56 protein-coding genes (1 of these 56 only partly in view) are annotated in these 56,170 nt (G+C 64.4%); 43 read left to right on the forward strand and 13 right to left on the reverse strand.

Annotated features, from left to right (window positions below; all coding sequences use genetic code 11):
- The 3 genes from tpiA to IVB01_RS13335 all read left to right on the forward strand — a co-directional run.
- A protein-coding gene (gene tpiA, locus IVB01_RS13325) for a triose-phosphate isomerase (RefSeq protein ID WP_247276044.1) crosses the window boundary here: on the forward strand, positions 1-653 show its 3' portion. It extends 103 nt beyond the left edge of the window; only the last 653 of its 756 coding nucleotides appear in the window; its start codon lies off the left edge, out of view; its stop codon occupies positions 651-653.
- A 139-nt stretch (positions 654-792) separates the two neighbouring features.
- On the forward strand, positions 793-1,173 hold the full coding sequence (gene secG, locus IVB01_RS13330; protein WP_247275969.1) for a preprotein translocase subunit SecG: 381 nt from the start codon (positions 793-795) through the stop codon (positions 1,171-1,173).
- Positions 1,174-1,339: 166 nt separating this feature from the next.
- Complete coding sequence (locus IVB01_RS13335; protein WP_247275970.1) at positions 1,340-2,971, forward strand: CTP synthase; 1,632 nt, start codon at positions 1,340-1,342, stop codon at positions 2,969-2,971.
- Here IVB01_RS13335 and IVB01_RS13340 read toward each other — a convergent pair.
- The 3 genes from IVB01_RS13340 to IVB01_RS13350 form a co-directional block, all read right to left on the reverse strand.
- Entirely contained in the window at positions 2,934-3,668 is a 735-nt protein-coding gene (locus IVB01_RS13340; protein ID WP_247275971.1) for an rRNA adenine N-6-methyltransferase family protein, read from the reverse strand. The genes IVB01_RS13335 and IVB01_RS13340 overlap by 38 nt on opposite strands.
- A gap of 101 nt (positions 3,669-3,769) precedes the next feature.
- Entirely contained in the window at positions 3,770-5,146 is a 1,377-nt protein-coding gene (locus tag IVB01_RS13345; protein WP_247275972.1) for a HAMP domain-containing sensor histidine kinase, read from the reverse strand.
- Complete coding sequence (locus IVB01_RS13350) at positions 5,143-5,817, reverse strand: response regulator transcription factor (RefSeq protein ID WP_247275973.1); 675 nt, start codon at positions 5,815-5,817, stop codon at positions 5,143-5,145. Before IVB01_RS13350 ends, IVB01_RS13345 begins: the two co-directional genes overlap by 4 nt.
- A 196-nt stretch (positions 5,818-6,013) precedes the next feature.
- On the opposite strand from IVB01_RS13350, the gene IVB01_RS13355 reads away from it, so the two are divergent.
- The 3 genes from IVB01_RS13355 (at position 6,014) to IVB01_RS13365 (ending at position 8,513) form a co-directional block, all read left to right on the forward strand.
- Positions 6,014-6,340, forward strand: coding sequence for an NIPSNAP family protein (locus IVB01_RS13355; protein WP_247275974.1), 327 nt, complete (start codon positions 6,014-6,016; stop codon positions 6,338-6,340).
- Between the two features lie 116 nt (positions 6,341-6,456).
- Positions 6,457-7,305, forward strand: a complete 849-nt coding sequence (gene kdsA, locus IVB01_RS13360) for a 3-deoxy-8-phosphooctulonate synthase (protein WP_247275975.1) — start codon at positions 6,457-6,459, stop codon at positions 7,303-7,305.
- Positions 7,305-8,513, forward strand: coding sequence for an MFS transporter (locus tag IVB01_RS13365; RefSeq protein WP_247494592.1), 1,209 nt, complete (start codon positions 7,305-7,307; stop codon positions 8,511-8,513). Before kdsA ends, IVB01_RS13365 begins: the two co-directional genes overlap by 1 nt.
- A gap of 40 nt (positions 8,514-8,553) precedes the next feature.
- Here IVB01_RS13365 and queF read toward each other — a convergent pair whose 3' ends face one another.
- Entirely contained in the window at positions 8,554-9,006 is a 453-nt protein-coding gene (queF, locus tag IVB01_RS13370) for a preQ(1) synthase (RefSeq protein WP_247275977.1), read from the reverse strand.
- A gap of 51 nt (positions 9,007-9,057) precedes the next feature.
- On the reverse strand, positions 9,058-10,035 hold the full coding sequence (locus IVB01_RS13375; protein ID WP_247275978.1) for a lyase: 978 nt from the start codon (positions 10,033-10,035) through the stop codon (positions 9,058-9,060).
- A 174-nt stretch (positions 10,036-10,209) separates the two neighbouring features.
- Between IVB01_RS13375 and eno the strand changes: the two genes are divergently transcribed.
- The 5 genes from eno (at position 10,210) to IVB01_RS13400 (ending at position 15,081) form a co-directional block, all read left to right on the forward strand.
- Positions 10,210-11,493 (forward strand): phosphopyruvate hydratase, encoded by a 1,284-nt coding sequence (eno, locus tag IVB01_RS13380; RefSeq protein ID WP_247275979.1) that lies wholly within the window; start codon positions 10,210-10,212, stop codon positions 11,491-11,493.
- Positions 11,494-11,537: 44 nt separating this feature from the next.
- A complete protein-coding gene (locus IVB01_RS13385; protein ID WP_247275980.1) occupies positions 11,538-12,677 on the forward strand; it encodes a zinc-binding dehydrogenase in 1,140 nt (379 codons plus the stop codon).
- 111 nt (positions 12,678-12,788) lie between these two features.
- Positions 12,789-13,787: an MBL fold metallo-hydrolase gene (locus IVB01_RS13390; RefSeq protein WP_247275981.1), complete on the forward strand. Its 999-nt coding sequence runs from the start codon at positions 12,789-12,791 to the stop codon at positions 13,785-13,787.
- Between the two features lie 226 nt (positions 13,788-14,013).
- Positions 14,014-14,565: an NAD(P)H-dependent oxidoreductase gene (locus IVB01_RS13395; protein WP_247275982.1), complete on the forward strand. Its 552-nt coding sequence runs from the start codon at positions 14,014-14,016 to the stop codon at positions 14,563-14,565.
- A 198-nt stretch (positions 14,566-14,763) separates the two neighbouring features.
- The gene (locus tag IVB01_RS13400; RefSeq protein WP_008567889.1) at positions 14,764-15,081 is read left to right on the forward strand and encodes a septum formation initiator family protein; all 318 of its coding nucleotides are present in this window, start codon (positions 14,764-14,766) and stop codon (positions 15,079-15,081) included.
- Between the two features lie 168 nt (positions 15,082-15,249).
- Here IVB01_RS13400 and IVB01_RS13405 read toward each other — a convergent pair whose 3' ends face one another.
- Complete coding sequence (locus IVB01_RS13405) at positions 15,250-15,420, reverse strand: hypothetical protein (RefSeq protein ID WP_247275983.1); 171 nt, start codon at positions 15,418-15,420, stop codon at positions 15,250-15,252.
- Between the two features lie 54 nt (positions 15,421-15,474).
- On the opposite strand from IVB01_RS13405, the gene pdhA reads away from it, so the two are divergent.
- The 9 genes from pdhA (at position 15,475) to IVB01_RS13450 (ending at position 24,136) form a co-directional block, all read left to right on the forward strand.
- On the forward strand, positions 15,475-16,497 hold the full coding sequence (gene pdhA / locus IVB01_RS13410; protein ID WP_247275984.1) for a pyruvate dehydrogenase (acetyl-transferring) E1 component subunit alpha: 1,023 nt from the start codon (positions 15,475-15,477) through the stop codon (positions 16,495-16,497).
- A 29-nt stretch (positions 16,498-16,526) separates the two neighbouring features.
- On the forward strand, positions 16,527-17,918 hold the full coding sequence (locus tag IVB01_RS13415; protein ID WP_247275985.1) for a pyruvate dehydrogenase complex E1 component subunit beta: 1,392 nt from the start codon (positions 16,527-16,529) through the stop codon (positions 17,916-17,918).
- A 3-nt stretch (positions 17,919-17,921) separates the two neighbouring features.
- Complete coding sequence (locus IVB01_RS13420; protein WP_247275986.1) at positions 17,922-18,224, forward strand: DUF5076 domain-containing protein; 303 nt, start codon at positions 17,922-17,924, stop codon at positions 18,222-18,224.
- Position 18,225: 1 nt separating this feature from the next.
- Positions 18,226-18,678: a nucleoside deaminase gene (locus tag IVB01_RS13425; RefSeq protein WP_247275987.1), complete on the forward strand. Its 453-nt coding sequence runs from the start codon at positions 18,226-18,228 to the stop codon at positions 18,676-18,678.
- A 62-nt stretch (positions 18,679-18,740) separates the two neighbouring features.
- Complete coding sequence (locus IVB01_RS13430; protein WP_247275988.1) at positions 18,741-20,093, forward strand: pyruvate dehydrogenase complex dihydrolipoamide acetyltransferase; 1,353 nt, start codon at positions 18,741-18,743, stop codon at positions 20,091-20,093.
- A 22-nt stretch (positions 20,094-20,115) separates the two neighbouring features.
- Positions 20,116-20,349 (forward strand): hypothetical protein, encoded by a 234-nt coding sequence (locus IVB01_RS13435; protein ID WP_247275989.1) that lies wholly within the window; start codon positions 20,116-20,118, stop codon positions 20,347-20,349.
- A gap of 16 nt (positions 20,350-20,365) precedes the next feature.
- Positions 20,366-21,787: a dihydrolipoyl dehydrogenase gene (lpdA, locus tag IVB01_RS13440; protein ID WP_247275990.1), complete on the forward strand. Its 1,422-nt coding sequence runs from the start codon at positions 20,366-20,368 to the stop codon at positions 21,785-21,787.
- Between the two features lie 55 nt (positions 21,788-21,842).
- Entirely contained in the window at positions 21,843-23,084 is a 1,242-nt protein-coding gene (locus tag IVB01_RS13445) for a threonine synthase (RefSeq protein ID WP_247418374.1), read from the forward strand.
- Positions 23,085-23,167: 83 nt separating this feature from the next.
- Entirely contained in the window at positions 23,168-24,136 is a 969-nt protein-coding gene (locus tag IVB01_RS13450) for a tripartite tricarboxylate transporter substrate binding protein BugD (RefSeq protein ID WP_247275992.1), read from the forward strand.
- 52 nt (positions 24,137-24,188) lie between these two features.
- Here IVB01_RS13450 and IVB01_RS13455 read toward each other — a convergent pair whose 3' ends face one another.
- The 3 genes from IVB01_RS13455 to IVB01_RS13465 form a co-directional block, all read right to left on the reverse strand.
- Complete coding sequence (locus tag IVB01_RS13455; RefSeq protein ID WP_247275993.1) at positions 24,189-24,569, reverse strand: response regulator; 381 nt, start codon at positions 24,567-24,569, stop codon at positions 24,189-24,191.
- 95 nt (positions 24,570-24,664) lie between these two features.
- The gene (locus IVB01_RS13460) at positions 24,665-25,333 is read right to left on the reverse strand and encodes a response regulator transcription factor (protein WP_247275994.1); all 669 of its coding nucleotides are present in this window, start codon (positions 25,331-25,333) and stop codon (positions 24,665-24,667) included.
- The gene (locus tag IVB01_RS13465; RefSeq protein ID WP_247275995.1) at positions 25,330-27,315 is read right to left on the reverse strand and encodes a PAS domain S-box protein; all 1,986 of its coding nucleotides are present in this window, start codon (positions 27,313-27,315) and stop codon (positions 25,330-25,332) included. The genes IVB01_RS13460 and IVB01_RS13465 overlap by 4 nt, the downstream gene beginning before the upstream one ends.
- A gap of 1,334 nt (positions 27,316-28,649) precedes the next feature.
- On the opposite strand from IVB01_RS13465, the gene IVB01_RS13470 reads away from it, so the two are divergent.
- On the forward strand, positions 28,650-29,006 hold the full coding sequence (locus tag IVB01_RS13470; RefSeq protein WP_247275996.1) for a hypothetical protein: 357 nt from the start codon (positions 28,650-28,652) through the stop codon (positions 29,004-29,006).
- Between the two features lie 76 nt (positions 29,007-29,082).
- Here IVB01_RS13470 and IVB01_RS13475 read toward each other — a convergent pair whose 3' ends face one another.
- Complete coding sequence (locus IVB01_RS13475) at positions 29,083-31,272, reverse strand: lytic transglycosylase domain-containing protein (protein WP_247275997.1); 2,190 nt, start codon at positions 31,270-31,272, stop codon at positions 29,083-29,085.
- A gap of 319 nt (positions 31,273-31,591) precedes the next feature.
- Between IVB01_RS13475 and IVB01_RS13480 the strand changes: the two genes are divergently transcribed.
- From IVB01_RS13480 to IVB01_RS13515, 8 genes are all read left to right on the forward strand, one after another.
- The gene (locus IVB01_RS13480) at positions 31,592-33,328 is read left to right on the forward strand and encodes an adenylate/guanylate cyclase domain-containing protein (protein WP_247275998.1); all 1,737 of its coding nucleotides are present in this window, start codon (positions 31,592-31,594) and stop codon (positions 33,326-33,328) included.
- Positions 33,329-33,450: 122 nt separating this feature from the next.
- On the forward strand, positions 33,451-33,627 hold the full coding sequence (locus IVB01_RS13485; RefSeq protein ID WP_247275999.1) for a hypothetical protein: 177 nt from the start codon (positions 33,451-33,453) through the stop codon (positions 33,625-33,627).
- A 151-nt stretch (positions 33,628-33,778) separates the two neighbouring features.
- A complete protein-coding gene (locus IVB01_RS13490) occupies positions 33,779-33,991 on the forward strand; it encodes a hypothetical protein (protein ID WP_247276000.1) in 213 nt (70 codons plus the stop codon).
- A gap of 101 nt (positions 33,992-34,092) precedes the next feature.
- Positions 34,093-34,350, forward strand: a complete 258-nt coding sequence (locus tag IVB01_RS13495) for a hypothetical protein (protein ID WP_247276001.1) — start codon at positions 34,093-34,095, stop codon at positions 34,348-34,350.
- A 34-nt stretch (positions 34,351-34,384) separates the two neighbouring features.
- Positions 34,385-34,678, forward strand: coding sequence for a hypothetical protein (locus tag IVB01_RS13500; RefSeq protein ID WP_247276002.1), 294 nt, complete (start codon positions 34,385-34,387; stop codon positions 34,676-34,678).
- 66 nt (positions 34,679-34,744) lie between these two features.
- Positions 34,745-35,320, forward strand: coding sequence for a hypothetical protein (locus IVB01_RS13505; RefSeq protein ID WP_247276003.1), 576 nt, complete (start codon positions 34,745-34,747; stop codon positions 35,318-35,320).
- 1,215 nt (positions 35,321-36,535) lie between these two features.
- Positions 36,536-38,257 (forward strand): dihydroxy-acid dehydratase, encoded by a 1,722-nt coding sequence (ilvD, locus tag IVB01_RS13510; RefSeq protein WP_247276004.1) that lies wholly within the window; start codon positions 36,536-36,538, stop codon positions 38,255-38,257.
- Positions 38,244-39,068: a tetratricopeptide repeat protein gene (locus tag IVB01_RS13515; protein ID WP_247276005.1), complete on the forward strand. Its 825-nt coding sequence runs from the start codon at positions 38,244-38,246 to the stop codon at positions 39,066-39,068. Before ilvD ends, IVB01_RS13515 begins: the two co-directional genes overlap by 14 nt.
- Before the next feature lie 16 nt (positions 39,069-39,084).
- Here IVB01_RS13515 and xth read toward each other — a convergent pair whose 3' ends face one another.
- Positions 39,085-39,882, reverse strand: a complete 798-nt coding sequence (gene xth / locus IVB01_RS13520; protein WP_247276006.1) for an exodeoxyribonuclease III — start codon at positions 39,880-39,882, stop codon at positions 39,085-39,087.
- A gap of 133 nt (positions 39,883-40,015) precedes the next feature.
- On the opposite strand from xth, the gene IVB01_RS13525 reads away from it, so the two are divergent.
- Positions 40,016-42,346 carry an ATP-binding protein gene (locus tag IVB01_RS13525; protein WP_247276007.1) on the forward strand — a complete coding sequence of 777 codons (2,331 nt, stop codon included), beginning with the start codon at positions 40,016-40,018 and terminating at the stop codon, positions 42,344-42,346.
- A gap of 4 nt (positions 42,347-42,350) precedes the next feature.
- On the opposite strand, the gene erpA is transcribed toward IVB01_RS13525, so the two are convergent.
- Entirely contained in the window at positions 42,351-42,680 is a 330-nt protein-coding gene (gene erpA, locus IVB01_RS13530; RefSeq protein ID WP_025036472.1) for an iron-sulfur cluster insertion protein ErpA, read from the reverse strand.
- Positions 42,681-42,812: 132 nt separating this feature from the next.
- On the opposite strand from erpA, the gene IVB01_RS13535 reads away from it, so the two are divergent.
- From IVB01_RS13535 to surE, 12 genes are all read left to right on the forward strand, one after another.
- Entirely contained in the window at positions 42,813-44,009 is a 1,197-nt protein-coding gene (locus IVB01_RS13535; RefSeq protein WP_247276008.1) for a deoxyguanosinetriphosphate triphosphohydrolase, read from the forward strand.
- Positions 44,010-44,018: 9 nt separating this feature from the next.
- On the forward strand, positions 44,019-45,809 hold the full coding sequence (gene argS, locus IVB01_RS13540; RefSeq protein WP_247276009.1) for an arginine--tRNA ligase: 1,791 nt from the start codon (positions 44,019-44,021) through the stop codon (positions 45,807-45,809).
- 140 nt (positions 45,810-45,949) lie between these two features.
- Positions 45,950-47,524, forward strand: a complete 1,575-nt coding sequence (locus tag IVB01_RS13545) for an SPOR domain-containing protein (RefSeq protein ID WP_247276010.1) — start codon at positions 45,950-45,952, stop codon at positions 47,522-47,524.
- Between the two features lie 45 nt (positions 47,525-47,569).
- Entirely contained in the window at positions 47,570-48,598 is a 1,029-nt protein-coding gene (nagZ, locus tag IVB01_RS13550) for a beta-N-acetylhexosaminidase (RefSeq protein ID WP_247276011.1), read from the forward strand.
- Positions 48,595-49,434 carry a ScpA family protein gene (locus IVB01_RS13555; RefSeq protein ID WP_247276012.1) on the forward strand — a complete coding sequence of 280 codons (840 nt, stop codon included), beginning with the start codon at positions 48,595-48,597 and terminating at the stop codon, positions 49,432-49,434. The genes nagZ and IVB01_RS13555 overlap by 4 nt, the downstream gene beginning before the upstream one ends.
- A gap of 21 nt (positions 49,435-49,455) precedes the next feature.
- Positions 49,456-50,208 (forward strand): SMC-Scp complex subunit ScpB, encoded by a 753-nt coding sequence (gene scpB, locus IVB01_RS13560; protein WP_247276013.1) that lies wholly within the window; start codon positions 49,456-49,458, stop codon positions 50,206-50,208.
- Between the two features lie 164 nt (positions 50,209-50,372).
- Complete coding sequence (locus IVB01_RS13565; RefSeq protein WP_247276014.1) at positions 50,373-50,609, forward strand: twin-arginine translocase TatA/TatE family subunit; 237 nt, start codon at positions 50,373-50,375, stop codon at positions 50,607-50,609.
- An 89-nt stretch (positions 50,610-50,698) separates the two neighbouring features.
- Entirely contained in the window at positions 50,699-51,235 is a 537-nt protein-coding gene (gene tatB, locus IVB01_RS13570; protein WP_247276015.1) for a Sec-independent protein translocase protein TatB, read from the forward strand.
- Entirely contained in the window at positions 51,232-52,044 is an 813-nt protein-coding gene (tatC, locus tag IVB01_RS13575; RefSeq protein ID WP_247276016.1) for a twin-arginine translocase subunit TatC, read from the forward strand. The genes tatB and tatC overlap by 4 nt, the downstream gene beginning before the upstream one ends.
- Before the next feature lie 193 nt (positions 52,045-52,237).
- Positions 52,238-53,569, forward strand: coding sequence for a serine--tRNA ligase (gene serS, locus IVB01_RS13580; protein ID WP_247276017.1), 1,332 nt, complete (start codon positions 52,238-52,240; stop codon positions 53,567-53,569).
- A 59-nt stretch (positions 53,570-53,628) separates the two neighbouring features.
- The gene (locus tag IVB01_RS13585) at positions 53,629-53,991 is read left to right on the forward strand and encodes a hypothetical protein (RefSeq protein ID WP_247276018.1); all 363 of its coding nucleotides are present in this window, start codon (positions 53,629-53,631) and stop codon (positions 53,989-53,991) included.
- Positions 53,992-54,098: 107 nt separating this feature from the next.
- The gene (surE, locus tag IVB01_RS13590; protein ID WP_247276019.1) at positions 54,099-54,866 is read left to right on the forward strand and encodes a 5'/3'-nucleotidase SurE; all 768 of its coding nucleotides are present in this window, start codon (positions 54,099-54,101) and stop codon (positions 54,864-54,866) included.
- A gap of 3 nt (positions 54,867-54,869) precedes the next feature.
- Here the strand turns inward: surE and IVB01_RS13595 are convergent, their stop codons facing one another.
- Positions 54,870-55,241 carry a response regulator gene (locus tag IVB01_RS13595; RefSeq protein ID WP_008547195.1) on the reverse strand — a complete coding sequence of 124 codons (372 nt, stop codon included), beginning with the start codon at positions 55,239-55,241 and terminating at the stop codon, positions 54,870-54,872.
- A gap of 223 nt (positions 55,242-55,464) precedes the next feature.
- Here IVB01_RS13595 and IVB01_RS13600 point away from each other — a divergent pair, with 223 nt between their 5' ends.
- Positions 55,465-56,115 carry a protein-L-isoaspartate(D-aspartate) O-methyltransferase gene (locus IVB01_RS13600; protein WP_247276020.1) on the forward strand — a complete coding sequence of 217 codons (651 nt, stop codon included), beginning with the start codon at positions 55,465-55,467 and terminating at the stop codon, positions 56,113-56,115.
- Positions 56,116-56,170 lie beyond the last annotated feature (55 nt).

The raw sequence follows: 56,170 nt of genomic DNA on the forward strand, positions 1-56,170 counted from the left end.
TGACTGGAAGGGCCGACCTGCTGGTCTGCCCACCGGCAACCCTGATCGCCGCCTTCGCCGACAGGGCGCGGGGCAAGAAGGTGACAGTAGGAGCCCAGGACTGCCATCCCAAGGCCTCGGGGGCCCATACCGGCGATGTCGCCGCCGAAATGCTGGTGGATGCGGGTGCTGCCGCCATCATCGTAGGTCATTCCGAGCGCCGCGCCGACCACGGCGAGGGCGATGCCCTGGTCCGGCAGAAGGCCGAGGCAGCCTGGCGCGCCGGGGCGACCGCGATCGTCTGCATCGGCGAGACGCAGGGCCAGCGCGATGACGGCCAGACCCTGGACGTCCTGCGCGGCCAGCTCGACGGCTCGCTGCCGGACGGCTCCAGCGCGGCCAATCTGATCGTCGCCTATGAGCCGGTCTGGGCGATCGGCACCGGCCTCACCCCCACATCCCAGGATGTCGAGCAGATTCATGGCTTTATTCGGGAACTCCTGACGTCCCGGTTCAGAGCCGATGGTGCCAGGATGCGGATCCTCTACGGCGGCTCGGTCAAGCCCTCGAACGCGGCCGAACTGATGGCCGTGAAGAACGTCAACGGCGCGCTGGTCGGCGGGGCCAGCCTGAAAGCAGCTGATTTCCTTGCGATCGCGAAGGGCTGTCCCTAGCTCATCCAAACCATGGGTCCGGATCCGATCGGGGGTGGCAATACCCCCTCCGATCGTGTAACACCGCGCAACTTCAGGAAAACCCGCGAAGCGCGATCGGCCGCCGTCAGGCGCCGCCCGCTTATGACGGAAGGATACTATGCAGACCGTTGTCATCGTCATCCACCTCATGATCGTCGCCGTCATGATCGGCGCCGTCCTGCTCCAGAAGTCGGAAGGCGGCGGCCTCGGCATGGGCGGAGGCGCGGGCTTCATGTCGAGCCGCGGCACCGCAAACCTCTTGTCGCGCACGACAGCGATCCTGGCCGCGGGCTTCTTCCTGACCAGCCTGTTCCTGTCCTGGTACGCCGGTTATGACCGCAAGCCGTCGTCGATCATCGGCCAACCTGGGCAGACTCAGCCGGCCGGCGGATCCCCGATCGCGCCGCCGACCTCGGGCGGTATCCTGGATTCGCTGAAGAAGGCCGACGAGCAGCAGAATCAGGCGCCTGCCGGCCCGCAGGTGCCGCGCTCGCAATAAAGCAGGGGGGCCATGCAGGTCGGCTGCTACCGTCCTGCATCAAAAATCCCCATCAAGGCACTGTCACCACTCTCAGTTCTGGATCACCCACAGGCCCGCAGAATCTTTGGGGCGGAATGCGAATCGCTTTGGCGAATCGAATTCGAGGGATTAGAGGTTAAGTCCCATGGCGCGGTATATATTCATCACCGGCGGCGTGGTTTCTTCGCTCGGCAAGGGTCTGGCTTCAGCGGCACTCGGTGCGCTGTTGCAAGCCCGGGGCTACAAGGTCCGCCTCCGCAAGCTCGACCCCTATCTCAACCTCGATCCCGGAACGATGTCGCCGTATCAGCACGGCGAAGTGTTCGTCACCGATGATGGCGCAGAGACCGATCTCGATCTCGGTCACTATGAGCGCTTCACCGGCAGGCCTGCGACCAAGGCCGACAACATCACAACGGGGCGCATCTACCAGGACATCATTTCCAAGGAGCGCCGCGGCGATTATCTCGGCGCGACCATCCAAGTGGTTCCGCACGTCACCAACGCCATCAAGGAATTCGTCCTCGACGGCAATGACCATTACGATTTCGTGCTGGTCGAGATCGGTGGCACTGTCGGCGACATCGAGGGCCTGCCGTTCTTCGAGGCGATCCGCCAGCTCAAGAACGAGCTGCCGCGCGATCATGCCGTCTACATCCATCTCACGTTGCTGCCCTACATCCCCAGCGCCGGCGAGCTCAAGACCAAGCCGACGCAGCACTCCGTGAAGGAGCTGCGCTCGATCGGCATCCAGCCGGACATCCTGCTCTGCCGCACCGACCGCGAGATCCCGAAGGAGGAGCGGCGCAAGCTCGGGCTGTTCTGCAACGTGCGCGAAAGCGCCGTGATCGAGGCGCGCGACGTCGACAACATCTACGCCGTGCCCGAGGCCTATCACAATGCGGGCCTCGATGATGAAGTGCTCGCCGCCTTCGGCATCGCCTCGCGGACTCCGCCCGAGCTGCGCAGCTGGCAAGAAATCAACGAACGCGTGCGCAATCCCGAGGGCAACGTGACCATCGCCATCGTCGGCAAGTACACCGGCATGAAGGATGCGTACAAGTCGCTGATCGAGGCGCTGTCGCATGGCGGCATCGCCAACAAGGTGAAGGTCAATCTCGACTGGATCGAGAGTGAGATATTCGAGAAGGAAGATCCCGCGCCGTTTCTCGAGCACGTCAACGGCATCCTGGTGCCCGGCGGCTTCGGCCAGCGCGGCGCGGAAGGAAAGATCAAGGCGGCGCAATTCGCACGCGAGCGCGACGTGCCGTATTTCGGCATCTGCTTCGGCATGCAGATGGCGGTGATCGAGGCCGCGCGAAATCTCGTCGGCATTGAGGATGCCAACTCCACCGAGTTCGGCCCGACCAAGGAGCCGCTGGTCGGCCTGATGACGGAATGGCTGCGCGGCAACGAGCTCGAGAAGCGCTCGCAGGCCGGCGACCTCGGCGGCACGATGCGGCTAGGGGCCTATCCTGCAACGCTCAATCGCGGCAGCCGCGTCTCAGAGGTCTATGGCGGCGCCACCGAAATCTCCGAGCGTCACCGCCACCGTTACGAGGTCAACACTGCCTACAAGGATCGCCTCGAGCAGCACGGCCTAAAATTCTCCGGCCTGTCGCCCGACGGCGTGCTGCCGGAGATCGTCGAGTACGAGGATCACCCCTGGTTCATCGGCGTCCAGTTCCACCCCGAGCTGAAGTCGCGCCCCTTCGAGCCGCACCCGCTGTTCGCCTCGTTCATTCAGGCGGCGATGGTGCAATCGCGGCTGGTCTAGACGCCTCAGCTCGCTTTCTTGACGATCTTACGGAGAGCGGCATCGATCGTCGATTGCCAGCCAGATCAATCCGTCCCGGCAACATCGGCGCCGCAAGCTCGGGCGAAAGCAGTGCCGTGACAAGTTTCATCTGCGGCCGCCGCGTCAGCCTGTAGACGGCCGCGGGTGGCACGTTCAGCATTGCCCGATCCACCAGCTTGGCGCGCAGGCCCAGCCGGTCGAGCACCGGGCGCGGCACCGGGCAGCTCATGCCGTAAGTGAACTGATAGAAGGCGCCGCCGGGGCGGATGTAGCTGAATGCGCCGCTGACAATCGAGACGACTTTGCGCATTGACATGTTGAGCATCGGCAATCCGCTCACCACGGCGCCGACCGGCGCGCCCTCATAAAGGCGATGCGTGGTGAGCCGCGCCGCATCGATCCACAATATGCGAGCCCCGGGAAAGCGCACCTGCAGCAGCTTCATGAAATCGGAGCCGTATTCGACCAGCGTGAGGTCTTCCTGGCGCACGCCGCGCTTCAACAGCTTGTAGGTGAATGCGCCGGTGCCGGGACCGAGCTCGAGGATGGGGCCGGTCGATGCGTCGATCTCGCGCGTGATGAGATCCGCCAGTGCCGCGCTCGACGGCGCGATCGCACCGACCTGACGCGGTGCCGACATCCAGGCGAGGAAGAACGAGAGAAAATCGTTGGGCATGCGCACTCCGGCATTTTGCTTCGCGCCTCGCAAATCAGAGGCGGCTCACAATCTCACGGGAGTGCATTGCGACAGCATTGCGTAGGTGATGCCGACCAAGATCACTTGGCGCGGATCGGCGGCAATGTGATCCGGAAGCATGCGCCGCCGTTCGCTCCGTCCAGCACCGAGACGTCGCCGCCATGCAGCAGCACGATCTCGCGAACCATGTTGAGGCCGAGGCCGGCGCCGCGATCGAGCGGCGTGAGCCGATAGAACGGCTCGAAGATCATCTCGCGTTGCTCGGGCGGAATGCCCGCGCCCTCGTCGGTGACTTCGATGCAAGCGGGCTTGCTGACGCGGATGCCGATCGTGCCGCGGCGCGGGCCGTGCTGGATGGCATTCTGCACCAGGTTGGTCAGGGCGCGTTCGAGCGCGACCGTGTCGCCGAGTGTCTCGATCGCTGTTTCCGGTGCGTCGAGCGCCAGCTCATAGCCCGCGGCGATGGCAAGCGGAGCAAGCTCGGCGGCGACGCCCTGGGCGATTGCGACGAGGTTGACCCGTGCGAAAGGGTGCCCGCAGCGGTCGAGCCGCTGGATATCGAGCAATTGCTCGGCGAGCGTGGCGAGCCGCGCGGCATCCTCGATCAGGCGGGTCTTGTCAGGTCCCGGCGGAAGCGACTCCAGGCGCGTGTTCAGGATCGCGATCGGCGTGCGCAGTTCGTGCGCGGCATCGGCGACGAAGCGCTTGTGCCGGGCATAGCCTTCATCGAGCCGCGCCAGCGCGTCATTGACTGCGGTCACGAGCGGCACGACCTCGAGCGGAATCTGGTCCACCGACAGTCGCGCGCCGCGCTGATGAATGTCGATGCGGCGCGCCTGATCGGCGGTCGTGTCCAGCCCCCTGAAGGCGCGCCGCACGATCATCGGAGTAGCGATCAACGTCGCCGTTCCCATCAGGAGCAGGCCGGGCAGGGCGATGCCGAGAAACATCAGCGAGGTCATGAGCACCGCCTTGGCGCCGGTTAGCGTGCCCTGCGTCGCCGTGATGACCTGCACGTTGCCGGCGTCGGCATCGACGCGCTTCAACCGCGCGGGGGCTTTGCGTGGATCGTCCTCGAAAAGCTGCCAGCCGAGCCGCGCCTGGCTGATGTGGTCGAGCGCCCCGCCGATCGTGGCGAATTCGGCCGGCACAGCGCCTTCGCTGAGCGAATGGCCCTCTCTGTCACGGACCAGGAACCACAGGTCGGGCGTCTCCGCGCGCAGCTGTTTCAGCTCCGGCGTCGCGCGCAGCATCAGGCCGCCCTGTGCGTCGCGGGTCAGCGCATGCTGCACGGCGTCGATGACACGGTCCTCGTCGCGCGCGGCGAGCACGAAGCCGGAGGCGCATAGCCCCGTGATGATGACGGCCACCAGTGCGACGAGCAGCGCGGCCTGGAGGGACAGCAGGCGCCAGCTCAGCCGCGAGCGCAGGCAATAGGGATCGGCGTGCCTGCTCACGGCAGCTTCTTCAGGAGATAGCCGACGCCGCGAATGCCGTGAATCTCGACATCCGCATCCGCTTCGGCAAGCTTGCGGCGCAGCCGCGATATGTGGGTATCCAGCGCGTTCGACTGGATTTCGTCGTCGAAATTGTAGACGGCCTCTTCCAGTGCCGAGCGCAGGACGGTCCGGCCCATGCGGCGGATCAGCGCTTCGAGCACCAGCAGCTCGCGGCGCGGTAGCTCGAACGGGTGGCCGTCGATGCTCGCCTCGCGATGGCCGACATCGAAGGCGAGGCGGCCGGCGCGGATGACATCCGGCGTGAGACCGGCGGGCCGCCGCAGCACCGCGCGCAGACGCGCGAGCAATTCCTCGACCGCGAAGGGCTTTGCCAGATAGTCGTCCGCGCCGCTGTCGAGCCCGGCGACACGGTCGGCGAGCTCGCCGCGGGCCGTCAGGACGATGATGGGCACGCTGTCGGCGCGCGCCCTCAGCTTCGGGATCAGGGCAAGACCGTCACCGTCCGGTAGCTGGCGGTCGAGCAGGACTGCGGCGTGGACCTCGGCGGAAAGCGCTTCCTCCGCTTCGCAGAGCGTCGGCACGTGGTCCACCACCATGTCGTAGCGCTTCAAGGCCGATGCCAGCGCGCCCGCCATCTCCGCCTCATCCTCGACGAGCAAAATTCGCATGATCTCGCACCTCAGCCTTCAGAGCCGTTCTAGCCGCCGTATCATTGCGGCAGCATTGCGGGAACCGGCTGCGACGCGGTGACAGTGAAGGGGGCACCAGCCATGCGCGGAACGCCGCAGGGGCGGCCGGGTGAGGCTCAAGACAGCATCACGGCCAATCGTTATAACCGCTGCACTTGATCAGGGAGGAACATGAATGATCTACGAAATGCGCCAGTATCGCTGCGTGCCTGGCCGTTTGCCGGCGCTCTTGAAGCGGTTCGAGACGGTCACGCTGAAGCTCTGGGAGAAGCACGGCATCAAGCAGGCCGGCTTCTTCACGACGCTGATCGGTGAGTCCAACCAGGAGCTGACCTATTTTCTGGCCTGGGAGACCCTTGCCGAGCGCGAGAAGAAGTGGGGCGCGTTCATGATCGATCCGGATTGGCTCGAGGCGCGGGTCAAGTCGGAAGCCGATGGCCAGATCGTCGCCAACATCGTCAGCCAGATACTGACGCCGACCGCTTTCTCGGCGGTGAAGTAGTGAGCCTGGCGCGGCGGGGAACCTTGGTGCAACCCTGATATTCGAACGGTCCCGGCCGAAGAGGGTTGATCCGACCCTCATCGCCGCTATGGTCGCGCCGAAACGAGGGATTTGCCTTGAGCTCTTCGAATTCAGCGGCGCCGGTCGTCACCATTGGCACGGTCAAATTCGGCAATGACCTGCCGATCTCGGTCATTGCCGGGCCGTGCCAGCTCGAGAGCCGCCAGCATGCGCTGGAGGTCGCCTCCGCGCTGAAGGAGATCGCCGCGCGGCTGAACATCGGCCTCGTCTACAAGACCTCGTTCGACAAGGCCAACCGCACCAGCGCGTCCGCTGCGCGCGGGCTGGGCCTCGCGCAATCGCTGCCGATCTTCGCGGAGATCCGCTCCTCGCTCGGCTTGCCGGTGCTGACCGATGTGCACGAAGCCACGCAATGCGCCGAGGTGGCGCAGGCCGTGGACATCCTCCAGATACCCGCCTTCCTGTGCCGGCAGACCGATCTGCTTCTTGCAGCGGCTGCGACCGGGAAGGTCGTGAACGTCAAGAAGGGCCAGTTCCTGGCGCCTTGGGACATGGCGAATGTCGTGACCAAGATCACGGGTGCGAACAATCCCAATGTGCTCGTTACCGAACGCGGCGCCTCGTTCGGCTACAACACGCTGGTTTCCGACATGCGCGCATTGCCGATCCTGGCACGCACCACCGGCGCGCCTGTGATCTTCGACGCCACCCATTCGGTGCAGCAGCCGGGCGGGAAGGGGACTTCCTCGGGCGGCGAGCGCGAGTTCGTGCCGGTGCTGGCACGCGCGGCTGTTGCCGTTGGCGTTGCCGGCGTCTTCATCGAGACCCATCCCGACCCCGACAGCGCGCCCTCCGATGGTCCCAACATGGTGCCGCTGCGCGAGTTCGAGGGGCTGATCGCCAAGCTGATCGCGTTCGACGCACTCGCAAAGAACCCGGGCTAATGCAGCGAGGCGAGGCGCGGCCGCAGGATCACGGCTTGCCGACAGCACTCTACGTCATATCGGGCGCAAGCTTCGCCGCAGCGCTTTCGGCACGCGCGCTCGATCCGGTGCTGCCGCACGTCGCCGAAGATTTTGGCGTCAGCATCGCGACCGCCGCCGGCTTTGCTGCGGTGTTCGCCTTCACCTTCTCGATCATCCAGCCCATCATCGGCGCCGCCGCCGATCTATTCGGCAAGACGCGGCTGATGATCGGCTGCCTCGCGCTGCTCGGCCTTGCCAACATCCTGGGCGCGCTCTCGACCTCGTTCTCGGTTCTGTTTGCGACCCGCATCCTCGCCGGTATCGGCTCGGGCGGCGTGTTTCCGGTGGCGCTGAGCCTGACCAGCGATCTCGTTGGGCCGGAGAGACGCCAAGTCGCGATCAGCCGCACGCTTGCAGGCGCGATGACCGGCAATCTGCTTGGCGCCTCGGCCTCCGGGCTGATCGGCGATTTCCTCGGTTGGCGCGGCGTGCTCGCGGTGCTCGGCGTGCTGGTGATCGCCGCCTCGATCGCGGTCGCGGCCGGCTTTCACGGCGCCAAGGTCAAGCATCCGCCGAAGACCAGCCTGTCGGCACTGAAGGCCGGCTATCGCACCATCTTCACCAATCCGAACGCCTATGTCTGCTACTCGGCCGTGTTCATCGAAGGCTGCTGCGTGCTCGGCCTGTTTCCCTACATCGCCTCGTTCCTGTTTGAGCTCGGGCAGACCTCGCTCTCGATCGCCGGCATCGTCATCGCGGGCTTTGCGGTCGGCGGCTTGTTCTACACGCTGACGGTGTCGCGCCTGCTGCCGCGGCTAGGGATGAAGGGCATGATGATCGCGGGCATGACGCTGGTGGCCTCACAGCTCATGGCCGTCGCATTCGGCCCACGTAGGGAAGTGCAAGCACTGAATCTCGTCGTGATGGGATGGGGCTTCTACATCGCCCATGGCTGTCTGCAGGTCTTCGCCAGCGAGCTCCCGGTCGAGGCGCGCGCCACCGCACTGTCGCTGCATTCGTTCTTTTTCTTCATGGGACAGACCGTTGGGCCGCTCGCCTATGGCTTCGGGCTCCAGCATGCTGGCAAAATGCCGACGCTGGTCGCGAGCGCCGGGATCATGGTGGTGCTGGGCTTCGTCTGCGCCCGGTTGCTCAAGCCGCGTGCACCGGCGGATGCGCGGGCCTGAACAATACCGTTCAGGCCACGCCAAGCTGGACAACAGGACGCTATCCCCGCCCGCGATAAGGCGCGACACCTTGCTCCGGCACCCACAATCCTTTCGGCACGCGGCCGGTTTGCCAGAACACGTCGATCGGAATGCCGCCGCGCGGATACCAATAGCCGCCGATGCGCAGCCATTTCGGCTTGATCTCGCTCGCGATGCGCTTGCCGATCATCACGGTGCAGTCCTCGTGGAAAGCGCCGTGATTGCGGAAGCTCGCAATGTAGAGCTTGAGCGACTTCGACTCCAGCAGCCATGGGCCCGGCGCGTAGTCGATCATCAGATGCGCGAAATCCGGCTGGCCCGTGACCGGGCACAGCGAGGTGAATTCCGGCACGGTGAAGCGCACCAGATAATCCGTGCCCCTCTGCGGATTGGGCACGCGATCGAGCTGCGCTTCTTCCGGTGTGTGCGGCCACTCGACCGCGCGGCCAAGCTGCAGGGATTTCTTCGCCATCGTCGTCACATCCTGTTTCGGATGCCGGGATGGACGCAAATGTCGCTGTCGTCAACCGGCGGCGATGGTGTGGATCATGACGATCCGGTCGTTGCCGGATTCGCAGCCCCAGAGCTCGCCCGGCCTGCCGTCGAGCTGTCGCACATTGGCATTGGCCTTATTGCTGGCGAAGACGTTGAACCGCTCGGTTGTGGGATCGAAACGGACGATGGCGTTGGCGGAGAAATCGCTCAGCCAGACCTTATCCTTATCGTCGACATAGACTGCGTAGGGCCGGGGGCGCTCGCCCGGCAGCTTCCAGGTCTTCCAAGAGCCGTCCGCGGGATCGTGCACCGAGACATGGCCGCTGTTCCACTCGCTGACCCAGATCCGGCTCTTCGAATCGGACCACACCCGCCGCGAGCCTTGGCTCGGCGTCGGCGGCTCGACCACGCTCGCATTGCCGCTCGCGCGGTCAATCTTCGCGATGTAGCTCCCAGCGAGCGAGGCGTACCAGATGTCGCCGTCCGGGGTGACCGTGATGCCGTAGGGGCCGATTCCCTTGGGCGCCTTGAACACATTCATGTCGCCAGACTTCGGCACGAGCCGGCCGTAATAGCCGGACTGACCGGTGAACCAATACGTGCCGTCCTTGTCGAACACGCCGGTGTTGAGATTGGCGGCGGCGAACTTTTCCGGCAGGCGGAACAGCGTGACCTTGAGATCGCCGGGGTCGGCCCGCGCAATTGCGTTCTGGCCGCCCTCGGTGATCCATGGCGCGCCGTCGGGGCCGATGGTCACCCCGTGCGGGGCAGCACCCTGGCCGAGGCTGACCGTCTTGAAGGTGCCATCCTTGGGGTCGAGCCTGCCGAGCATGCCCTTGCCCTGCGCGGTGAACCACACTGTGCCGTCAGGGGCGGGCGTCAGATCGTGCAGGCCGATGCCGGCACTGATCGGGAAATACTTTGTCCGGAACGGGCCTTCCTGCGCGAAACCTGGGCGGATGGCGAGCAGGGCGGCGCTTGAGACAAGAAACTCGCGGCGATTCATGGCGTTACCCCGACTGTTTCAGATTGAGGTTGGACGCGCAGATCAGATGCCGTGGAGCATAATCTGAGGGGCTTCACGCGTCAGTCGAAGCCAGCCGTCCAAGCGTTCACATTTGCTTGCGCTCCGTGTAAGACCCGCGACACCGATCAGCCCTAACGAACGGAAGTGCACATCATGACCGCCATCATCGACATCATCGGCCGCGAAATTCTCGATAGCCGGGGCAATCCCACGGTCGAAGTCGATGTCGTGCTCGAAGACGGCGCACTGGGCCGCGCCGCGGTGCCGTCGGGGGCCTCCACCGGCGCCCATGAAGCGGTGGAACTGCGCGACGGCGACAAGGCCCGCTATCTTGGCAAGGGCGTCTCCAAGGCGGTCGGCGCCGTCAACGGCGAGCTCTTCGAGGCCCTCAGCGGCCTCGATGTCGAGCAGCAGGCCCAGATCGACCAGATCATGATCGACCTCGACGGTACGCCGAACAAGAGTCGCCTCGGCGCAAACGCCATTCTCGGGGTATCGCTGGCCTGCGCCAAGGCGGCCGCGAACTCGCTGGACATGCCGCTCTATCGTTATGTCGGCGGCACCTCGGCGCGCCTCTTGCCGGTGCCGATGATGAACATCATCAATGGCGGCGTGCACGCCGACAACCCGATCGACTTCCAGGAATTCATGATCCTGCCGGTCGGCGCATCGAGCTTTGCCGAGGGCCTGCGCTACGGCGCCGAAGTCTTCCATACGCTGAAGTCGGAGCTGAAGAAGGCCGGCCACAACACCAATGTCGGCGACGAGGGCGGCTTCGCGCCGAACCTGCCGTCGGCCGATGCCGCGCTCGACTTCGTCATGAACGCGATCGGCAAGGCCGGCTTTAAGGCCGGCTCCGATATCGTGCTCGGCCTCGATTGCGCCTCGACCGAGTTCTTCAAGGACGGCAAATACGTCTATGAAGGCGAGGGCAAGACGCGCTCGATCTCCGAGCAGGCGAAGTACCTTGCCGACCTCGTCGCGCGCTATCCGATCGTGACCATCGAGGACGGCATGTCGGAGGACGACATGGACGGCTGGAAGGAGCTCACCGACCTCATCGGCAAGAAGTGCCAGCTGGTCGGCGACGATCTCTTCGTCACCAACGTCAAGCGCCTCGCCGAAGGCATCAAGGCGGGCAGGGCCAATTCGATCCTGATCAAGGTCAACCAGATCGGCACGCTCACCGAGACGCTTGCCGCGGTCGAGATGGCGCACAAGGCGGGCTACACCTCAGTGATGTCGCACCGCTCGGGCGAGACCGAGGATTCCACCATCGCCGATCTCGCGGTCGCCACCAATTGCGGTCAGATCAAGACCGGCTCCCTTGCGCGGTCCGACCGCACCGCCAAATACAACCAGCTCCTGCGCATCGAGCAGCAGCTCGGCAAGCAGGCGCTCTACGGCGGCAGGGCGGCACTGAAGGCGCTGGCTTAAGCCGGCGCTTCGACCTGCGAAACGACGAACAGGGGAGGATCGACATGAGCGACGGCAACACCGGACTGCAATTGCGTTCGCTGATCAAGGCGAGCGGCGAGCTGGAAATCTCGCTGGTCGACGTGCCGACCCCCGAGCCTGCCGCGGACGAGGTCGTCGTCCGCGTCGACGCGGCGCCGATCAATCCGTCCGACCTCGGGCTTCTGATCGGCGCGGCCGACATCAGCACGGCGAAAGCTTCGGGCAGCAAGGACGCTCCCGTCATCACCGCGAAGGTGCCGGAGGGCGCGATGCGGGCGATGGCAGGCCGGCTCGACCAGTCGATGCCGGTCGGCAACGAGGGCGCCGGCGTCGTCGTCAGGACCGGCTCGTCGGATGCCGCCAAGGCGCTGATGGGCAAGACTATCGCCATGATCGGCGGTGCGATGTATTCGCAATATCGCACGCTGAAGGTGAGGGAGTGCCTGCCGCTGCCTGAGGGCACGACGCCGGCCGAGGGCGCCTCTTGCTTCGTCAATCCGCTCACCGCGCTCGGCATGACCGAGACGATGCGGCGCGAAGGTCACAAGGCCCTGGTGCACACCGCGGCCGCCTCCAATCTCGGCCAGATGCTGAACAAGATCTGCATCAAGGACGGCATCCCGCTGGTCAACATCGTGCGCAGCAGGGAGCAGGCCGACATCCTGCACAAGATCGGCGCCAAATACGTGGTCGATTCCACCGCGCCGAGCTTCCTCGGCGATCTCACCGATGCGCTAGTCGAGACCGGCGCCACCATCGCCTTCGACGCTATCGGCGGGGGCAGGCTGGCCGGCGACATCCTCAACTGCATGGAAGCGGCAATCAACAAGACCGCGAAGGAGTACAGCCGTTACGGCTCCAACGTGCACAAGCAGGTGTACGTCTACGGCGCGCTCGACACGCGGCCGATCGAGCTGCCGCGCGGCTTCGGCATGGCCTGGGGCGTCGGCGGCTGGCTGCTGTTTCCGTTCCTGATGAAGATCGGGCAGGCGGACGGCGCCAAGCTGCGCCAGCGCGTCCTCGACGAATTGAAGACCACCTTCGCCAGCCATTACACCAAGGTGGTCTCGCTTGCCGAGGCGCTCGATCCCGCCAACATCGCCGTGTACGCCAAACGCGCCACAGGCGAAAAATTCCTCATCAACCCGAATAAATTATCGTGATGTGCGACGGCACGTCACCGAAAGAAGGACTTGCCTTCTGAGCGAACCGGGGGATTATTCCCGCCGCCGTTGAAAGCGGAAAAACCGCAAGGCACTCAGAAGGGGATCTGCATGACCGACCTCAATCGCCGTCACCTGCTTGCAGGCGCCGCCACCCTCAGTGCGGCTGCCGTTACCGGGCTTGGACCGATCGCCGCCGATGCCTCAGTGCCGCCGGCCGGAACGCAGGCGCCGGGCTTCTATCGCTATAAGGTCGGCAGCTTCGAGTGCACCTCGATCAATGACGGTGCGCGCACCTTCCCGATGCCGGACAAGTTCGTCGTCAACGTGCCGAAGGACGAGGCGCTGGCCGCAGGCGAGGCGGCCTACATGCCGAAGGGCATGGTCACGGTGCCCTTCAACCCGCAGCTCATCAATACCGGCTCCAAGCTGGTGCTGATCGATACCGGCAACGGCATCGCGAATTTCGAGCCGAGCAAGGGCGCCGTCGGTCGCACGTTGCAAAATCTCCAGGCCGCTGGCGTCGATCCCAAGAACATCGACGTCGTGCTGCTCTCGCATCTGCATCCCGACCACACCAACGGCATCCGCCTCGCCGACGGCGCGCTCGCCTTCCCGAACGCGGAGATCATGGTGCCGGGCAAGGACTGGGAGTTCTGGACCAGCGAGGACAACGCCGCCAAGGCCGAGTCCAACGCGATGATGAAGAATTATTTCGCGAACGTGAAGAAGACCTTTGCCGGCCTCGAGTCCAAGGTCACCAAGTACGAGTGGGGCAAGGAGGTCGCGCCCGGCATCACCTCCATCGCGACGCCGGGTCATACGCCCGGCCACACCTCGTTCGCGGTCGCATCGGGCGATGCGAAGGTGCTGATCCAGTCCGATGTCACCAACATTCCGGAATTCTTCCTGCGCAATCCGGACTGGCACGTGATGTTCGACACCGATGCCGCGCTGGCGCAGGCGACCCGCCACAAATTCTACGACATGGCGGCGGCCGAGAAGGCGACCGTGGTCGGCTTCCACTTCTCCTTCCCCTCGATCGGCCATGTCGAGAAGGACGGCGCAAAATATCGCCTGATCCCATCGGCGTGGAATCCAACGATCTGATCTGGGTTAGTCTCGTCTAGACGTTCGCGCGAATGATCGGGCCGCCACTTGGCGGCCTGACTGTTTTGGCCAACAGGTCAAAGGACGCGATTTCCCCAGAAGAGCCGAGGGCACTTTCACGAAACACAGCGTTTCCAAATCGAGCCAGTTCATGCACTTGCATCCATCGGTCCGGATGGCTTAAGTGCCTTCCCGGCACTCCCGCTCAAGATCCCAAGGACACACCATGGCCTACAACATTGTCACGATCGCCGGCAGCCTGCGCAAGGACAGCTTTTCGCTCAAGATCGCCAATGCCCTCGCCAAGCTCGCACCTAGCTCGCTCAAGCTCGAGGTCGTCACGCCGGCGGGCATTTCCTTCTTCAACCAGGACCTCGAGGGCGCGCCGCCCGCCGACTGGCTGGCCTTCCGCGAGAAGCTTCAGAAATCTGACGGCGTCATCTTCGTCACGCCCGAATACAACCGCTCGATCCCGGGCGCGCTGAAGAATGCCATCGACGTCGCCTCGCGGCCCTATGGCAAGAGTTCGTTCAACGGCAAGCCGGTCGGCATCATCTCGAATTCGCCGGGGCCGCTCGGCGGGGTCAGCGCTGCCAAGCATTTGCAGACCATCCTGCCTGGTATCAGCGGCCCGATCATGCAGCAGCCGGAGGCCTATCTGAACGCCGTGGGCGACGCCTTCGATGCCGAGGGCAATCTGACCAAGGAGTCGCTGAAGCCGGTGCTGCAGGCCTATCTCGACGCCTTCGCGGCGCACGTGGCGAAGCATCACGGCTAATCCAAGTCGCCGGCGGCTAGACGCCAGGTCCTGATCTTGAGGAGGCGCGTCAGCGCCGTCTCGAAGGATGGCCGCGGGGACAGCGGGGCCTTCATGATTCGAGACGGCCGCTATGCAGCCTCCTCACCATGAAGGTCAGATCCTCGTCAGCTAGGGCCGATTAGCACTCCCTTAACCAACCTGTCCCATCTTCCCAAGATGGTCTCCCGCGCGCGCCTGAAATCGATCCTGACCGGCCTTGCCCTGTATGCGATGGCGGCGGCCATCGTCGGCTATTTCGGCGTCAACGCCTACACCGGCAAATACGGCCTCAATGCCCGCCAGGAGCTCGATCAGGAGATCATCGCCCTGACCAGCGAACTGGCGCAGCTCAAGCGCGAGCGCGCCCGGAGCGAGCAGCGCGTCTCTTTGCTGCGCACGTCGAGGATTGATCCTGACATGCTGGACGAGCGGGCGCGCTACCAACTCGACTATGTCAATCCGCATGATCTCGTTCGGATGATCCCGGCGAAATAGCGTTCTCGCTGCCGAGCGGTCGTGACATGATCGGCCATGGTGTCTTGGTCGAAACGGTCGGGGCGTCGGGCGTGAGTCCCAAAAGATGATGCTCGATCACGACCCGCAGACCAAGAAGCTCCCGAAGAGGGTCGGCTTCTTCTGATTGGGCGGACGGAGAGGGCGGCGTCATTTCGGCATCGCCCGTCCTCCCCATTTCTTGACGCGGTCACGAATCTGCGCGTGCGGCAGCCTTGCATCGAATTGTTGCCCGATCGGCGCCAAAGATTTTCCAATATTACGATCACGTTGCAGTGCGGCATAATGAAAGTCGTGCCATGCCGCCGCGGTGCTTTCCAACGGTGTTTGACTTGGGTTAGAGAGGGCGAAAGTTTTCTCTGACCCGGAATTCCCATGGCCGCACCCAAGAAAGCCGCCGCAAGCACTCCACAGGACAAGGCCGACGGCGGTCCGCCCCCGGAATTCACCAGGGAGCAGGAGCTCAAGGCGCTCCGCGACATGCTCCTGATCCGGCGCTTCGAGGAAAAGGCTGGCCAGCTCTACGGCATGGGCGCGATCGGCGGTTTCTGCCACCTCTATATCGGCCAGGAGGCCGTGGTGGTCGGCATGCAGATGGCCCTGAAAGAGGGCGATCAGGTCATCACCGGCTATCGCGATCACGGCCACATGCTCGCCACCGGCATGGACGCCAACGGCGTGATGGCCGAGCTCACGGGCCGCCGCGGCGGCTATTCCAAGGGCAAGGGCGGCTCCATGCACATGTTCAGCAAGGAGAAGCACTTTTACGGCGGCCACGGCATCGTCGGCGCGCAGGTCTCGCTCGGCACGGGTCTCGCCTTCGCCAATCACTATCGCGGCAACGACAATGTCAGCGTCACCTATTTCGGTGACGGCGCGGCCAACCAGGGTCAGGTCTATGAGAGCTTCAACATGGCGGAGCTCTGGAAGCTGCCGGTGATCTACGTCATCGAGAACAACCGCTACGCTATGGGGACCTCGGTCTCGCGCGCCTCGGCGCAGCAGGACTTCTCCAAGCGCGGCGCCTCCTTCAACATTCCCGGCAAGCAGGTCGACGGCATGGACGTCCGCGCCGTGAAGGCTGCGGGCGAGGAGGCGGCGGCCTGGTGCCGTGCCGGCAAAGGCCCCTACATTCTCGAGATGCAGACCTACCGCTATCGCGGCCACTCGATGTCCGACCCTGCAAAATATCGCACGCGCGAGGAGGTCGAGAAGATCCGCCACGACCAGGACCCGATCGAGCAGGTACGTAACCGCCTCTTGGCGGCCAAGGTCAGCGAGCAGGATCTGAAGGCGATCGACGCCGAGGTGCGCGACGTCGTCAACGCGTCCGCCGATTTCGCCCAACATGATCCCGAGCCGGATGCCGCCGAGCTCTGGACCGACGTTTACCGCTGAACGCGCGCAAGCTTTCTTTTGGAGTCGATATGCCAATTCAAGTGCTGATGCCCGCGTTGTCGCCCACGATGGAGAAGGGCAACCTCGCCAAATGGCTGAAGAAAGAGGGCGAGACGATCAAGTCCGGCGACGTCATCGCCGAGATCGAGACCGACAAGGCGACGATGGAAGTCGAGGCAACCGATGAGGGCACGCTCGGCAGGATCCTCATTCCCGAGGGCACCGCCGACGTTGCCGTCAATACGCCGATCGCGACCATCCTCGCCGATGGCGAGAGCGCCGCCGATCTCGCGAAGGCCCCAGCGCCGGCCAAGCAGGAGAAGGCTGCGGAGTCCGCGCCGCCCGCCGCCGCCAAGTCCGAGGCCCCCCAGCCCAAGGCGGCGCCGTCCGCGCCGCAGCCCGTGGCCGAGCCCGATCCGGAGGTACCCGCCGGCACCGAGATGGTGACGCAGACCATCCGCGAAGCCTTGCGCGATGCCATGGCCGAAGAGATGCGCCGCGACGGCGATGTCTTCGTGATGGGCGAAGAGGTGGCCGAATATCAGGGTGCCTACAAAGTCACGCAAGGGTTGCTTCAGGAGTTCGGCGCCAAGCGCGTGATCGACACGCCGATCACCGAGCACGGCTTTGCCGGTGTCGGCGTCGGTGCCGCGATGACGGGCCTCAAGCCGATCGTGGAGTTCATGACCTTCAACTTCGCCATGCAGGCGATCGATCAGATCATCAACTCCGCGGCCAAGACGCTGTACATGTCCGGCGGCCAGATGGGCTGCTCGATCGTATTCCGCGGGCCCAATGGTGCCGCTGCGCGGGTCGCAGCCCAGCACAGTCAGGATTACTCGGCCTGGTATTCGCACATTCCCGGCCTCAAGGTGGTCGCGCCGTATTCGGCGGCCGATGCCAAGGGGCTGCTTAAGGCCGCCATCCGCGATCCCAACCCGGTGATCTTCCTCGAGAACGAGGTGCTCTACGGTCACACCGGCCAAGTACCCAAGCTCGACGATTTCGTGATTCCGATCGGCAAGGCGCGCATCGTGCGCTCCGGCGGCCACGTCACCATCATCTCGTGGTCGAACGGCATGACCTATGCGCTCAAGGCCGCCGACGAGCTCGCCAAGGATGGCATCGAGGCCGAGGTGATCGACCTACGCACGCTGCGCCCGATGGACACCGAGACCATCATCAACTCGGTCAAGAAGACCGGTCGTGCGGTGACGGTGGAGGAGGGCTGGGCTCAGAGCGGGGTCGGCGCCGAGATCGCCGCGCGCATCATGGAGAACGCCTTCGACTATCTGGACGCGCCGGTTACGCGGGTCTCCGGCAAGGACGTGCCGATGCCCTATGCCGCGAACCTGGAGAAGCTCGCGCTGCCCTCGGCAGCGGAAGTCGTCGAGGCCGCCAAAGCCGTCTGCTACAGGTAGACCATGGCGGGCCCCAAGGAGCAGCCACTGCCGCCCGACGTCATGACCCGCGAGGACGCGGTCGAGATCCTGCGTGTGTTCGTGCTGGACGGTGGGCTGTCGATGGCGTTCCAGCGCGCCTTCGAGGAGCCCGACATGTGGGGCCTGCTGCTCGTCGATCTCGCGCGCCATGCCGCGCGCGCCTATGCGCGCGAGAGCGAATACACCGAGGAGGATGCCTTGAACCGGATTCTGGAGATGTTCCAGGCCGAGATCGAGCGTCCGACCGACACCGGCAGCACGACGCCACGCGGCAAGGGGCACTGACGTGGCCATCGAATCCTATCACTACGATTTTATGCTGGAGGCGATCCGCGAGGCGGAAACCTCGATCGCGCAGGGCGGCCTGCCGATCGGTGCGGTGCTGACGCGCGACAACAAGATCATCGCCCGCGGTCACAACAAGCGCGTGCAGGAGAACAACGTGATCCTGCACGGCGAGATGAGCTGCCTGCGCGAAGCCGGCGCGATCACGTTTCATGACACCGTCATGTACACCACCCTGTCGCCATGCTCGATGTGCGCCGGCGCGCTGGCGCTGTTCAAGGTCAAGCTGGTGGTGATCGGGGAATCTGTCACCTTCGAGGGATCCAAGGACATCCTCGACAAGTTCGGCATCCCCTGGATCGACCTTGCCGACGACCGCTCCATCACCATGATGAAGAATTGGCGTTCCAATCCCGCCAATGAGCGTCTGTGGCAGGGCGACATCGGCAACTAAACCTGGTCTGTTCGTCTTCGCTTCAGGAGACGACGTTTTGAGAAGTTCTTCGTGAGGTCAGCATGCCCATCAACATCCTGATGCCCGCTCTTTCGCCGACGATGGAGAAGGGCAACCTCGCCAAGTGGCTGAAGAAGGAGGGCGACAAGGTCAAATCCGGCGACGTCATCGCCGAGATCGAGACCGACAAGGCGACCATGGAGGTCGAGGCGATCGACGAAGGCACGATCGCCAAGATCCTGGTGCCCGAGGGCACCCAGGACGTTCCGGTCAACGACGTGATCGCGGTGCTGGCCGGCGAGGGCGAGGACGTGAAAGCCGCGGGCGCCGCGAAGCCGACCGCCTCGGCTGCACCGCCCAAGACCGCTGAGGCACCTGCTGCCGCGCCGGCACCGGCACCTGCGCCGGCCGCACCCAAGGCGACGCCGGCTGCCGCCGCACCGGCTCCGCCGGCTGCAGCTCCCGCCGCGCAGGGCAACGGCCATGGCGGCCGCGTGTTCTCATCGCCGCTCGCGCGCCGTATCGCGAAGGAAGCCGGCATCGATGTTGCGATGATCACGGGCACTGGCCCGCACGGCCGCGTGGTCGCGCGTGACGTCGAGCAGGCCAAGTCCGGCAAGGGCCTCAAGGCTCCCGCCGCAGCACCGTCTGGGGCGCCCTCGATCGCGCCGACCATGTCTGACAAGCAGATCCTGTCGCTGTTCGAGCCGGGCTCCTACGACATCGTCCCGCATGATGGCATGCGCCGGACCATCGCGCAGCGCCTGACCGCATCGATCCAGAACGTCCCGCACTTCTATCTCACCATCGATTGCGACATCGGCAAGCTGCTGGCCGCGCGCGAGGAGATCAATGCGGCTGCTCCCAAGGACAAGGAGAAGAAGCCGCTCTACAAGATCTCGGTCAACGACTTCGTCATCAAGGCGATGGCGGTCGCACTCCAGAAGATCCCGAACTGCAACGTCAGCTGGACCGAAAGCGGCATGGTCAAGCACCACCATTCCGACGTCGGCGTTGCCGTCGCGATGCCAGGCGGCCTGATCACGCCTATCATCCGCAAGGCCGAGACCAAGACGCTCTCGACCATCTCCAACGAGATGAAGGACTTTGCCGCGCGCGCCCGCTCGCGCAAGCTGAAACCCGAGGAATACCAGGGCGGCACCACGGCCGTCTCCAACCTCGGCATGTACGGCATCAGTCACTTCACCGCGGTGATCAATCCGCCGCACGCGACCATCCTCGCGGTCGGCACCAGCGAAGAGCGTCCCGTCGTGCGCGGTGGCAAGATCGAGATCGCAAACATGATGAGCGTGACCTTGTCCTGCGATCACCGCGCCATTGACGGCGCGCTCGGCGCCGAGCTGATCGGCGCGTTCAAGCAGCTGATCGAAAATCCCGTCATGATGATGGTCTGACGCGGCGGCAGAGGGGGCAACGTTGCATGTCCGTACCCGCTGGCCATGGATATCGCTGCTGCTTGGGGGGATCGTCGCGCTCAATCCGATCGGGCTCGATTTTCTTCAGTCCGCCTTCCTGTCGGCAGAGCAATTATCGCGGAACATCGCTCAACCCATTGTGTTGAGCGCGCTGGCTATTCTGGTCCTGGTCGGGATCATCGAATGGCTAGTCAGGTTTGTTGTCTTCAAGCGCCGCGCTCGCGGCGCCTCTTGAATTGAACGGGAGCGCCATGGCCGATACATCCTTCGACGTCATCATCATCGGCTCCGGTCCCGGCGGCTATGTCACCGCGATCCGCGCCGCACAGCTCGGCTTCAAGACGGCGATCGTCGAAAAAGCGTATCTGGGCGGCATCTGCCTGAACTGGGGCTGTATTCCGACCAAGGCGCTGCTGCGTTCGGCCGAGATCTACCACTACATGCAGCACGCCAAGGATTACGGCCTGTCGGCAGAGAAAGTGTCTTTCGACCCGAAGGCTGTGGTGCAGCGCTCGCGCGGCGTCTCGAAACGACTCAACGACGGCGTCGGCTTCCTGATGAAGAAGAACAAGGTCAGCGTGATCTGGGGCGCGGCGTCGATCGACGCGACCGGCAAGGTCACTGTGAGTAAATCGGACGTCGAGGGCCCGAAGGGCACGTTGGGCGAGGGGAGCTACCAGGCCAAGCACATCATCGTTGCGACCGGCGCGCGGCCGCGCGTGCTGCCCGGGCTGGAGCCGGACAAGAAGCTGGTCTGGACCTATTTCGAGGCGATGGTGCCGGAACGGATGCCGAAGTCGCTGCTGGTGGTCGGCTCCGGCGCGATCGGCATCGAGTTCGCCTCGTTCTTCCACACCATGGGCTCCGACGTCACGGTGGTCGAGGTGCTACCCCAGATCCTCCCCGTCGAGGACGCCGAGATCGCGAGCCTGGCGCGCAAGCGCCTGGAGAAGCAGGGCATCAAGATCATGTCCTCGACCAAGGTCACCAAGCTCGAGAAGAAGGCCGATAGCGTCGTCGCCACCATCGACGACGGCAAGGGCAAGCCTGTGGCGACCGAGTTCGAACGGGTGATCTCCGCTGTCGGCGTGGTCGGCAACGTCGAGAATCTCGGCCTCGAAAAGCTTGGGGTGAAGACCGATCGCGGCATCATCGTGGTGGACGGCCACGGCAGGACCAACGTTCCTGGCATTTACGCCATCGGCGACGTCGCAGGTCCCCCGATGCTCGCGCACAAGGCCGAGCATGAGGGCGTGATCTGCGTTGAGGCAATCAAGGGTCTCAATCCGCATCCCATGGACAAGAACATGATCCCGGGCTGCACCTATTGCCATCCGCAGGTGGCATCGGTCGGGTTGACTGAGGCCAAGGCCAAGGAGAGCGGCCGCGAGATCCGCGTCGGCCGCTTCCCCTTTGTCGGCAACGGCAAGGCGATCGCGCTCGGCGAGGACCAGGGCCTCGTCAAGGTGATCTTCGACAAGAAGACCGGACAGCTTCTCGGCGCTCATATGGTCGGCGCTGAAGTCACCGAGCTGATCCAGGGCTACGTCGTCGCCATGAACCTGGAGACCACGGAAGAAGAGCTGATGCACACAGTGTTCCCGCATCCGACGCTGTCGGAGATGATGAAGGAAGCCGTGCTGGATGCTTATGGACGGGTGCTGAATATTTGAACGCTCGCCATGACGACCAAAGAGCTGTTCTCCAGAATAAGAAGGAAACCACCCCATGCACGACAACGACAACCTCACCATCGAACGTCCGACCTTCGTCACGCATCTCGAATGCGCGATGGAAGGCGATCATTACGCCCCCGACCAGGTCCACAATCTCTCCAAGGCCGGCAAGCCGCTGCTGGTCCGCTACGACCTCACTGGGGTGAAGAAGGCGCTGACCAAGGACGCCCTGGCCCAGCGTCCCGCCGACATGTGGCGCTACCGCGAGCTGCTGCCGGTGCGCAAATGCAAGGACATCGTCTCACTCGGCGAGGTCACGACGCCGCTGATCCGGCTGCCGAAGCTCGGCGCCAAACTCGGCGGTGGCGAGATCATCGTGAAGGACGAAGGGCGCCTGCCGACCGGCTCGTTCAAGGCGCGCGGCCTCGTGATGGCGGTGTCGATGGGCAAGGCGCTGGGCATCAAGCACATGGCGATGCCGACCAATGGTAACGCCGGCGCCGCGCTGGCGGCCTATGCGACCTCCTGCGGCATCAAGACAACGATCTTCTGCCCGGCCGATACGCCCGAGGTGAATGTCAGCGAGATCGAGCTCCAGGGCGCGACCGTCTATCGCGTCAACGGCTATATCGACGATTGCGGCAAGATCGTCGGCGAGGGGAAAGCAAAAGTCGGCTGGTTCGACACGTCGACGCTGAAGGAGCCGTACCGCATCGAGGGCAAGAAGACGATGGGCCTCGAGCTTGCCGAGCAGCTCGGCTGGGACGTGCCCGACGTGATCTTCTATCCGACCGGCGGTGGCACCGGCCTGATCGGCATGTGGAAGGCGTTCGACGAGCTCGAGAAGATCGGCTTCATCGGGTCCAAGCGTCCGCGCATGGTCGCGGTGCAGGCCTCGGGCTGCGCGCCGATGGTGCGGGCCTATGACGCCGGCGCCGAGCATGCGACGCGCTGGGAGGATGCCCACACCATCGCCTCGGGCATTCGCGTGCCGCAGGCGATCGGCGATTTCCTGATCCTGCGCGCGGTGCGGCAGAGCAAGGGTTTTGCCATCGCGGTCGACGACGACAAGATCTCGTCGGCGCTGAGCGAGGTTGCGCGCGAGGAGGGACTGCTGTTGTGTCCCGAGGGCGCCGCCACCTACGCTGCCTACAAGCAGAGCCTTGCCGATGGCCGTGTCAGCAAGACCGACCGCGTCATGCTGTTCAACTGCGCGACCGGACTGAAATATCCATTGCCGCCGGTCACCCGGACGCTCGATCGCCACAAGCCGATCGATTACACGCAGTTCTAGCGCGGCAATACGCCACGAACGATCCCTCTTCCCGTACGCGGGCAGAGGGTCACAATAACAAAGACATCGCTGGGGAGAGGACTATGAAGGCCGCTTGGGCTGCGCTGATTGCCATTCTCGCTGTTGCAGGCGCCGCGCGCGCTGACGACTATCCCACGCGTCCCATCACCATCATCGTGCCATTCGCGGCCGGCGGGCCGTCGGATGCAATGGCGCGGGTGCTTGCGGAGCGCATGCGCGTATCGCTTGGCCAGCCCGTGGTGATCGAGAACGTCACCGGTGCGGGCGGCTCGATCGGCGTCGGTCGCGCCGTGCAATCACCGCCGGACGGCTACACCATCTCGTTCGGCCATCTCGGTACCCACGTCGCAAACGGTGCCGTCTACAAGCTCAAATACGACCTTGTCGCCGACCTCGAGCCGGTGGTGCTGTTGCCGAGCAATCCGATGATCGTGGTCAGCAAGAACGCGGTGCCGGTGACCTCGCTGAAGGAGCTCATTGAATGGCTGAAGTCGCGGCCATCGCCGCCCACGGCAGGCACGGCCGGCGCAGGCTCCGGCAGCCACATCGCCGGCGTCTATTTCGAGAGCGTCTCCGGCATCAAGCTGCAATACGTGCCGTATCGCGGCACAGCGCCCGCCCTCAACGATCTCATCGCCGGCCAGATCGATCTCATCGTCGACCAGACCTCCAATTCCATCAACCAGGTCCGCGCCGGCACCATCCGCGCCTACGCCATCACCGACGACAAGCGCCTGCCGTCGGCGCCGGAGATTCCGACCGCGGAGGAGGCGGGCCTGAAGGGTTTCAAGATGACGCTGTGGTCAGGCATGTGGGTGCCGAAGGGCACGCCGAAGGAGGTCGTGACCAAGCTCAACGCGGCGGCCGTGGAAGCGCTGAACGATCCTGGAGTGAAGAAGCAGCTCGAAAGCCAGGGCCTGGAGATGACGCCCAAGGATCAGCTCACGCCAGAAGCGCTCGGCAACCGCCAGAAGGCGGAGATCGCTAAATGGTGGCCGATCATCAAGGCGGCGAATATCAAGGTGGATTGAGGTGGGCTGCGCTGGTGTCAGCGTCGCATTCGCTGATCGCCGGACAATCACTTCATGGTTTCGTCACCTGCTGCAGCGCCACCTCCAGGCATTTCATCAGATCCGAGGCGGCAAACGGTTTACCGAGGAAACAACTTGCCCCGGCTTTAAGCGCACGCACACGCACGCTCTCCTCCGGGAAAGCGGTGATGAAGATGAACGGCGTTGACGACCCCTGCGCGCGCATCTGCGTCAGCAGATCGATTCCAGTGACCGACGGCATCTGCACGTCCGCGATCACGCAGGAGGTGTCGGTCGAATCGGTCGACCTCAAAAACTCCTCGGCGGAGGCGAATGTGTGGACGATGTATCCGCGGGATTCCAAGAGATTGTTGATCGCGGCCCGCACGTAGGGATCATCGTCAAGCACAGAAATGACCGAAGCCACTGACAAGACGTCCGCTCCTCGCCCGGAATTACGCTTGCCGTCGCTACGGCCTCACATAAACCCGCAAGGTGGACCCGCCGGTCATCGTTGGAAACTCATACTTAGGTTTGTACGTCGGGCTTGCTGGGTCGAATCCCGAGCGCCTCGCTCATCCTCACCAGGTCGGCCAGCGACTTCGCCCCCATTTTCCGCATGATTTGGCCGCGATAGATCTTGACGGTGATTTCCGCCAAACCGAGCTGGGCGGCCACTTGCTTGTTCATCAGGCCCGACGTCACCAGTGACAAGACGTCCCGCTCCCGCGAGGTGAGTGACTCGAAGCGCGATCTGACGTCCGAGACGGTCTTGTAAAGATCGCGGCGCTTGCGGTCTCGCTCGATCGCGGCCTGGACCGCGTCGAGAATTTCCTGGTCGCGAACCGGCTTGGTCAGGAAGTCGATCGCGCCGCTCTTCATGGCCCGAACAGTCATGGGAATATCGCCATGACCGGTGATGAAGATGATCGGCGTATGGATATTTGCCTTGGCAAGATCGGTTTGCAGCTCAAGGCCGCTCGTTCCGGGCAGGCGGATGTCGAGCACCAGGCAACTGGGGACTTCCGGCGGCTTGGTCTGGAGGAGTTGCGGCGCCGAGCCGAATGCTTCGACCTTGAGGCCGACCGACTCGAACAGATTGGTAAGCGCACGACGCATGGACGCGTCGTCGTCGACGATGAAGACGATTGGCTGATCGCCGTCCTCCTTGGGCGAAGGCCCCGCGCGCTCGTTCACGGTGCTTCCTCTCGATGGAGTGGCAGGGTGATCTGAAAAGTCGCTCCGCGCTCCTGGTTCGGTATGGCGGAAAGTCGTCCGCCGTGTGCCTCGATAATCGAGCGGCAGATCGACAGGCCCATGCCCATGCCGCTGGACTTCGTGGTAAAGAACGGCATGAACAGGCGGTCCATTGCCTGTTCGCAGATGCCGACGCCGCAGTCGGAGACGCTCACCAGCACCGCGCCATCGTCGTCGGCCGCTGAACGGATCGCCAGCTCGCGCGGGCGGTCATCGATGCCTTCCATGGCCTCGATGCCGTTCTTGATCAGGTTGATGAGGACCTGCTGCAATTGAATTCGATCGCCAAAGATCCTGGGCAGTGCCGACGACAGTTCCATTCGAACCGACACGGCATGGCTCGCCATCTCGCGCTGAACGAGCGCGACAGCCTCGCGCACGACCACGCTGACTTCGAGCGGAGCCATCTCGATATCGGAACGCTTGGCGAGCGCCCGAACGTGACGGATGACGTCGCTGGCACGCTTGCCGTCCTCGATGATCCACTCCACGGAGCGGCGCGCCGCCTTGAGATCGGGCGGACTGCGCTGCAGCCAGGCTAGGCAGGCGTCGGCGTTTGCGATCACGGCGGCGAGGGGCTGGTTGATTTCGTGAGCAATTGAAGCGGTCAGCTCGCCCAGCATCGTGACGCGAGTCACATGAGCGAGCTCGGCTTGCGCCTTGCGCAGCGCCTCTTCGGCGTGATCGGCCCGGATGGCCGCGGTCACGTCGGTGCAGACGCCCCGATAACCCAGAAAGGTGCCGTTGGCGTCGAAGAACGGCTTGCCGCTCGTCCGCACATAGATCGGCTGTCCGTTGCGGTCCTTGCTGCGGTAAACCAGATCGCGGAACGGGACGTGGGCATCGAGCGCCGCCCGATGTTGTCGCCATTTTTCGGGCTCGAGATCGGCGTCGGGAGCAATGTCCCAACGCGTGAGCCCGATCAGGCCCGCGGGGGCGGTGACGGTATCAGAATGTTCCGAGATGTGAGTGACGCGATGGTCTGGTCCCGTCTCCCAGAACCAGTCGGAGGCGGTTTCGGCATAGTCGCGAAAGCGCTGCTCGCTGTCACGAAGTCTGCGCTCTGCCTCCTTGGTCGCCGTGATGTCAGTCACCGACCCCACGAACTCCACGTGACCGCTCGCATCTCGCGTCGCGCGGGCGACCGCTCGGACGTACTTGATGGAACCGCCGGGCATCACCAGCCGGTATTCGTGATCGTAATCTTTTCCCTCGCGCGCCGCCCGGCCCGTGATCCGCTGCACTGCGAGCCGGTCCTCCGGATGGATGCGCTGGAGCATGAAGGGAATCTCTGGCTTGGTCCCCTCGTCGCATTGGAAGATGCGATAGGTCTCCTTGGACCATGTGATCTCGCCGGTTGCAGCCCTCCAGCCGAAACTGCCGGTGTGGCTCAATTCCTGTGCCTGGGCGAGGTAAGCTTCGCTCTGTCGCAGCGCATTCTCCGCTTCCTTGCGCTCGGTGATGTTCTCGCAGGCGACCAGCACGATCGGCCCGCCATTGCCCCGCAGCATGGTCTTGGCATTCTCGCGCACCCATAGCACCGAGCCGTCCTTGCGAACCTTCCGGATTTCCCAGGTGTGTGACTGATCAACGGTCTCAAGGCACAGCGCAACACACGCGCGTACGAAGTCGCGATCTTCCTCGAAGAACACATCCAGCACTGATCGGCCGATCAACTCCGCGGCCGTATAGCCCAGTTGCGCCGCGCCGAACGTGTTCACGTTGATCACGGTTCCGCTCGGATCGACCATGAAATACATGACCGGGTTGTGCTCGAAGACTTGCTGCCACTGCTTGACCGCCTCCAGCAGACCGGCGTCGCTGGGCTCGCTGCGCGGCTTGGGGGTGACAACTTGCCTGAGGCAGCCGGCGAGGTATTGCGCGGCTGACTTCCCGAACGTTGCTGCCCGGCCCGGCTTCATCGCAGACGCTCCCGGCGCTCTCTGCGTGAACACAAGTAGAGCACGTTGCCGCCGGAGGAGCAATTCCGGCCAAAGTCGGATGCCGGTGACGACGTTGGGCTTGGAATTGGCTGCTCGCCGTCCTGGTCACCTCAGCGCCCGATTTTTCGCGGTAGCCGTGCAACCCGCGCATCGTGCGTGGTCTCGTTGAACGCGAGCCCGCGCGAGAGCCCCCGGGCGAGTACGGGACAAACCTAGGTATAGCTCGTCTATTCCTAGTCATGGCGGCCATTTACCTCCGTACAATTGAGCGCCTCATGCCTGGCGGACTAGCCTCATGACCATCGGGAGTGTCGACCAGCCAATCGCATCGGTCGGGCGAGATCGGGTCTCAAGCCTACGGCCGAGGCCTCTCACTAACAGGCACGACCAAGGACGAGGCCGCTGCATTTCTCGACACCCAGCCGCGTTGGAGCAATTCACGACCCGCGTGAGGTCGACGGGAACCAAGCAACAAGGGAGAGAACAATGTGCAATACGTCGCAACTTCCTGAGCCTCGCCTATCCGAGTCCGAACGTTGCTCTTCAATCAAAGGCTGTGCGGTGTGTGGCGGCAAGTTTGGCCTGATCCGCTACTATTCCTGGCGCACAGCGCTCTGCTCCAAGAAGTGCGTTGATCGCTTCCGCACACGCCGCGAACGCGACCGCCGGTGGCTGTTCCGGGCTCAGGTCGCGTGAGGGCTGAACTGGAGAGCTGACTTCTAATCGCGGAGCTCGTGCGTTGAACCGCTCATGCAAGCTCTTGTGCTCGATGGTTCTCCTTGGCTCCGCTGCGACGGTCCAGGCGCAGGAGACAAGAGACGGTGCCGTTCATCGCCAGCATCCACCCCAGGACCAGGCGCTGCACGAAAAATTCTATTCGACCTGGCACATGCCGGACAATCCGAGCCTCAGTTGCTGCAGCAGCGCTGACTGCTATCCGACTGATATCAAGTACATTGACGGCCGGCTCTATGCACGGCGCAGGGAGGACGGCAGATTCATTCTGATCCCACCGCAAAAAGTGGAGCGAAACAGGGATAATCCGGACGGCCGAAACCATCTTTGCGCTCCACCGCCCGCACTTTCTCCGTTGGACAGCGTTTACTGCTTCGCTTTGGGAGGTGCCACGTGAGATTCGCGTTCGTATTGGTGAACGGCCGGACTCCGTTCCGGAAGACCTGGTGCATGCAGTGCTGCGAGCCGATCAGCAGCAGCTATCTCCGCGAGATTCGGACAGGTCTGCCTTACTGCGACTATCAGTGCTACGCGCTGTTCTGCGAAGCGCTCGCCAAAGATGGCGTGAGGGCGGCTTCATGAAATTCGTGGTGGTCAATCACGACCCCCCGTTGCCCGCCGTCACGTGCAGCACATGCTCGCGGTCAATCCGCTCCGGCTATGTCCGGCATGTGCGGACGCAGCGCCGTTACTGTGACTACGATTGCTACCGCCGCGGCGAACTCGTCACGTTTATGCGATGGTCGATGCCCGGGTGGACAGAACGGGCCGCCGAGAACGTCGAGTTCGCTGGAAACATGATCGAGACGTTGGCGGTCCTGACGGCCGTCTCGTGCTGGAGCTGCACGATACACGCCTGGACCTTCGCAAGAGCGTTGACCGGCGCATATTTGGACGGTCGCGATCTGATCACGATGGAAGGAGGTGACACCTAGCTGCGCGACTGCACGCGCGTGGAAGCCGCAGCACCGTAACCTTGCAGGCGCCGCGTTCAGCCCCGGGCGGCGTTGACTAGGGAGCAGGTGCTGCGGCCGCCACGGGTGCGGTTGCGCCAGCTTCGTGCGTGACGACGCGCTGGTCGCTCTTGCCGGCGATCATGCCGCTGTCTTCGAACCGTGCGCGGTAGACCAGCACGTTCTCGATCACGCGCTGGACGTAGTTGCGCGTCTCCGACAGCGGGATGCGCTCGACCCAGTCGACCGGATCGACCTTGGGGTCTCTGGGATCGCCACGCGCCTGCACCCATTCGCGCACGCGACCGCGGCCGGCATTGTAGCCGGCGAAGGTCATGATCTGGTTGCCGCGATATTCCGAGAACAGCGCGCTGAGCTCGGCCGCGCCCATCTGCGTGTTGTAGACGGGATCGGAGACCATCCTGTTCCAGTCATAGGTCAGGCCGAAGCGTTTGGCGGTGTCGCGGCCCGCTTCCGGCGTCACCTGCATCAGCCCGACCGCATTGGCCGGCGACTTGTCGCGCTGGTCGAACGAGCTTTCGGTGCGCGCCACCGAATAGATCACGCTGGTCTCGATCGCGGGCGCGACCTGTTTGTGCTCGGGAACGCCGATGGTGGGGAAGGCATAGTGGTCGAGCGCAAGCCCGCGTGCCAGCGCCGATTTGCCGATCTCCAGCATCACGCGCGCATCGCTGCGCCGGCCCGCGAGCTCGGCGAGGGCTTCGAGCGCCGCGAGCTCGGTGCTCTCCTTGGCAAAATCCTCGGCATAATAGAACACCACGCCGCGCTCGCCGATATCGTAGAGCATGTTGGCGGCGCGCACGCGTTCGTCCGCCAATTGCGTGTCGGCAGTGGCCAACACCGGGGAGGGCGCACGTAGCTCGATACGGTCGAGGCCAAGCTTTGCGCGGGCGAGCTGGCCGTAATAGGCGGTCTGATAGCGCGCCGCCGCCTTGTAGCTCATGCGGGCGTCGACGGTGGCGCCCATCGCTTCGGCGGCGCGGCCGCGCCAGTAATGGGCGCGCGACAGCGCGATCGGATTGGCCGAGCCTTCGTCGATTGCGGCGAAGTGCACCATCGCCGTCTTGGGATCGTCGAGATAGCGCAGCGCGATCCAGCCGCACATGAAATGGTAGTCGACGCGGTAGACTTCCTTTTCCGGCACCGCGGCCGTGCGCACCACGTCGTAGGCGGTCTTGAACTTGCCCTGGTCGAGCAGCTTGCGTGCCAGCAGGCGGCGCTCGCGCCACCAGGCATCGGTGTCCTGCGCCGCCATCGTGTCGGGCAGGGCGGTGAGGATCACCTCGGCTGCGTCGTCGATGCGGTCGTTCTGAAGATGCCATTGGGCGCGGCACAGTACATAGCCGAGATCGCGCCGCGCCTCGGTCGAGACGTCCTCGAGATAGTCCTTGGCCTTGCTAGCCTTGCCGGTGACGGCGGCGCAGGCCTTTACGATCGCGAGCGCATCCTCGCCGAGACGTTTGGCTGCGCGTCGTGCGCCTGCGTAGTCCTTGGCGCCGAGACGCTTGTCCATGCGCGCGCGGTGATCGTCGGTGGATAGAAGGTCGTGGAACGCCGCGTAGGAGTCTTCTTCGCTCCGCTCGGACAATTCATCCGTGCGCCAGGCCTCGCGCACGAGACGCGCGGCCCTGTCGGTCTCGCCTTCAGTGAGCAGCACACGGGCCAGCGCGAACCTGCCCTTGGCGCTGGTCGGCCGGTCCATGGTGAATTTGTGCACGATGGCCGGCTCGCTCTTCTCCTGCCACAGCCGCGCCTCGGCGCGCCGGCACAGCAGAGCGCTGCTCGGCCAGTCCGGATTGGCGGCGAGGAAGGCGGCGTAGCGCTTGAAATTCGCCGTGCTCTCGGAATGGCGCAGCATGAACCAGTCCACAAGCTTCTGTCCGGCGGGGTCAGTGATGCGGTCGCGTGCGGCGCCCGCATCCTCGGTCTTGCCCTTGCGCGCGAGGTCGATCGCATCCCTCAGCGCGGCGAGATCGCCGGTCAGCGGCGGCGGTGCCGGCTTATCCGAGGGTACCTCGACCGTCTTCTTCGACTTGCGCTTGGCTTCGGCGTGCTTGCCGTGCCGCGCCTTGGCGGCCGAGGCATGGCGGTGCTTGCCGGCCTTCGCCTCATTCGTCTTCTTCGGAGCAGATGATTTATGACTGCTCTTCGCCGCCAACGCCGTGGGAAGGAGGGCGATCGCGGCCACGGCAACGACACACGCGAGCGAGCGTAGGCACTGGTTCATTCCATGGCCCCCCTGCGAAACCACTACAAACCAAGGTCCGCGACGACATGCGGCTTGAGAATCAAAAAAAGACACCAAAACGATGTCATGACATCGTTTCGCATTTCTCACGCTCCCGCAACAATGCGGCAAAATACGGATGGGAACTCGGGAACGTGCGAAATGGTGGAAGGACAGCGCCTTTAAACCTCTGTTAGTGGGCTCTCGCAGGGGTTGTGTAGGTTCAGGACGTCAGGCCCGCCAGATTGTGCGTGTCCCTACGACCAATTCCGGTGTATTGAGTTCCATCGTTCATCCTTTCAGCCTTTGCCCTGCACCTATGCCGATTTTCAACCAGTCGATTCGGCGCAAGATCGTCGGGGTCGCCCTCGGATTGATCGTTCTCATGTTGATCACCTCGATCCTGTCGATGGTGATGTCGAGCCAGGTCGGCGTGCTCTTGGACGAGCTGACCAACCGTTACATCCCGGCCTATGGGCATCTGGCGCGGGCCAACGTCCGTTCGCTGGAACGGGCGTTGGCACTGCGGCGCATGGTCATGACCAAGATGCAGTCGCCATCGGACGAGGAGGCCTATGCGGCGCGCCTGCGCGAGTTCGATCAAACCGACCGCAAGATCGAGGAGGAAGCCGAGAGTGCACGCAAGCTCATCAACGCCATCATCGACGATCCCAGGACCCCGTCCGACTATGCCGCGCTGGCGCGGATCGAGCTCCGCATCGAGACCGCCGTCACTGAGCTGCGCCGCGATCTTGACGAGGACCACGGAAAGCTGGTCAAGCAGGTCGATGCCAAGCAGATGGCGGAGGCCCGCGGCACGCTGGAGCACATCGATGCGCTGCGCGACCAGTTCAACCAGAAGATCGATGCGATCCGCACCGACATGCTGGCGCAGGTTTTCTTCAGCACGTCGCAGGTGATCAGCCGCCAGCACCAGACGATCATCGTGTCGGGCGTCGTGACCCTACTCGCAGCGATCGTCGGATTTGCCTTTGCGCTGCTCGTGAGTAGCGGTATCACGCGCCCGGTGCGACTGCTGCTCGCTGGCACCCGCGAGGTCGAGGCGGGTCGGTTCGACAAGCCGATCACCGTTTCCACGCAGGACGAGATCGGCGAGCTTGCCGCGGCCTTCAACCGCATGATCGAGCAGTTGCGCCACAACGAACGCATCCGCGAGACCTTCGGGCGCTACATCGACCCCAAGGTGGTGCAGGGCCTGATTGACCGGCCGGAGGTCGCCATCGAGGGCCAGCGTCGGGTCATGACCATCATGTTCTGCGACATGAGCGGCTTCACTTCGATGAGCGAAGGCATGACGCCGCGCGGTCTCGTCAAGGTGATGAACCACTATTTCACGGTGATGTCCGGCCCCATCCGCAGCAATCGCGGCGTCATCGACAAATATATCGGCGACGCCATCATGTCCTATTGGGGGCCGCCCTTTATCGAGGAGGACGAGCAGGCGATGCTCGCCGGCCTTGCCGCCATCGAGATGGCCGATCAGGTGCCCGCGCTCCAGAAGCAGCTGCCGGATCTGCTCGGCATCCGCGCCATGCCGGCGCCCTGCGATCTGCGCATCGGCATCGCCACCGGCGAGGTCCTGACCGGCAGCATCGGCTCCGAGCTGATGATGAGCTTTACCGTGATGGGCGACGCCGTGAACCTCGCCTCGCGGCTGGAGGCCGCCAACAAGGCGTATGGGACCCGCATCCTGATCTCGCAGGCAACGGCAGAGGCGGTCGGCGCGCGCCTCGAGCTGCGCGAGATCGATCGTCTCGCGGTGGCGGGCCAGAGCGCACCGCAAGCTGTTTTCGAGGTGATGGGCAGGGCCAACGCACTCACCGATGCCCAAGCGAGCCTGCGCACGCACTATGCCGAAGGTCTCTCCGCCTATCGCGCCCGGCGCTTCGGCGATGCCCGCGCCGCCTTCAACGCCGCGCTCGAAGCGGTCCCGGGCGACGGTCCTTCGCGCACGCTGCTCGGCCGCATCACGCAGTTCGAGGCCAACCCGCCCGACGGCGGTTGGGATGGCGCCTGGCGGTTGGAGCAGAAATAGCCGTGCCTGCCGTCCTTCGCCGCAGACCGGAAAAAACGATTCTGGTTCATAACGATGTTCGCCGTGACCTATTTCCCGGGCTTAGGCTTGATGTCCTTGAGGCGTCTGATGGGGACACGCCGATGACACATCTTGAGGACAGGCTCGAACGGTTCGAGACGCTCACCGCGGAGTGCGAGCTGATCGCCAAGCTCGCGACCGACAGCGCCAAGCGCGAGTTCTATCTGAATCTCGGAGAACAGTACCGCCAGCTGGCGCTGGACACGCGGCAGGCGATCGCGACCAGGGCCGCGGCCTGAGGCCGGCTGCAATCCGTTCTTAACATTTGGCGCGCATTCTCGCAGCATGCGGATGTCGCTGATCGGCGACGGTTCGTGGTGGGAAGGCCGGGATTCGTTGCAATGCAGCGCGCCCCGCGAGTGTCACTTGCCATGTTCGACGGGCAATCCCATGCGCCTCGTTGCAGTGATCACAGTCGCGCTCATGATGGCAGCCTGCAATCAGGAGCAGGACATCACCGGCTCGGCCTCGACCTGCCCGATGCGAAACTACAGCAGCTACAATCCCCGCGACATGAACCAGTGCGTCAGCGCCTGCAAAGCATGCGATCGCGGCACCACGGTGACCTGCACGACCTCCTGCACCCTCAAGGGGGCGCACTGATCCAAAGTCCCTGACGCGCCAAGCCCGGCGGTGCCTAGGCACCGGAACGATTCACATGGATTAATCATTGAGGAAGCGGGCAGGACGCGGAGTTCGATGGAATGGGTATGCTCGATCCCGGCCGGTTCCTGGTGTCGTGCTCGCATTGCGACGCCTGGCCGATGGCTGCCAACGTCAAACGTTCAAGCTGGTCGGCGTCCCCGCACGAAGTCCGCTTCGTGTGCCCGCGCTGCCGCCGCGAGGAGACCGCGATCGTCTCCGCCTCCGGCGAACTGACGCCGATCAAGCGCATCGATGTTCCGCCACGCGACGTCGCCGTTGCGTGGGCGCAAGCCCAGCGCCCGCGCGGGCGGACGTAAGTCGCCACGCACTCGCAGTCTGACGGGACGTCCCTTGATCTCCGATTTGGAACCGGGCCCACCGGCGGGCGTTTCTGCCCAACATCAACCCATCGAGGCCGGGCGAATGATCAGCGAGCACTTCGACACCCGCACACGGATCAACATGAAATTGGCGTTGGACCGGATCTGCCGCGGTCGCCCCGATGGCGAGGACTATGGCTTCCGGAGGTCGGTCGCTGAAAACATCGTCCGGTGCGCGCTTATGGGCCGAACCGGTATCGGCCAGCTCGTCGACGCCGGCGAACGGGCCGTGGTCCGGACGCGCTCCGAGAGAACGCCGGCCTGATCGTGCTGGCTTGCGTAAATCGTAAATCATCACCAGACGTGGTAAGACGACCGTCTGGAGATCACCATGGCTCTCATCCTGCCATCTCATGACGACCGTTTCCGGCTTCACCCCGTCGCGCCGCGCCTTGCGCGGATGTTCTGTTTTGCGCTGTTGGCGGTGTCAGGCGCGCTCGGAAGCTTCGCGTTCGCCTGCGCCACGCCGTTTGCGGCCTTCGCGGTTGTCGCGGCCGCGATGCTGCCGCTGCGGCCGGCACTGCTCGTCGTCACCGGCGTCTGGCTCGTGAACCAGGCCATCGGCTTCGGCGCGCTGCATTACCCTATCGACGGCAGCACCATCGCCTGGGGTTTTGCGACCGGCGCGGCCGTGCTGCTGGCGACCGCCGTTTCGTCCGCCGTGCTGCGTACGCTGCCGCAGGGCCGCAGGCCGCTGGCGCTGGCCGTCACGCTCGTTGCCGCCTATGCGGCCTATGAGCTCGCGCTGCTCGCCGCGACGCCGGCCCTCGGCGGAGAGGGCGCCTTCACCGCTGCCATCGTGACGCGCATTGGGCTCACCAGTGCCGTGTGGCTCGCCGGTCTCGTCGCCGTCTGCGAGATCGTCCGTGTGGGCGATCCGTTCGTCCGCGCGCTGCGGAATGCCTGAGCACATCCCGACGGGCAAAACACCAGGCAATTTCGGCCTGTCCCGTGTCAAGCGGCGCGTTCAAAAATATTCCGCTTTACCGAAATTCGGAAATGACGTATGTGTCGTGCATCCCGGCTCATCCGAGAGGGGCGATCATGTGTCGTGATGATCGCGGAGCCGGGCTTGCGGTGGACGCGGCAGCGTCGGGCGCGAAAGGCCAAGGGCAGGGCGGATTGCTCTCCGTGAGCCCTTAAGCTTCGCGCAGACGGACGGCGCTGTCAGGTTCGTCGCGCCAGCATGTCGATGGCAAAGTGCACAACGCCGTCGAACCCTGCGGCGCAGGCGAGCCGCGCGTACGGCAAAACCGTGTGGTCCTGGCCGTCGTTGCTACGGTCAAGCCCTGGCGGATGCGGCATGGGCGTCAACCGGCGCGGTGTCCGTGACTTCTACGAGGGCGAGGGAGGCCAGAACGAATTCGGCTCCCAGGAGAGCGCGGCATAAGCCGTCAAACCACTGCGCAGGGAAGGCCGTGTGTTGGGCTTCACCTGTATGCCGCTGTGCAGTTTTCTGCGTGTGCCTTTCGCACAGCGGACCGTGGGTGCCAGGTCAGCACCCGGCCGCCCCTGCGCCCTCCCGGCTTTGAGGGTGGAGCGACGAAGCAAAGCTCGGGCGAAATGCGCCGCGAGGATGCGAAGGCGTGTCTGCGCGTTGAAATGCACGTCGGAGAGTTACGATATCCCCTCTCGATCCATCATTGCGATGCGCCGACGGCGGTGTGTCACACCTCCCTCGTGCTCCGGACGCCAGCGCCGGGCTTGCCTGGCGATGTGGAGCTTGTCGCGGACACGAGCGAGGTGTGCACGGACATGATCAGGCAAAGCGGGTCCCCGACTCAGTGCAGCCGCGCTTCCTGTCACCAACCAGATCCGGGCGGAGCTTCTTCGCTCCTTCAAGTCGGAGATTGGGCCTCGCCGCGAGGTATCACTGTAGGCTTATCCGTGTCTTCCGAGCCACGATTGTGCTATCCGCGCAACACTCCCCCGGATTTAACTTTGATCACCGACCGTTCGCGTCGTCGCCGCTTTTTAGCCACACCCGAACATGAATAAAATCACTCTAATGTTTTAAGGGTAGCGGCCAGTCTTCGACGGCGACGGGAAATCCCAAGGTCGATTCAAATCTTGGCTCTGATTTTTCGGGTCTGAAAGGGTTGACCGGGGAAACTGGTTTGCGATGCGCGCGAAGATCGACAAGCAGAGGCTGCCGAGCCGTCACGTGACGGAAGGTCCTGCGCGCGCGCCTCATCGCTCCTACTTCTACGCGATGGGTCTGACTACCGAGCAGATCCACCAGCCTTTCGTCGGCGTCGCCTCGTGCTGGAACGAGGCTGCGCCCTGCAACATCGCTTTGATGCGTCAAGCACAGGCGGTGAAGAAGGGGGTCGCATCGGCCGGCGGCACTCCGCGCGAATTCTGCACCATCACCGTCACCGACGGCATCGCCATGGGCCATGATGGCATGCGCTCCTCGCTGCCGTCGCGCGAATGCATCGCCGACTCGGTCGAGTTGACGGTTCGCGGCCACGCCTATGATGCGCTCGTCGGCCTCGCCGGCTGCGACAAGTCGCTGCCGGGCATGATGATGGCTATGGTCCGCCTCAACGTGCCGTCGATTTTCATTTACGGCGGCTCGATCCTGCCCGGCAATTTCCGCGGCCAGCAGGTCACGGTGCAGGACATGTTCGAGGCGGTCGGCAAGCATTCGGTTGGCGCCATGTCGGACGAGGACCTCGACGAGATCGAGCGCGTGGCCTGTCCCTCGGCGGGTGCCTGCGGCGCGCAGTTCACGGCCAACACCATGGCGACTGTCTCCGAGGCGATTGGCCTTGCGCTGCCATACTCAGCCGGTGCGCCGGCACCTTATGAAATCCGCGACGCCTTCTGCATGACCGCGGGCGAGAAGGTGATGGACCTGATCGCCTCCAACATCCGGCCGCGCGACATCGTCACCCGCAAGGCGCTGGAGAATGCGGCCGCCGTGGTCGCCGCGTCCGGCGGCTCGACCAATGCTGCGCTGCACCTACCGGCGATCGCGCACGAGGCGAGCATCAAGTTCGACTTGTTCGACGTCGCCGAAATCTTCAAAAAGACACCATATGTCGCGGATTTGAAGCCGGGCGGCCGTTATGTCGCCAAAGACATGTTTGAAGTTGGCGGCATCCCGCTTCTGATGAAGACGCTGCTCGACAACGGATTTCTTCACGGTGATTGCCTCACCGTCACCGGTCGAACGATCGCCGAAAACCTCAAGAGCGTGAAATGGAATCCGCACCAGGACGTGGTGCACCCGGCAGACAAACCCATCACCGTCACGGGCGGTGTGGTCGGTCTGAAGGGCAATTTGGCGCCAGAAGGTGCGATCGTGAAAGTCGCGGGAATGTCCAACCTCAGGTTCACCGGTCCGGCCAGGTGCTTCGACCGTGAGGAGGATGCTTTCGAGGCGGTCCAGAAGCGCACCTATCGCGAAGGCGAAGTCATCGTGATCCGCTACGAGGGGCCGAAGGGCGGTCCCGGCATGCGGGAAATGCTCCAGACCACCGCAGCGCTGACTGGCCAGGGCATGGGCGGCAAGATCGCGCTCATCACCGACGGCCGCTTCTCCGGCGCGACTCGCGGCTTCTGCATCGGTCATGTCGGGCCCGAGGCCGCGATTGGCGGCCCGATCGGGCTGCTCGAGGACGGCGACATCGTCGAGATCGATGCCGTCGCCGGTACCCTTAACGTAAAATTGAGCGACCAGGAGCTCGCCCAGCGCAAGACCAAATGGGCACCTCGCGCGACTAACCACACGTCGGGTGCGCTCTGGAAGTATGCTCAGCAGGTTGGACCAGCGCTCGGGGGGGCGGTGACCCATCCGGGCGGCGCGCACGAGAAACAGTGCTATGCGGACATCTAGGCGTGCCATAGTTGCGTTTGTGTTGGGGGCTATAGCGCTGGCCGCACCGGCGCTCGCCTTCGACGGTGCGCCGGTGAACAAGGACGCGACCATCCCGGTCGTGACCACCTTGCCGGGCGCCGCGAATACGGTTCGCAGCCGAATTCCGCCGGCGGTCGTAACCCAGGAAACCTCGCTTAGCGCCCTGCAATATGCCGCCGAGGGCGGCCACCCCATCGCGCAGTGGAAGCTCGGCCGCATGTACGCCAATGGCGACGGCGTCGCCCAGGACGATCTGCGCGCCTTCGAATATTTCAGCCGCATCGCCAATGCGCATGCCGAGGACAGTCCGTCGGCGCCGCAGGCGCAGATCGTGGCCAACGCCTTCGTCGCGCTCGGCCGCTATTATCTCAGCGGTATCCCGAACTCGAAGATCAAGTCGGATCCGGAGCGGGCGCGGGAGATGTTCTCCTATGCCGCGTCTTATTTCGGCAACGCGGACGCGCAGTATGATCTGGCCCGCCTGTACCTGAAGACGCCGGACGCCTCGCGCGAGGATTTTCGCTACGGCGCGCGCTGGCTCGGCCTCGCCGCACAAAAGGGCCAGCATCAGGCGCAGGCCCTGCTTGGCCAGATGCTGTTCAACGGCGACCGCCTGCCGCGGCAGGTCGCGCGCGGCCTGATGTGGCTGACGCTGGCGCGTGACAGCGCCGGGGCCGAGGAGACCTGGATCAAGGAAAGCTATAACCGCGCCTTCGCCAAGGCCTCCGACGACGACCGCGCCATGTGCCTGCAAATGCTGGAGCAGTGGGTGCAGGGCCGCCGGGAGTGATCTGCAGAGGCGGCTCTTATGCCGCCTCAAGATCGAGATCCGCCCATACCGGCACGTGGTCCGACGGCTTCTCCCAACCGCGCACATAGCTGTCGATGCCGACATTGGCGAGCCGGTCGCTGGCCTGCGGCGACAGCAGGAGATGGTCGATGCGCAGGCCCTGGTTCTTCTGCCAGGCCCCGGCCTGGTAGTCCCAGAAGGTGTAGAGCCCGGGCTCATCCGTGACCGCCCGCAAGGCATCGGTCAGGCCGAGCCCGAGCAGGGATTGAAAGCTCTCCCGCGTCTCGGCCTTGAACAGGGCATCCTCGGTCCAGGCGGCGGGGTTGTGGACGTCGCGGGCATGCGGGATGACGTTGAAGTCGCCCGCGAGGATCAGCGGGACCTCCTCCTTAAGGCGTTCCTTCGAATACTCAAGAAGCCGCGACATCCATTTGAGCTTATAGGGATATTTGTCGGTGCCGACCGGATTGCCGTTGGGCAGATAGAGGCAGGCGATGCGCAAGACGCCCTGCTTGAGCGTTACCACGCCTTCGAGAAAGCGGGCATGCGCATCCTCGTCATCGCCGGCGAGTCCCGATTTGGTCTCGTCGAACCGGAGCTTGGAGAGCAGGGCGACGCCATTGAAGGTCTTCTGCCCATGCGTAACCACGTTGTAGCCGAGCGCCTCGATCTCCAGCCGGGGGAAGGCCTCATCGACGCACTTGATCTCCTGGAGGCAGACGATGTCCGGCTGGCACTCCTTCAGCCAGGTCAGCAGCAGGTCGATCCGCTGCCGGACCGAGTTCACGTTCCAGGTGGCTACTCTGATAGGCATTGGGAGGGGCTCCAGGCGGGGCCACCGTTAGAACAAAATGCAAACGCGCCCGTCAAGGCGGCCGCAGAATCTCCCACAAAATTAACCCGGCTTAAGCGCGCGGCGGGTCATTGATGCCGAAAAGGTGCCTCGGATGGGATGGCCGGACAAATCCATGACGCGAACTGAGCCGCGCGACGGCGTGATCGGCGCGTTGCTGTATTGGCTAGGCGGCTTCGAGATCGAGGATGGTCTGACGGCCGATCTCAGCGAGCGCGAGCTGCGGCGCATCCGCGCCAAGCAGATCGAGGCGGTGACGCGGCTGATTCCGGTGACGATGGCCGTCACCATGCTCAACGTCGCCGTCGTGCTGATCCTGTTCTGGGGCAGGGGCTGGAACGACTTCCTCGCGATCTGGGGTATGACGCTCGCCGCCACCGCCTCGCTCGCGGTCCGTTCGTGGCGGCGGTCGCATCGAAATCCGCCGCAGGAGGCCTCGCCGCGTGCCGCGCGGCAGATGCTGCGGCAGGCGTTCTTCCTCGCCGCGATCTGGGGCATGCTGCCGCTGGCGCTGTTCAGCCGCATCGTGCCAACCAGCCAGCTCATCCTGGCCTGCCTGATGGTCGGCATGATGTCGGGCGGCGCGTTCACGCTGTCGACCTTCCCGCGTGCCGGCCTTGTCTATCTCGCCACCATGACGATCGCCTGCGCCGGTGCGATGCTACTGTGCGGTGACGGGCCCTATCTGGTGACCGCGGTGTTCCTGTTGCTGTTCGCATTCTTCATGGCGCGCAACATGGTCTCCCACGGCAACCTCTTCCTCGGCAATCTCAAGGCCCAGCTCGAGCTTGAGCGGCAGACCGAGATCATTTCGCTGCTGCTGAAGGACTTTCAGGAGAACGCCAGCGACTGGCTGTGGCAGACCGATGCCGAAGGGCATCTCGTCGACGTACCCCAGCGCTTCGCGGACGTGGCGCAGCTGCCGCTTCCGCTCCTGAAGGGATCGCACTTCGCCGACGTGCTCGACATGCTCTGCCCCGAGGACAAGAGCGCGGCCTACAACATCATCGGCCTGATGGAGCAGGCCGAGCCGCTGCATGAGATGAATATCAAGATCGTCGCCGGGGGCGAGGCGCGGCTGTGGTCGCTGACGGCGAAGCCCGCCCACGATCGCGACGGCCAGTTCCTCGGCTATCGCGGCTTCGGCCGCGACGTGACTGAACGCTGGCGCGCGGAGAAGGCCGAAGCCGAGAGCCGCGCCAAGTCCGACTTCCTGGCGGTGATGAGCCACGAGATCCGCACGCCCATGAACGGCGTGCTCGGGCTTGCCAGCATGCTGCTGGAGACAAAGCTCGATCCGGAGCAGCACGAGGCCGTCACCACGATCCGCGAGTCCGGCGACAATCTCCAGCGCATCCTCAACGACATCCTCGATCTGTCCAAGCTCGAGGCCGGCCGCTTCGCGTTGGAAGCGATCGACTTTGCGCCGCGGGCGCTGGTCGAGACCGCCGCGTCCGTTGCGCGCGCGAGCGCCAAGAGCAAGGGGGTTGCAGTCAAGATCGAGCTCGATCCGAACCTGCCGCCGACGCTGCGCGGCGACGCCGCGCGCATTCGCCAGGTGCTGCTCAATCTCGTGTCCAACGCGGTGAAGTTCACCGACGAAGGCGAGGTGAGGGTTTCGGTCACCTGCCAGGCGCGGCGCGATCTGCTGGCGACGGTCGAATGGGCGGTGACCGATAGCGGCATCGGCATCGCCCCCGATAAGCTCGGCCAGCTCTTCAGCGACTTCGTCCAGGCGGACGCCTCGATCAGCCGCCGTTTCGGCGGCACCGGCCTTGGCCTTGCGATTTCCCGGCGCATCATCGAACAGATGGGCGGCACCATCGGCGTCACCTCGATGCCGGGCGAGGGCTCGACTTTCCGCTTCACCCTGGTGTTGCCCTGGAGCCGGGCGGAGGCGTCAGACCACGATGCGGGCCGCGACGACGGCGACGAGCTCAAGGCTCGCATCGCCGGGCTCGACCGGCCGCTGAAGGTGCTGGTCGCCGAGGACGACGCCGTCAACCGCATGGTCGTGAGCAAGATGCTCGGCGGATTCGATGTTGAGCTGCGCGTCGTCACCGACGGCGTCGACGCCGTCGCGGCAGCCTCTGAAGGCGACTACGATGTCGTGCTGATGGACGTGCGCATGCCCGACATGGACGGACTTGCCGCAACCCGCGCGATCCGTGCGCAAGGCGGGCGCTTCGAAGTCCTGCCAATCATCGCGCTCACCGCCAACGCCTTCCCCGAAGACGTCAGGATCTGCCGCGAGGCCGGCATGTCGGACTTTCTGCCCAAGCCGCTGCGCAAGCCTGCGCTGGTCGCGGCCCTGCTACGTGCGCTGGACGGCCACGTCATGTCGGAGGATGCGCCGCTTCGGCCGGAGCTGATGCCGGTCGAGGTGGAGTGGACGGACGAGGAAAGGCAGATCACCGGCGCGTAGGTGCTCAGATCGAGAAGCTGGTCCCGCAGCCGCACGAGGCAGTCGCGTTCGGATTGTTGACTCGGAACGAGGCGCCGATCAGATCGTCGACGAAATCGACCTGCGATCCCGCCAGGAACGGCTGCGAGGCCGAATCGACCAGCACCACAGCATTGTCCTGCTCGATCACGAGATCGTCATCGGTGCGGGCACGGTCGATGTCGAACTTGTACTGGAAACCCGAGCAGCCGCCGCCCTCGACGGAGATGCGTAGCATCGCGCCTGACCCTTCGCCCTTGAGGATCTCCCCAATCCGGCGTGCGGCCCGGTCGCTGATGGTCACGGCAGTCGTCATCGTTCGTCTCCGATAGTCCCGGTCATACCAAGTTCATTGCCCAATTCGTTTGGTATCCCGCGCCCGACATAGTTAAGTGCCACCATACGCAGAATCAAATGGATAGGGACTAAATTCGCCGTGTCCGTCGGAATGGCTGCCCCCCGCGCGCCCTTTGCCTGCGACCCCGAGCGCAGCCGCGGCCGGCTGGTCGCGGAGCCCCCGAGCCGGACCCGCAGCCCGTTCCGACGCGATTGCGACCGCGTGATCCATTCGACCGCGTTCCGCCGCCTGAAGTACAAGACCCAGGTGTTCGTGTTCCACGAGGGCGACCACTACCGCACCCGGCTGACCCATTCGCTCGAGGTGGCCCAGATCGCCCGAGCGCTGGCCCGGCAGCTCGGGCTGGACGAGGATCTCACCGAAACCTTGGCGCTTGCCCATGATCTTGGCCATCCGCCGTTCGGCCATGCCGGCGAGCGGGCACTGGACGCCTGCCTGAAGGAGTTTGGCGGCTTCGACCACAACGCCCAGACGCTCCGCGTCGTCGCCGCGCTGGAGCACCGCTATCCCGAGTTCGATGGGCTGAACCTGACCTGGGAAGCACTGGAGGGCATCGTCAAGCACAACGGCCCGCTGACCGATCGCAGCGGCGCGCCGATCGGACGCTATCGCGAGCACGGCGTTCCCATCGGCATCGCCGACTATATCAAGACGCATGATCTCGAATTATGGAGCTTCGCCTCGCTCGAGGCGCAGGTCGCCGCGATCGCCGACGACATTGCCTATGACGCTCACGACATCGATGACGGTCTGCGCGCCGGCCTGTTCCAGCTCGACGATCTCAAGGTGATGCCGCTGACGGCGGAGATCATCGCCGAGACCTCGGCGCATTATCCCGATCTCGAAGATGTCAGGCGCGGCGCCGAGCTGGTGCGCGAGCTGATCTCGCACCTAATCGGTGCGGTGTTCGCCGAGGCGCAGAAGAACCTTGCGGCGGTCAAGCCGCAATCGGCGCAGGACGTGCGCCAGCAGAGCCGGGCGCTGATCGCGTTCCCCGCCGAGGTCGCCGAGGAGGAGGCCGCCGTCAAGACCTTCCTCTACCAGCACATGTACCGTCACAAGCGGGTGGTGCGGGTGATGGGCGAGGCAGAGCAGATCCTGTTCGACCTGTTCGCAAAGTACCTGAAGGTGCCGGCCGAGCTGCCGCCGGAATGGCTGCTGGGGGCGGAGGCAGACAATGAGGGCGACCGCGCCCGCCGGATCGGCAATTTCATTGCCGGAATGACCGACCGTTTCGCCCTGACCGAGCACCAGCGGCTCTTTGACTCGACCCCGGATTTGCGTTAGGCGGCGGCCATGCCCGACCCGTCCTCATCCCTGCACCTGTTCGCCGACGTGCTCGCGCGCGTGCACGCCGCCTGCCGGACGCTGGCCGTGGACGCCAGCTGGCCTGAGGGCATCGATTTCTCGCGCGTCGTGGTTGAGCCGCCGCGCGATGCTTCCCATGGCGACATGGCGACCAACGCCGCGATGGTGCTGGCGAAAGAGGCAAAGGCAAAGCCGCGCGATCTCGCCGAGCAGATTGCCGAGCGGCTGCGCACGGATGCGCTGATCGCCAAGGTCGACGTCGCCGGTCCCGGCTTCATCAATTTGACGCTGAAGCCGGCCGCCTGGGCCGAGGCACTGCGCACGGTGCTGCGCGAGGGCGCCGATTACGGCCGCGTCCGCGGCGGCTCCAAGGTCAACGTCGAATACGTCTCGGCCAATCCGACCGGACCGATGCATGTCGGCCATTGCCGCGGCGCCGTGTTCGGCGACGCCCTGGCGAGCCTGCTTCAGTTCGCAGGCCACGACGTCACGCGCGAATATTACATCAACGACGCCGGCGCCCAGGTCGACGTGCTCGCACGCTCCGCGTTCCTGCGATATCGCGAGGCGCTCGGCGAGGACATCGGCGCGATTCCGGAAGGACTCTATCCCGGTGACTATCTGAAGCCGGTCGGCGCTGTGCTGGTGAAGGAGCATGGCGACAAGCTCCGCGGAATGAGCGAGGCCGAGTGGCTGCCGACGGTGCGCGCCAAGGCGATCGCGATGATGATGGAAGAGATCAAGGACGATCTCGCCGCGCTCAACATCCGCCACGACGTGTTCTTCTCAGAGCGCTCGCTGATCGAGAACGGCAACAACCAGGTTGCCGAAACCATCGACTTCCTGTGCGCCAAGGGCGACATCTACGAGGGACGCCTGCCGCCGCCGAAGGGCGCGCCGGTCGAGGATTGGGAAGACCGCGAGCAGTTGCTGTTCAAGGCGACTGCCTACGGCGACGACGTCGATCGTCCGCTGATCAAGTCGGACAATTCCTACACCTACTTCGCCTCCGACATCGCCTACCACAAGAACAAGTTCGACCGTGGTTTTGCGGAGATGATCGACGTCTGGGGCGCCGACCATGGCGGCTACATCAAGCGGATGCAGGCGGCGGTAAAGGCGACGACGTCCGGCAAGGGCGCGCTCGACGTCAAGATCGTGCAGCTCGTGAAGTTGCTGCGCAGCGGCGAGCCCGTGAAAATGTCGAAGCGGAGCGGGGACTTCGTCACCCTGCGTGAGGTGGTAGATGAGGTGGGCCAGGATGCTGTCCGTTTCATGATGCTCTACCGCAAGAACGATGCGGTGCTCGACTTCGACCTCGCCAAGGTCGTGGAACAGTCGCGCGACAACCCGGTGTTCTACGTTCAGTACGGTCACGCCCGCGGCCACTCGATCTTCCGCAACGCGCGGGCTGAGGTGTTCCCGGAACTGCCGGAGGATACCGGCGCGCGGACCGCTTGGCTCAGTGAGTCGGCGGTGGAACGGTTGTCGGACCCGGTCGAACTCGATCTTCTCAAGCGCCTCGCAATTTTTCCGCGCATGCTGGAAGCTGCCGCCGCGGCCCACGAACCGCACCGAATTGCCTTTTATCTCTATGATTTAGCCAGCGAATTTCATGCACTTTGGACGAAGGGGCGCGATTTGCCCTATTTACGCTTCATTATCAATAATGATGCAGATCTTACGAAGGCGCGGCTGGCCATGGTCCAGGGCGTTGTCTCAGTCCTGGCATCGGGCCTCGCCATCCTCGGCGTCCATGCCCCGGACGAGATGCGGTAGTTTGGGGCGAACTACTTAAGAGGAATTCGGGGGTAACCGGCAGAAGCCGGATCGCTTAGACTTGGTTGAAAGCCTTGTGGGTCGAAAGCCGTGCCTTGGTCGAGGGGCGCGCGGCTTTCCCGAAGGGACGCATCATCACGATGGCCGAACGATATCAGGACAGACCGTTTCCCTCCGATGACTATGGTCGCGGTAGCGAGCAGCATGGGAAGGCGGAAAATGATCCCTTGGCCGAGCTCGCCCGTCTGATCGGACAGACCGATCCGTTCGCAGCGCAGTCGCCGCCGACCGCACGCCCGACGGCAGCGCCCGCGCAGAGTTATCGAGAAGACGATTATCGCCAGGACGATGATCGGCAGGTTTATGCCGAGCAGGCCTCACCGCCGCCCGGGCCGCCGTCATGGATGCGGCGCGCCAACGTACAGCCGCAGCCGACAGCCGCGCCGGAGCCCGACTATTCCGTCTCCGTAAACCCGGTTCATCCGTTGCATCGCTATTCGGCCCAGCCGACCGCAGTTGCGCCTGAGCCGGACTTTCATCAATCGCAGGCCCATCAGGATCACGCTTATCAAGCCCAAGCCTATCAGGATCAGGCCCACCAGCAGCACGGTCAGGCTTATCAGGATCAGGCCTATCGGGAGCCGTACGCGCAGCCCGATCCGTCGCGCTATGATGATGCGCTCTATGGCCGGCTCGAGACAGGCGAGCAGGACTACCAGCGCGATCCGGCCTACCCCGACGATCCTTACGCCTACCAGAGCGACTATCCTGAGGCCGAACTTGACGAGCCGAAGAAGCAGCGCGGCGGCATGATGACAGTCGCGGCGATCCTAGCGCTTGCCGTGGTCGGGACTGGTGCTGCCTTCGCCTACAAGACCTATGCGGGCTCGCCCCGCAGCGGCGAGCCGCCGATCATCAAGGCCGACAACACACCGACCAAGATCGTGCCGGCGCCGACGGACTCCTCCGCCAAGATGCCGGATCGCATGGTGAGCGGTGACGGCACCGAGAAGATCGTGCCGCGGGAGGAAGCGCCTGTCGACGTCAATGCCAGAGCGGCTGGTCCCCGCGTGGTGTTCCCGCCGCTGAACCAGAATGCGAATCCACCGTCGGTGGCAAGCGTGTCGCCGTCGATGGTGCCGCCGCCGAGCGCGGGGGCGGCCCCGAGCAACGGCACACTGCCGAACAATTCGCCGCGCTCAATCAGGACGGTGGCTGTGAAGGGTGATCAGACCGATAGCGCTACGCCGCAATCGGCTGCAGCCGCCAAGCCCGCAACTGCGCCAAAACCTGTTGCCGCGCCGCCTGCGCCAATCGCGCCGCGCAATCCACCGACGTCGGCCAATGCCAGCGCCAACCAGCCTTTGTCGCTCGCGCCGCAATCGGGACCGACGGCCGAGCCTCCGCAGCGGATGGCTGCGACCAACCCGACGCAAATTGCGCCCGCCAGCAGCGGTGGGGGCTACATCGTGCAGGTTTCCTCGCAGCAGAGCGAGGAAAGTGCCGCCGCGTCCTATCGGGTGCTTCAGAGCAAGTACGGCAGTGTGCTCGGGTCCCGTTCGCCGGTGATCAAGCGCGTCGACCTCACCGACAAGGGCAAGGGCATCGTCTACCGCGCGTTCGCCGGTCCCTATGGCTCGGCCGAAGAGGCGACGCAGGCATGCAACAGCCTCAAGTCCGCAGGCCTGTCCGCCTGCTTCGTCCAGAGGAATTAACGGCCGTTTCCTTGACCCCCTCGCGGGGCAGGGTTAATCGGCCGTATGAGCACGCGGGCCTTCATTACCGGCGTATCCGGAACGGAACTGACCGCCGCCGAGCGGGAGTTTATCCGCGCCGAACGTCCATGGGGCTTCATCCTCTTCAAGCGTAACGTCGCGGCGCCGGCTCAAGTTGCTGCATTGGTTGCGGAATTGCGGGCAGTGGCGGGTGCTGCCGACGCGCCCGTCCTGATCGATCAGGAGGGCGGACGGGTGCAGCGGCTGGGGCCGCCGCACTGGCCGCTCTATCCGCCGGGAGCCCTATTTGCGAATTTGTACGACACTGATTCGGCGCTCGGGCTTACTGCGGCGCGCCTGAGCGCCCGCCTAATCGCGGCCGATCTCGCCGATCTCGGCATTACGGTGGATTGCTTGCCGCTCGCTGACGTGCCGGTGCCGGGTGCCGATGCCGTCATCGGCAACCGAGCTTATGGCACGGAGCCGGGCAAGGTTGCCGCGATTGCGCGCGCGGTCACCGAGGGGCTGGAGCAGGGCGGCGTGCTGCCGGTTCTCAAGCACATTCCCGGTCATGGCCGCGCCACTGCCGACACCCATTTCAAGCTGCCGACAGTCGACACGCCCCGGGACGAGCTGGAACGGACCGATTTCGCCGCGTTCAAGCCGCTCTCGGATCTGCCAATGGCCATGACTGCACATGTTGTGTTTAGCGCGATCGACGCCGCCCAACCGGCGACGACATCTGCGACAATGATTGCTGACGTGATTCGCGGCACAATCGGGTTCCAGGGTTTGTTAATGAGTGATGACGTGTCGATGAACGCGCTGTCGGGGAATATCGCCGAGCGGACCCGCGCCATCTTCGCGGCTGGCTGCGACGTGGCCCTGCATTGCAACGGTAACATCGAGGAGATGCGCGACGTCGCCAGCCAGACACCCGAACTGTCCGGCAGAGCACTGGAGCGGGCGAAAGCCGCGCTCGCCGCACGCAAGCCGCCGCAGCCGCTGGACCGGGCGGCCGCACGCGCAGAACTGGACGCATTGATCGCACGGGCAAACACGGCATCCGCATGACCGCAGAAATCCTATCCTTCGAAACCGGGCGGCCCGCAGAGCTTGCCGAGGGTGAGCCGGCGTTGGTCGTGGATGTCGAAGGCTATGAGGGCCCGCTCGACCTGTTGCTCGCACTGGCGCGGCAGCAGAAGGTCGACCTCGCCAAGATTTCGATCCTGGCGCTGGCCGACCAGTACCTCCACTTCATCGAGGCTGCGCGGAAAATCCGGCTGGAGCTCGCTGCTGACTATCTCGTGATGGCGGCCTGGCTTGCCTTCCTAAAGTCGCGCCTGCTGCTGCCGGAGCCGCCGAGTGCCGAAGGCCCGAGCGCGGAGCAGATGGCGACTGCGCTCGCCAACCGCCTGCGCCGGCTCGAAGCCATTCGCGAAGCCGCCAATCGGCTGATGAACAGGCCGCAATTGCAGCGCGACATCTTTCCGCGCGGCGAGCCCGAGCACATCGCGGAGATCAAGCATCCGAAATACACGGCGACGCTGTACGACCTGCTCACCGCCTATGCCGCGCAGCGCCAATCGCGCGTGCTGGCGAGCGTGCATCTGGCCAAGCGTACGGTGTGGTCGCTCGCCGAAGCGCGCGCCACGCTGGAACGGCTGGTCGGCAGTATCAGCGAACAGGATGATTGGGGCGTTCTCGACGACTTCCTGATCCGGCATGTCGCCGATCCGACGCAGCGCGCGACGGTGTTCGCCTCGAGCTTCGCCGCCGCGCTCGAACTGGTGCGCGAAGGCCAGCTTGAGCTGAACCAGAAAGAGGCGTTTGCGCCCATCTATTTCCGGAAGGGGCGTCCTAAACCGGTTCCGGACGCAGCTCCTGCGCCCGATGCGCCGGTCGGTTAAGTGCAAGAAGGAGGATCTGCCATGGCAAGCCTGGCTGAAGCGCGGGTAGAAGAGGCCGAGCCGATGGAGAACGAATCCCAGGCACGGCCGGAGGAATTGCGGCTGCTGGAAGCGCTGCTGTTTGCCTCGAGTGAACCGCTGGATACGGCGACGCTGGCCAAGCGGATGCCAGACGGCGTGGACGTCAAGGCGGCGCTTGAGCAGCTCCAGGCCGATTATGCGTCGCGCGGCGTGAATCTCGTGCGCGTCGCCAACAAATGGACCTTCCGCACCGCCGGCGATCTCGCCTGGCTGATGACGCGGGAGAGCACCGAGACCCGCCGTCTGTCGCGCGCGGCGATCGAGGTGCTGGCGATCATCGCTTATCACCAGCCGGTGACGCGCGCCGAGATCGAGGAGATCCGCGGCGTCGTCACCTCGAAGGGCACGTTGGATGTGCTGCTGGAGACCGGCTGGATCAAGCCGCGCGGCCGGCGCAAGACGCCCGGCCGTCCGCTGACCTTCGGCACCACCGAGGAGTTCCTGTCGCAGTTCACTTTGGAACAGCTCGGCGACCTGCCGGGCCTCGAAGAGCTCAAGGGCACTGGCCTGCTGGATTCGCGCCTGCCGACCGGATTCAGCGTGCCGACGCCGTCGGACGACCCGACGCTGCGTGAGGACGAGGATCCGCTGGAACCGGGCGAGGGCCTCGATTTGGCGCTGGCGCCTGCGGTCGAGCCGGAGACGCCGGAAAGCGGCGATGAGGGTGGCAGCCAAGGTGGCGGCGAGGAGTGATGTCCGTCCGTCTACGGGCCCTGCGACCGGTTAACACTAGCAAGATTGCGTAGCGCCGACAGCGAATTGGCGCTGCCTTGGTCCTTGTTTTTGACACCCGCCAAGCCTAGGTTTCGGTAAAGATCGGCCGGGTCCCCGGCCATGCGCGTTTGGAGGGTTGCAGGATGGGTTCACTCAGCATTTGGCACTGGATCTTGGTGATCGCAGTGGTCCTGCTGCTGTTCGGCCGCGGCAAGATTTCGGATCTGATGGGCGACGTGGCGCAGGGCATCAAGGCGTTCAAGAAGGGCATGCAGGACGACGATAAGCCCGCCGACAAGCCCGAGCCGGCCAAGTCCATCGAGCACAACAATGCCGCACCGACCGCGGCACGGTCCGACGTCGGCAGCAAGGCCGTCTGAGCCAGAGAGCACGCCAGAACGCGGGTAGCGGCCCCGATCCTGCGCGCAATGGATTGGGCCGGTTGCGGCTGGCGTGAACGGAAGACCTCATGTTCGACATCGGCTGGAGTGAACTGGTCCTCATCGGGGTCGTGGCCCTGATCGCCATCGGCCCGAAGGAGCTGCCGGGCGTGCTGCGCATGGTTGGGCAGTGGATGGGCAAGGCCCGCAAGATGGCCGCCGAATTCCAGGGCCAGTTCCAGGAAGCGATGCGCGAGGCCGAGATGGCCGACCTCAAGAAGAGCTTCGACGAGGTCAAGGAAGTCGCGACCGGCTTCAATCCGCTGACTTCGCTTCAGAAGGATGTCAGCGACGCGCTACGCGTCGATGCGCTCGACAAGCCGGCCGAGACGCCAGCCAGCGGCGCCGTCGAACCGGCGGCGAGTTCAAGTGAAACGCCGGTGATTTCGAGTGAAGCGCCGGTAACGCCAACGACACCGGAAGCGCCGACGCCCGCGACCTTCATGGAAGCCGAGGCGCACGCAGCAGCGAACGAGCCGCTTGCGATCACCCGTGAGGTCAAGCAGGCCCAGGTCGCGCAAGACACCGCGGCATCCGAAGCGATCAAGGACGCCAAAGCGTCATGACCGACGCCGATATCGAGGCCAGCAAAGCCCCTTTGATGGACCATCTGATCGAGCTGCGGTCGCGGCTGATCAAGGCGCTGCTCGGATTCGGCGTTGCCTTCATCTTCTGCTTCTTCTTCGCCAAGCAGATCTACAACGTGCTGGTCTGGCCGTTCGTGTGGGTCGCGGGTCCCGAGAATTCCAAGTTCATCTACACGGCGCTGCTGGAATATTTCATCACTCAGCTCAAGCTCGCGCTGTTCGGCGCCGGCTTCATCTCGTTCCCGATCGTCGCGACGCAGATCTACAAGTTCGTGGCGCCCGGCCTCTACAAGCACGAGAAGCAGGCCTTCCTGCCGTATCTGGTCGCAACCCCGTTCTTCTTTGTGCTGGGCGCAGCGCTGGTCTATTTCGTCGTCCTGCCGATGCTGGTCCGCTTCTCGCTCGGCATGCAGCAGGCCGGCAGCGACGAGACCGCGCAGATCCAGCTCTTGCCCAAGGTCGGCGAATATCTGTCGCTGATGATGTCGTTGATCTTCGCCTTCGGCATCGCCTTCCAGCTGCCGGTGATCCTGACGCTGCTCGGGCGGATCGGCATCGTCACCTCGAAGATGCTGCGCGAGAAGCGCCGCTATTTCATCGTCATCGCCTTCGTCATCGCGGCCGTGCTGACGCCGCCCGACGTGCTCAGCCAGTGCTCTCTGGCGTTTCCCTTGCTAGCGCTCTACGAGGGTTCGATCATCGCGGTGGCGATGGTGGAGAAGAAGGCCGCGGCCTCGCGGGCGGCCACTGGCACCGACGTGTCGACGCCGGCCAATCCGGCGGAGTAGAGGACGGCCAGCCCATCGGCGTCATTCCCCGCGAAGGCGGGGATTCCAGTACGCAGCAGCCCGTCGAGAAATCACGACTGTCTCTGGAATACTGGATCATCCGCCTTCGCGGATGATGACAGCCGTGCTAGGAGACCCGCTAACTTGCAACGTTCAACGTTGCATGTTTACGCGCTTCCCCAGGACCACCGCCATGCACGACATCAAATCGATCCGCGACAATCCGCAAGCCTTCGACGCCGGCCTCGCACGGCGCGGCCTGAAGCCGATGTCGGCCTCGCTGCTCGCGATTGACGAGAAGCGGCGCGCGGCGATCCTGGCGTCGGAGCAGGCACAGGCACGGCGCAACGCGGCCTCGAAAGAAATTGGCGATGCCAAGAAAGCCAAGGACGAGGCGCGCGCCGCCAAGCTGATGGCCGAAGTGGCCGAGCTCAAGACGACGATGCCGCAGCTCGAAGCCGCGGCCAAAGCTGCCGATGAGGAGCTGACGAAAGAGCTGTCGGCGATTCCGAACATTCCGTTCGATGACGTGCCCGACGGTGTCGACGAGCGCGGCAACGTGCAGCACCACATATTCGGCAACAAGCGCAACTACGCATTTGCCCCGAAGCTGCATGACGATCTCGGCACCGCGCTCGGCTACATGGATTTCGAGGCGGCGGCAAAACTCTCCGGGGCGCGTTTCGTCGTGCTGAAGAAGGGGCTGGCGCGGCTCGAACGCGCCATCGGCCAGTTCATGCTCGACCTGCACACCACCGAGCACGGCTACACCGAAATCAATCCGCCGCTTCTGGTGCGCAACGAGGTGATGTTCGGCACCGGGCAGCTGCCGAAATTCGAGGACGATCAGTTCTGGGCGATCAAGGGCGAACTGCTGGCTGCGCCCGACCATGAGCGGCTGAAGACCGAGCGCCTCGGTCTGATCCCGACCGCAGAAGTGTCGCTCACCAACCTCGCGCGCGAATCCATTCTCGACGAAAAGCAATTACCGATGCGCCTCACCGCGCTCACGCCGTGCTTCCGCGCCGAGGCGGGCGCCGCCGGGCGCGACACCCGCGGCATGATCCGCCAGCATCAGTTCACCAAGGTCGAGCTGGTCTCGATCACGACGCCCGAGACCAGCAAGGACGAGCTGGAGCGGATGCTGTCCTGCGCCGAGCAGGTGTTGCAGAAGCTCGACCTGCATTATCGCGTGATGACGCTCTGCGCAGGAGATATGGGATTTTCGTCGCAGAAAACCTATGACATCGAGGTCTGGATGCCCGGGCAGGGCGACGGCGGCATGTTCCGCGAGATCTCGAGCTGCTCGGTCTGCGGCGACTTTCAGGCGCGGCGCATGGATGCGCGCTCGCGCGGGCCGGACGGCAAGCCGCGCTTCGTGCACACGCTGAACGGCTCCGGCACCGCGGTCGGCCGCGCGCTGATCGCGGTGATGGAGACCTATCAGCAGGAGGACGGCTCGATCGCGATTCCTAGTGTGCTCCAGCCCTATATGGGCGGGCTGAAGGTGATCGCGCGCGAGTAGGGTTGCGAAGATCGCCCGGCCGGCTATCCTGCCGGCCCCGCAACGCGAAACTACCCTTCATGGCCTTGCACCGCGACATCTTCTGGGTCGGCCGACAATGGGCGGTGACGGGTGCCGGCATCCAGGCCGTCGATCAGCGCCTGCGCGGCGTGCTCGACATCGAGATCGCGCGGCTCTGGGACGACGATCTCGTGGGGAGCCGGCGGGCCAAGCCTGGGGTCAATACTGCGGATTTCGACAAGGCGCTGGCCGTGGCGCGCGAACGCTTTCCGCAGGCGCCGGCGTCCGACCCGTTCGTCGCGCAACTGGTGGCACTCGGCGTCGTCGAAACTCCCGTCGTGAGCCCCGTTGTGCCGGCGATGCAGCTGCGTACCGAGGGCCGGCTGGCGCGTTTTCTGCCGCAATGGCGCATCCGCCGGTAGCAGAATGAGGCCGGAACCTGGCCGTCGGGGCCCAATCGGCCGGTTTGCCTGATTGGGCATAGCCGGATAAGACGGCTCAGACCCGCTTTCTGGAATCGACCTTTCGCATGCGTATTCTCTGCACCAATGACGATGGCATCCACGCCCCCGGGCTCAAGGTCGTGGAGGAGATCGCGCGCGCCTTGTCGGACGACGTCTGGGTGGTGGCACCGGAGCTCGACCAGTCCGGCGTGTCGCATTCGCTGTCGCTGAACGACCCGTTGCGCCTGCGCGAGGTCGGGCCGCGGCACTTCGCCGTGCGCGGTACGCCGACCGACTGCGTCATCATGGGCGCGCGCCACATCCTCGGGCCAAAATTGCCGGACGTCGTGCTGTCCGGCGTCAACAAGGGACGCAACGTCGCCGAGGACGTGGTCTATTCCGGCACCATCGCCGGCGCGCTGGAAGGCACCATCCTGGGGCTGCCTTCATTCGCGCTGTCGCAGGAATTCAGCGTCGAAACCCGCGAGCGGCCGCCGTGGGACACCGCCCGCAAGTTCGGGCCCGACATCCTGCGCAAGGTGATCGCCGCAGGCATCCCGAAGGACACGGTGATCAACGTCAACTTCCCGTCGTGTGCGCCGGAGGATGTGCTCGGCATCCGCGTCACGCGCCAGGGCAAGCGCAATCTCGGCTTCCTCAGGATCGACGAGCGCAGGGACGGCCGCGGCAATCCCTATTTCTGGATCGGCTTCGAGCGCACGGCGATGATGGACACGCCCGCAGACGGCACCGATCTCGCAGCACTTCGCGAGCGCTACGTCTCGGTCACGCCGCTCAGGCTCGATCGCACCAACGAAGCGTTTTCAGAAGAATTGAGCGCGACGCTGAAGTAGCGCCTATCCGCCGCGAAGCGCGGCTTCGATGGTCTTGCCAAGCGCGTCGAGCTGGAACGGCTTCTGGAGCGCCGGCCGATCGCGGTACTGTTCGGGCAGGCCGGAGGAGCCGTAGCCGGTGGCGAAGATGAAGGGGCAGCCCTTTGCCTTGATGACATCGGCGACCGGCGAAATGACTTTGCCGTTGACGTTGACGTCGAGAATGGCGATGTCGAACTCGGTCGCCTGGGCGAGCCGCATGGCCTCGGTGATATCGCCGGCCTCGGCTGCGACCTTGTAACCGAGCTCTTCGAGCATGTCCGCAACCATCATCCTGATCATCACCTCGTCCTCGACGAGGAATACAGAGCGGCCGGAAAGCCCCGTCGCGGTCATGATTGAGTCCTTGCCCATTCCCAAAAACGTTCGCAGATAACATGAATCGACGCAATGCGCGTTTTGACGAACGGACGCCTGAAAATGGCGATCACGACTGGTTGTTGCACGCCGATCCGTGATCAAATATCCAGCCGAATGGTATCATGAGTTCCCCATCAAGGAACAAGATTCTCGCGCCCGGGTTGGCCCTAACTGGCCTGACAAGACAGCACTTGCAACGATGACCACCCATCAACCTCCGCCGGAAAAGATGATGTTTCAGCTCACGCTGAGGCGCCGGGGCATCAGCAATCAGGCCGTGCTGCGGACCATGGAGGAGGTGCCGCGCGAACTGTTCGTCGACGATGCCGACCGCGAGGGTGCCTATCGCGACAGTGCGCTGCCGATCGCCTGTGGGCAGACCATCAGCCAGCCCTTCGTCGTCGCCTACATGACCGAGCAACTCCAGCTCCAGAAGCGGCACCGCGTGCTCGAGATCGGCACCGGCTCCGGTTATCAGGCCGCCGTGCTGTCGCGGCTCGCAGGACAGGTACTCACGGTCGAGCGCTACCGCAAGCTCGCGGAGACTGCACGCGCGAGGCTCGAAGAGCTCGGCTGCCACAATGTCGAGGTGTTGCTGGGCGACGGCCTCAATTTGCCGGCCAATATCGGCCCGTTCGACCGCATCATCGTCACCGCCGCGATGGAGCAAATTCCAGAGAACCTGATCGAGCGGCTGGATGTCGGGGGCATCCTGATCGCACCGGTCGGACCGCATCAGGGCGTGCAGACGCTGACTCGCCTCAGCCGGACCGAGGCGGGGATCGAGCGCAAGGAACTCGTCGAGGTCCGCTTCGTGCCGGCGCTGCCTGGCGTGGCACGGGAGCTGTAGAACTCCGGATTGGCTGCGCCGCCAACATCTTATTGGGAGGGTTAAGCCGTTATTT

The organism is Bradyrhizobium sp. 164 (assembly GCF_023073715.1).
GTDB lineage: Bacteria > Pseudomonadota > Alphaproteobacteria > Rhizobiales > Xanthobacteraceae > Bradyrhizobium.

Bases quoted from the DNA above. Each gene is read 5' to 3' on its own strand.
- IVB01_RS13390 (WP_247275981.1), top strand. From the start codon at position 12,789: ATGACCGACCTCAATCGCCGTCACCTGCTTGCAGGCGCCGCCACCCTC.
- IVB01_RS13490 (WP_247276000.1), top strand. From the start codon at position 33,779: ATGCGCCTCGTTGCAGTGATCACAGTCGCGCTCATGATGGCAGCCTGC.
- IVB01_RS13485 (WP_247275999.1), top strand. From the start codon at position 33,451: ATGACACATCTTGAGGACAGGCTCGAACGGTTCGAGACGCTCACCGCG.
- IVB01_RS13375 (WP_247275978.1), bottom strand. From the start codon at position 10,035: ATGAATCGCCGCGAGTTTCTTGTCTCAAGCGCCGCCCTGCTCGCCATC.
- IVB01_RS13535 (WP_247276008.1), top strand. From the start codon at position 42,813: ATGGCTGCCCCCCGCGCGCCCTTTGCCTGCGACCCCGAGCGCAGCCGC.
- surE (WP_247276019.1), top strand. From the start codon at position 54,099: ATGCGTATTCTCTGCACCAATGACGATGGCATCCACGCCCCCGGGCTC.
- IVB01_RS13525 (WP_247276007.1), top strand. From the start codon at position 40,016: ATGGGATGGCCGGACAAATCCATGACGCGAACTGAGCCGCGCGACGGC.
- IVB01_RS13585 (WP_247276018.1), top strand. From the start codon at position 53,629: ATGGCCTTGCACCGCGACATCTTCTGGGTCGGCCGACAATGGGCGGTG.
- IVB01_RS13335 (WP_247275970.1), top strand. From the start codon at position 1,340: ATGGCGCGGTATATATTCATCACCGGCGGCGTGGTTTCTTCGCTCGGC.
- IVB01_RS13445 (WP_247418374.1), top strand. From the start codon at position 21,843: ATGCACGACAACGACAACCTCACCATCGAACGTCCGACCTTCGTCACG.
- IVB01_RS13565 (WP_247276014.1), top strand. From the start codon at position 50,373: ATGGGTTCACTCAGCATTTGGCACTGGATCTTGGTGATCGCAGTGGTC.
- xth (WP_247276006.1), bottom strand. From the start codon at position 39,882: ATGCCTATCAGAGTAGCCACCTGGAACGTGAACTCGGTCCGGCAGCGG.
- IVB01_RS13475 (WP_247275997.1), bottom strand. From the start codon at position 31,272: ATGAACCAGTGCCTACGCTCGCTCGCGTGTGTCGTTGCCGTGGCCGCG.
- erpA (WP_025036472.1), bottom strand. From the start codon at position 42,680: ATGACGACTGCCGTGACCATCAGCGACCGGGCCGCACGCCGGATTGGG.
- eno (WP_247275979.1), top strand. From the start codon at position 10,210: ATGACCGCCATCATCGACATCATCGGCCGCGAAATTCTCGATAGCCGG.
- IVB01_RS13400 (WP_008567889.1), top strand. From the start codon at position 14,764: ATGGTCTCCCGCGCGCGCCTGAAATCGATCCTGACCGGCCTTGCCCTG.
- IVB01_RS13545 (WP_247276010.1), top strand. From the start codon at position 45,950: ATGGCCGAACGATATCAGGACAGACCGTTTCCCTCCGATGACTATGGT.
- argS (WP_247276009.1), top strand. From the start codon at position 44,019: ATGCCCGACCCGTCCTCATCCCTGCACCTGTTCGCCGACGTGCTCGCG.
- IVB01_RS13350 (WP_247275973.1), bottom strand. From the start codon at position 5,817: ATGCGAATTTTGCTCGTCGAGGATGAGGCGGAGATGGCGGGCGCGCTG.
- IVB01_RS13515 (WP_247276005.1), top strand. From the start codon at position 38,244: ATGCGGACATCTAGGCGTGCCATAGTTGCGTTTGTGTTGGGGGCTATA.
- IVB01_RS13365 (WP_247494592.1), top strand. From the start codon at position 7,305: ATGCAGCGAGGCGAGGCGCGGCCGCAGGATCACGGCTTGCCGACAGCA.
- IVB01_RS13505 (WP_247276003.1), top strand. From the start codon at position 34,745: ATGGCTCTCATCCTGCCATCTCATGACGACCGTTTCCGGCTTCACCCC.
- IVB01_RS13595 (WP_008547195.1), bottom strand. From the start codon at position 55,241: ATGACCGCGACGGGGCTTTCCGGCCGCTCTGTATTCCTCGTCGAGGAC.
- nagZ (WP_247276011.1), top strand. From the start codon at position 47,570: ATGAGCACGCGGGCCTTCATTACCGGCGTATCCGGAACGGAACTGACC.
- IVB01_RS13480 (WP_247275998.1), top strand. From the start codon at position 31,592: ATGCCGATTTTCAACCAGTCGATTCGGCGCAAGATCGTCGGGGTCGCC.
- IVB01_RS13385 (WP_247275980.1), top strand. From the start codon at position 11,538: ATGAGCGACGGCAACACCGGACTGCAATTGCGTTCGCTGATCAAGGCG.
- IVB01_RS13470 (WP_247275996.1), top strand. From the start codon at position 28,650: ATGAAATTCGTGGTGGTCAATCACGACCCCCCGTTGCCCGCCGTCACG.
- IVB01_RS13495 (WP_247276001.1), top strand. From the start codon at position 34,093: ATGGGTATGCTCGATCCCGGCCGGTTCCTGGTGTCGTGCTCGCATTGC.
- lpdA (WP_247275990.1), top strand. From the start codon at position 20,366: ATGGCCGATACATCCTTCGACGTCATCATCATCGGCTCCGGTCCCGGC.
- queF (WP_247275977.1), bottom strand. From the start codon at position 9,006: ATGGCGAAGAAATCCCTGCAGCTTGGCCGCGCGGTCGAGTGGCCGCAC.
- IVB01_RS13395 (WP_247275982.1), top strand. From the start codon at position 14,014: ATGGCCTACAACATTGTCACGATCGCCGGCAGCCTGCGCAAGGACAGC.
- secG (WP_247275969.1), top strand. From the start codon at position 793: ATGCAGACCGTTGTCATCGTCATCCACCTCATGATCGTCGCCGTCATG.
- IVB01_RS13465 (WP_247275995.1), bottom strand. From the start codon at position 27,315: ATGAAGCCGGGCCGGGCAGCAACGTTCGGGAAGTCAGCCGCGCAATAC.
- IVB01_RS13600 (WP_247276020.1), top strand. From the start codon at position 55,465: ATGACCACCCATCAACCTCCGCCGGAAAAGATGATGTTTCAGCTCACG.
- pdhA (WP_247275984.1), top strand. From the start codon at position 15,475: ATGGCCGCACCCAAGAAAGCCGCCGCAAGCACTCCACAGGACAAGGCC.
- IVB01_RS13430 (WP_247275988.1), top strand. From the start codon at position 18,741: ATGCCCATCAACATCCTGATGCCCGCTCTTTCGCCGACGATGGAGAAG.
- IVB01_RS13555 (WP_247276012.1), top strand. From the start codon at position 48,595: ATGACCGCAGAAATCCTATCCTTCGAAACCGGGCGGCCCGCAGAGCTT.
- tatB (WP_247276015.1), top strand. From the start codon at position 50,699: ATGTTCGACATCGGCTGGAGTGAACTGGTCCTCATCGGGGTCGTGGCC.
- tatC (WP_247276016.1), top strand. From the start codon at position 51,232: ATGACCGACGCCGATATCGAGGCCAGCAAAGCCCCTTTGATGGACCAT.
- IVB01_RS13415 (WP_247275985.1), top strand. From the start codon at position 16,527: ATGCCAATTCAAGTGCTGATGCCCGCGTTGTCGCCCACGATGGAGAAG.
- IVB01_RS13450 (WP_247275992.1), top strand. From the start codon at position 23,168: ATGAAGGCCGCTTGGGCTGCGCTGATTGCCATTCTCGCTGTTGCAGGC.
- IVB01_RS13355 (WP_247275974.1), top strand. From the start codon at position 6,014: ATGATCTACGAAATGCGCCAGTATCGCTGCGTGCCTGGCCGTTTGCCG.
- serS (WP_247276017.1), top strand. From the start codon at position 52,238: ATGCACGACATCAAATCGATCCGCGACAATCCGCAAGCCTTCGACGCC.
- IVB01_RS13420 (WP_247275986.1), top strand. From the start codon at position 17,922: ATGGCGGGCCCCAAGGAGCAGCCACTGCCGCCCGACGTCATGACCCGC.
- scpB (WP_247276013.1), top strand. From the start codon at position 49,456: ATGGCAAGCCTGGCTGAAGCGCGGGTAGAAGAGGCCGAGCCGATGGAG.
- IVB01_RS13340 (WP_247275971.1), bottom strand. From the start codon at position 3,668: ATGCCCAACGATTTTCTCTCGTTCTTCCTCGCCTGGATGTCGGCACCG.
- ilvD (WP_247276004.1), top strand. From the start codon at position 36,536: ATGCGCGCGAAGATCGACAAGCAGAGGCTGCCGAGCCGTCACGTGACG.